Source organism: Streptomyces sp. NPDC012827, from assembly GCF_042900905.1.
Lineage (GTDB): Bacteria > Actinomycetota > Actinomycetes > Streptomycetales > Streptomycetaceae > Streptomyces > Streptomyces gulbargensis.
Map to the genome: position 1 here is coordinate 1 of NZ_JBIBBY010000014.1, position 54395 is coordinate 54395.

The window sequence follows — 54395 nt, forward strand, 5'->3', positions numbered from 1 at the left end:
CTCCTCGCCCTCCGCGCCACCGCACAAGCCGACCAACACGGCCTCCACCTCACCCTCCCCGACATCTTCAACAACCCCACCATCAACCAACAGGCGTTGGCAGCGGGCTCCGCACGGGCACGGTCCGCCGCGGACGAACCGGTGGGGCCGACGGTGCTGACGCCCTCGCAGTACTGGTTCCTCGGGCAGGACCTGCCCCGGCGCCACCACTGGAACGACGCCTCGTTCCTGCTGTCGCTCCAGCGCCCGCTCGACCCCGCGCTCCTGGCCACCGCCCTGCGCCGGGTCCTCGGCCACCACGACGCCCTGCGGCTGCGGTTCACCCCCGACTCCGGGGCCCGCAACGGCTGGCGCGCCGAGGTGGCGCCGTACGACGAGGAGGCCCCGCTGCCGTTCTCCACGTACGACCTGTCGGACCTGGACAGCCGGGCGCAGAAGCGGCGGAGCGTCGAGATCAGCGACGAGCTGCAGGCGAGCCTGGATCTCGGTCAGGGGCCGCTGCTGCGGATGGCGTACTTCGACATGGGCGACCGGCCGCACTGCGTGCTGTTCCTCGCCCACTGGCTGGCCGTCGACCACTACTCCGGCCGGATCGTCCTGGAGGACCTGCTCGGCTGCTACGCCGGCCTGGAGGCCGGCGGAACGGGTGAGCTCCCGCCGAAGACCTCGTCGTTCCGGGCCTGGACCGAGGGCCTTCAGGAGTACGCGCGCGGTGCGGACGTACGGGCCGAACTCGCACACTGGGCGGCACCGCTGCGCGGCGCGCCCACCCGGGTCCGGGTGGACCACGAGACCGGCCCCAACTCCCTGGAGTCGCTGGAGAACCACACCGTCCGGGTGGACCGGAAGGTGACGGAGGCGCTGGTGCGGCTGCTGCCCCGGAAGGTGAACGCCGACCTGTCCGAGGTGCTGTGCTCGGCGGTGCTGCGCGCGCTGCCGGTGGAGGACGCGCCGGTCCGCCGGGTCCTGGTCGACCTGGAGCGGCACGGCCGCGACCTGCCGGTGCCGGGCCTGAACGTGGGCCGTACGGTCGGACGGTTCTCCACCCTGGTCCCGGTGCTGTTCGAGGCGGACCCGGCCGACGGGCCGGTGGAGGCCCTGCGGCGGGCGGTCGAGCAGGCCCGGTCGCAGCCCGGGCAGGGCGCCGGCCACGGCCTGCTGCGCTATCTGTCGGACGATCCGGCGGCGGCCGCCCTCGCCGGCCTGCCGCGGCCCGAGGTGGGGGTGAACTACCTGGGCCAGGTCGACGAGGTGTTCCTGCGCAGCGATCTGCTGAGCGTGCCGCGCATGGCGTACGGGAAGCAGCGCAGCGAGGAGGGGACCCGCTTCCGGCTGGTCGACGTGATCGGATTCGTGGTCGCCGGCCGGCTCAACCTCACCATCGGTCTGAGCCGCAACCGGCACCGGCCGCAGACCGTGCGCCGGTTCGTGGACGGGCTGGTGGCCGAGCTGACCGAGCTGGCGCGGTGGGCGGCCGAGGAGTGACCCCCGGCCGGTGACACGGCGCGGAGGGGGCCGTCCGACCGGACGGCCCCCTTTGCCGTGCGTGCCCGCCCCGGTCGTCAGCCGCTGTAGAGGAGGGCGAGACCACCGAGGGTGAGGGCGACCATCGCGACGAACAGCGGGACCTGCGGCCACAGGGCCCGTCCCCGGGGCAGGGCGCCGACCGCGGAGTCGTGGGCGGCGATCACTCCGAGGACGTGGCCGGTGACGACGGCGGCGACCTGGACCAGGGACATGACCGTCGGGGACGGCACCGCGTACGTCATGGGCCGGACGCCGCCGTCGTGGACGGAGCCGTGCACGCCGTTGACCAGGAAGACGTCGGTGAAGCGCTGCACCTCGAGGAGGAACACCGAGGCGTAGTGGGCGATCACGTAGCCGATGGAGATGGGGATGAGGGAGGGCGCCATCAGGCGCGTGTTCCAGGTGGCGTCGCGGGCGAGGCGGCGGGCGCCGAGGCCGGAGAGTGCCATGAGGAGCGCCACGAGGAGGGTGACGGCGAGCAGACCGGCGGTCCGGGCGGGTGAGGTCGGCAGGTCCTCGGTGAGCCGCTTCCACCAGCCCAGGTTGGAGACGCTGTCGAAGGCGGTGGCGGCGAGCATCACGCAGACGGTGGCGGTCAGGCCGGGGGTGGGGCGGACGGCGGCGAGTCCGTCGAAGGGGTTGCGCAGGGCGAGCCGCCCGTCGGCGGAGCGGCCGAGCGGTGCGGCGGCGGCGATCAGCGTCGAGTACGCCTCGAAGGCGTCGCCGCGCTCGAACCAGCGGGAGCCGTACAGGGTGGCGGCGGTGAGTTGGACGGCGGCGTACACCCACAGCCAGATGAGGACGGGGACGGCGGAGTCCCGGTCCGGGGAGGCCAGTTCGAGCCAGGCGAAGGCGAGCAGACCGGCGGCGGCGGGCCAGTGGCCGAGCCGCTCGGGCAACGGGCGGAGGCCTTCGCGCGGGTCGGTGCGCAGCAGCAGGCAGAGCAGGTCGTGGGCGGTGCGCAGGGGGTTGAGCAGCCGCCAGACGGGGCCGAACAGGAGGGAGGCGGGGACGAGTCCGACCCAGAAGACGACGAAGAAGGTGCCGAGGCCGAGTGCGCTGCCGCCGTAACCGGTGGTGAGGACGGTGACGGTGAGGACGGCGAGGGCGAGGCCCAGCAGGCGCAGCGTGCGGCGGGTGAGCGGGTGGTCGGCGAGGTCCGTGAGGACGGGGGGCAGGGGGCGGCGGACGCGGCCGGGGACGAAGCGGGGCTCCGTCCAGCGCAGGCGGAGGGCGTCGAAGGAGGCGTAGAGGGCGGTGGTTCCGGCGACGAGGGCGTACGAGAGGGGGATGGGTCCGTCGCGGTGCCCGACGACATGGGCGAGGAGCCGGTCGTCGGAGGCGAAGGCGCCCTGCGCCGTGAGGAGTTCCGGTGCGTGGAGGGAGCCGAGGGCGAGGCCGGTGCCGAGGAGGAGGTCGTGGGGCATGTGCCGACGATGGGCGGGTGGGCCGGCGGGGGCGAGACCGAGGCGGGCGGGCCTTCGACGGGTGCCGGTCCGCCCGCCCGAGGTGGCCGTCCGGGGTGGCCGCGCGGCCGGTCGTTCTGCTCGTCCGGAGTCGGGTCCGCGCCGCGTGCCGGGGGCGGCACGGTAGCCGTATGGAATCGACACGGACGGGGACAGGGACAGAGGCGGGGCCCGGCGCGGAGGACCCGATCGGGAAGGTGCGGGTCGCGGCCTTCGCGGCGGTGGCGATCTATCTCTTCGGGCAGGCCTTCGACACCTACTGGCACGCGAAGAACGTGTCGTTCGTCCCGGAGCCGCCGAGTGCCCTGTGGACCATTCACCTGGGCATCTACCTGGGTGCGGCGATCATTCTCGCGACGGGCGCCCTGGTGGCCTTCCGGGACGGCTTCCGGATCGCCGGGGGGCTCTTCGCCCTGGGGGGCGCGGTGGCGCTCGCCGGCTTCTTCCTCGACATGTGGAAGCACTCCCAGGGCACCTCCGTGGACTTCTACCACGACCTCGTCTGGTATGGCTTCGGCCTGGTGGTGGTGGGTATGGTGCGGATGGAGGCGATGCGTCGCAACAGGCTCGGTGTTCCCCACCGTTCGGACTGACCGAGGACCGTGGTGCTCATGACCGGAGGAACCGCCGGAAAGCTGGGCAAGTTACTGGGACCGCTCGGCGCCGAGGCCCTGACCGTGCTGTGGCGGGCGGGCCGCCCGCTCAGTGTGCGGCAGGTGCAGGAGCGGCTGAACCAGGGCCGGACCGATCCCCTGGCGTACACGACCGTCATGACGGTGCTGAGCCGGCTCGCGGCGCGGAACGTACTGCACCGTTCGGCCGCGGGCCGGGGCTTCATCTACGAGCCGACCGTCGCCGATGTCGCCGAACTCGCGGTACGGGACGTCATCCGCGACCACGGGGAGGCGGCCGTCGCCCACTTCGTCGACCAGTGCAGGACCGAGCCGCAGCTGCGGTCCCGGCTCATGCGGCTGGTGCGCGGGGATTCCGGAACGGGCTGACCCGCCGGGCGACTTCGTCGGTCCGGGGGCGAACAGTACGGGGGATGAGCTGGTGTCGGTGGTGCGCAGCATTCGCGAAAGCCCTGCCTGTCTGGTGGGGCTCCTTCTCTGTCCGGCCCTCACCGCGGCGGTGACCCTGGAGCTGGGGTACGTCGCCGCGGGTCTCGTGCGGGAGGTCCGGCACGGTGGCGGGGCCGGTGCGGCGGGGCTGGTGGACACCCTGGTGATCGGTTGCGCCCTGCTGGTGGTCCTGGTGAGCGCGCTGGCCGGCTGCCGCAGTGTGGTCCGCTGTCTGCTGGCGTCGGCCCGGCTGGCCTCGTGGGTCGCCGAGAACACGGTGCGGCCGTCCGGCAGGCTCCAGCGGATCGCGTGCCGGGTGGCGCCGGGGATGCCGGTGGTGCAGGTCGGCGCCGAGTCCCCGTTCGCGGTGACGTACCGGCTGTGGCGGCCCCGGGTCGCGATCAGTTCGCGGCTGGTGGAGCGCACCTCCGACCCGGAGCTGGCGGCGGTGCTGCGGCACGAGTGGCACCACGCCCGGTGGCGGCATCCGCTGGGCCGCTTGCTGACCGAGGTGGTCTCCTCCACCCTGTGGTTCCTGCCCGCGCTGCGCACCGTGCGGCAGCACTCCACGGTGCGCCAGGAGCTGCTGGCGGACCAGGCCGCGCTGCGGGTGGCGGGCCGCAGCGTTCTCGCGAGCGCGCTGGTGAAGTCGCTGGCGGAGGAGAAGGTGACCGCCGCGGGGACGGCGATGGGCGACGCGGCGGCGCTGGAGGCGCGGGTGCGTCAGCTGGAACACGGCCCGAAGCGGCTCGCCCGGTCCCTGCGGTGCCGGTCCTTGCGGCGTGCGGTCCTGTTGCTGGGCGCGGTGCTCGGGCTGCTCGCGTACGGGGCGGCGGCGGCCGTCCGGCGGGGGCTGTGCGTGCCGCCGTTCTGAGCCGGACCGCGGGTGCCGTCGTTCCGGGGTGACGGCGGGCGGCCGCCGGTGCCGTACGGCACGGTCGTCGTGCGCCGTGCCGTACGGGGTGGCCGGTGGCCGTACCGGTCAAACGCAGTGCTTGTCGGCGACGGCCAGGGCGTCGTCGAGGCGGGCGAGGCCCTCGCGGGCGTCCTCCTCGCTGATGTTGCACGGCGGGGTGATGTTGATCCGGTTGAGGTAGACCATCGCGTTGAGGCCGCGCTGCAGGAAGGCGCCCATGAGTTCGCCGGCCTGCGGGGTGAGCCGGTCGGGCTGCTCGTACCCGACGAACATCTCCCGGGTCTCCTTGTTCCTGACGAGCTCGACGGCCCAGATGGCGCCGATGCCGCGGACCTCGCCGACGCTGGGGTGCCGTTCGGCGATCCGGGCGAGTTCGGGGCCGAAGACCTCCCGGCCGAGCCGGTCGGCGTGGGCGATGACGCCCTCGTCGCGCATCGTGTCGATGGCGGCGACGGCGACGGCGCAGGCCAGGGGGTGCCCGGAGTAGGTGGTGCCCGCCGGGTAGGGCGCGCGGCTGAAGGTGTCCACGATCGCGTCGGAGACGATGACGCCGGAGAGCGGCACATAGCCGGAGTTGACGCCCTTGGCGAAGGTGACGAGGTCGGCGCGGACGTTCCAGTGGTCGGCGGCGAACCAGGCGCCGGTGCGCCCGAAGCCGACCATGATCTCGTCGAGGATCAGCATGATGCCGTACCGGTCGCACAGGGCCCGGACCCCGGCGAGGTAGCCGTCCGGCGGGACCAGCACACCGCTGCTGGTGCCGCCGACCGGTTCGAGGACGATCGCGGCGATGGTCTGCGCGCCCTCCAGGACGATGACCTGCTCCAGGTGCTCCAGGGCCCGGGCGCACTCCTCCTCCTCGGTGCGGGAGTGGAAGGCGGAGCGGTACAGGTACGGGGCGAAGAAGCGGCTGACCCCGGCGGTCCCGGTGTCGTTGCGCCAGCGGCGCGGGTCGCCGGTGAGGTGGATGGCGGTGGCCGTCGCCCCGTGGAAGGAGTGGTAGGCGGAGAGCAGCTTGTGCCGGCCCGTGTGGAGGCGGGCGAGGCGGACGGCGTGTTCGACGGCCTCGGCCCCGCTGTTGGTGAACAGGACGCGGTCGAGGCCCTCGGGGGCGACCTCGGCGATCTTGCGGGCGGCGGTGGAGCGCTGGGCCTCGGAGAAGTGCGGGGCGATCACGCACAGCTTGTCGGCCTGCTCCTTGACGGCGGAGACGAGCCGCGGGTGCTGGTGGCCGAGGTTGGTGTAGACGAGCTGGCTGGCGAAGTCGAGGTACCGGTTGCCGGCGTAGTCCCAGAACCAGGACCCTTCGGCTCCCGCCACGGGGAGCCCGCGGTAGGCGCCCTGCTGCACCCAGCCACGGAAGAGGTGCGCCTGGTCGTCGGCGAGGACGGCTTGTGCGGCTTCGAGGCCGCCGGTGGCGTGCTCTGGTGTCATGGCCAGCACGGTAGGGCGGGGGCGGGCGCCCCCCCAGTCCTGTTCGGACGAGCTGATCGGGCACCTCGGGCGGGCCGCGGCGGTGCGCGGACGGACCGTGTCCGGCGGTGGTCGCCGGGCACGGTCCGTCCGGGCCGTCAGCGTGCGGGGAGGCGGTCGGCCGGTACGAGGCGCAGGGCGGCCGGGTCGGGCCGCGCGGTCAGGCGCCGGTAGAGGGTCGCGCTGTGGGGCCAGTTGTTGGTGAGGGTGCCGTCGGCGGTCTTGAACCAGTTGGTGCAGTCGTCGGTCCAGACCGTGCGCCGGGCTCCCTCGTCGACCCGGCGCTGCCACGCGTCGAGGGCCTCGGGGCGGGCGTCCAGGACGATCCGCCGCCCGCGTGCGCCGTGGTCGGTGAGGAGTTGGACGCATTGGGCGACGTAGGCGGCCTGGGCCTCCAGGGTGAGGGTGACGGAGTTGTGCCCGAGGTTGGTGTTCGGCCCGTACATGAGGAACAGGTTGGGGAAGCCGGGGACGTGGATGCCGAGGTGGGCGCGGGCGCCGTGGCGCCACTGCGCGTCGAGCCGCCGGCCGCCGCTGCCGGTGACCTCCATGGGGGCGAGGAACTCGGTGGTGCGGAAGCCGGTGGCGTGGATGATCGTGTCGGCCTCGCGCAGCGTGCCGTCCCGGGTCTCGATGCCCTTCTCGGTCACCCGGGCGATGGGGTCGGTGACCAGCTCGACGTTCTCCCGGGTGAGGGCGGGGAAGTAGTCGGAGGACAGCACGATCCGTTTGCACCCCACGGCGAAGGACGGGGTGAGCCGGGCCCGCAGCTCCGGGTCGGGGACCTGGGCGGCGAGGTGACGGCGGGCCATGAAGGCGAGGAGGGCGGCCGTCCTGCCGCGCCGCAGGGCAGGCAGGAGCACCGCCTCGGAGCGCCGGAAGAGGAGGCCCCGGTAGGCGCGGTGGGCTCCGGGGAGGGTGCGCAGGGCCGCGGAGAGCAGGGGGTGGAAGCGTTCGCCGGGCTTGGGCAGGACCCAGTTGGGTGAGCGCTGGTACACGTGGAGCCGCCGGACGCGGCCCGCTATCGCGGGGACGAGCTGGGCGGCGCTGGAGCCGGTGCCGATGACGGCGACGTCCCGGCCGGTGAGGTCGTGCCCGTGGTCCCAGCGGGCGGTGTGGAAGGCCGTGCCGGCGAAGCCGTCGAGGCCGGGCAGGTCGGGGTACTTGGGCAGGGACAACTGGCCGACGGCGGTCACGACGGCGTCGGCCGTGTGCTCCTCGCCGGCGGCGGTGCCCAGGATCCATCGCGCGGCGGTGTCGTCGTACCGCAGGCTGGTGATCTCGGTGCCGTAGCGCAGGTGCGGGACGAGTCCGTGGTCGCCGGCGCAGCGGCGGAGGTAGGCGAGGACCTCGGGCTGGCGCGGGTAGCGGACGGTGCTGTCGCGGTAGGGCGCGAAGGAGTACGAGTACAGGTGGGACGGGATGTCGCAGCCGGCGCCCGGGTAGGTGTTGTCGCGCCAGGTGCCGCCGAGGTCGGCGGCCTTCTCGTAGACGGTGAAGGAGTGCAGTCCGCGCCGTTTCAGCTGGACGGCGGCGCCGAGGCCGGCGAGGCCGGCCCCGATCACCGCGACCTGGGTGTGCGGGGCCCTGGGGGTCACGGCCGGGCGGCCCCCGTCCTGCGGTACACCGACACGTGGGCCTGGCTCTCGCCGGTGAACGGGGACTCGTCCCAGCCGCCGTACCGGTGTTCCAGGGTGAGCCCGGCGAGGCGGGCCATGAGGTCGAGTTCGCTGGGCCAGACGTAGCGGAACTGCACGGTGTGGTCGCGGCTGCCGTCGCCGTGGTCGAGCCGGTAGTGGGGCCACATCCGCTGGGTGACCGGGTCGTGGCGGTCGACGCCCAGGTTGAGGCTGTGGTCCTCGCTGCGGGCGACCTCCATGAGCCCGCCGCTGCGCCGGGCGGCCTCGAAGCGGGCGGTGTCGGGGACGAAGCCCTGGACGACGAAGCGCCCGTGCTCGGGCAGGAGCCGGGCGGCGTTGGCCAGGCAGCGGACCTGGTCCTCCTGGGAGGCGAGGCTGTAGAGGGTGTTGAAGACGATGTAGGCGAGGGCGAAGGGGCCTTCGACGTCGAGTTCGGCGAAGTCGCCGGTGACCAGGGTGACCCGGTCGCTGCCGGGCTTGCCCCGCAGCACGTCGAGCATGTCGGGGGAGGCGTCGATGCCGGTGACGTCCACGCCCCGCTCGCTGAGCGGCAGGGCCACCCGGCCGGTGCCCACGCCGAGTTCGAGGACCCGCTTCACGCCGGTGTCGCGGGCGGCGCGGTCCGCGAGGGCGGCGAGGAAGCGGATCGTGTCCTCGGTGTCGTCCTGGAGGCGGACGATCCAGTGGTCGTAGATGTCGGCGAGCTCGTCGCCGTAGCTGGTCGGACCGTAGTTCTCCTGAGTGGCCATGCGGGGAGTCAACCTCCGTCGGTGGGCGGGGGCCAGGTGCGTTCGACCCGGCCTTCGGGGGTGGCCGTCCGGTCAGCCCGCGGCGGTACGGCCGCCGGGCGCGGCGGGGTCCGGCTCGCGTACGGCCTCCATGCGGGCGAACAGCCGGAACGGCAGGGTGGGCGCGCCGGTGAGGTGGGTGCGGTGGATCCGGCCGCCGGTGAACTCGGGCCGGGCGGCGACGGCTTGGCGCAGGGGGCCGTCGTCGGCGCCCCGGAAGTCGTAGACGAGGAGCCGGCCGCCGGGGCGCAGGACGCGGGCGGCCTCGGCGACGGCGCTGGGGACGTCGGACCAGTGGTGCATGCTGAGCGTGGAGACGAGGACGTCGGCGGAGGCGTCGGGCAGGGGGAGGGCGGCGGCGTCCCCGAGGTGGACGGTGACGCGGTCGGTGAGGGCGTGCGCGCGAGCGTTGGCGCGGGCGCGGGCGACCATGGCGGGTGAGACGTCGACGCCGTGGGGGACGAGGTCGGGGCGGGTGCGGGCGATCCGCAGGAGCAGCCGGCCGGGGCCGGTGCCGATGTCGGCGACGACGCCGCCGCGGGGGGCGCCGCGGGAGACGTCGGCGGCGGCGCGGCGGTGGAGTCCGCCGAGGACCCAGCCGGAGAGCCGGTCGTAGGCCTCGCCGCTGATGCCCATGCCGCCGGGGTCCTTCCCGGGGTGGTGCGGGTGGTGGCCGTGGCCGCCGGCGACACGGTGGACCGCGCGGTGGGCGGCGTGGAGGAGGGAGCGCATCGTGGACTTCCGGGGTGAGGGGTCGGGGGTCAGGAGGTCGGGGTCGCGGTAGGCGTCGTCCCGGGCCTCTCAGGGGTACGGCGCCCCGGGCCCGGCCGGGGGCGGGGCCGGGCCCGGGGTGCCGTCGCATCGGCCCGCGCGCGGGGCGCGGGCCGGTGCGGGCCGGGTGGGGCGGGGGCGAGGGCTCCCGCGCCGGGTTCGGGTCCCGCCGGGGCCCGGACCGGTCAGGCCGCCTCGGGCGCGGTTGCCGGGCCGTCGGCCGCGGGTTGCCGGCCGGGGCTGTTGGGCCGGGGCAGCAGGGCGATGAGCGCCACGAGGAGGACGGCGAGCGGCACGCCCCAGGTGAAGACCTCGGGGATGGCGGCCGCGGTGGCCTCCGGGCCGCCGGGTCCGGAGGCGACCTCGCGGGCCAGCAGGTTGCCGAAGAGGGCGACGCCGATGGCCATGCCGAGGCCGCGGATGGACAGGTTGGCGGCGGTGGTGGCCGCCAGGTCAGGGGGCGCTGCGGCGTTCTGGGAGACCACGACGAGGTTCTGCATGAGCAGGCCGAAGCCGAGGCCGAGGACCGCCATCTCGGCCGCCACCAGGAGGTACGGGCTGCCGAGGTCGAGCAGGCTGAGGAGCAGGAAGGCGACGGTGAGCAGGCCCGCCCCGGTGAGGAGGTACGGCTTGAAGCGGCCGCTCGCGCCCGCCTTGCCGCCGGCGATCGCGGAGATGGCGACGAAGGGGATGAAGTACGGGTTGAGCGCGAGTCCGGCCTGGGTGGCGCTCATGTCGTAGGCGGCCTGGAGGAAGGTCGGCATGAAGACGATGGAGCCGTACAGGAGCATGCCGACGACGGCGGTCGCGGGCAGCGCGACGCGCAGGGCCGGGTTGGTGAACAGCCGCAGCGGGAGGAGCGGGTTGCGGGCCCTGCCCTCCCACCACACGAACAGGGCGGCGAGCACCGCGCAGAGCGCGATCAGGCCGAGGATCTGGCCCGATGCCCAGGCGTACTCGCGGCCGCCCCACTCGGTGACGAGGAGGAGGCTGACGACGGCGCCCATGAGGAGCGCCGAGCCGGCGAGGTCGACGGGGGCGCTGGCGGCCGTCTTCGGCAGGCGCAGCGCGTAGGCGCACAGGGCGATGGAGAGCAGGCCGAGCGGGATGTTGATGTAGAAGATCCAGCGCCAGCCGGCGGTGTCGGTGAGGATGCCGCCGGCGAGCGGGCCGCCGACGCTGGCGAGGGCGAAGACGGCGCCGGTGAGGCCCTGGACCTTGCCGCGCAGATGGGTCGGGTACAGCTCGGAGAGCGCGACGGTGGGGATCACGAAGAGGGCGCCGGCGCCGATGCCCTGGAGCACCCGGGCGGCGATGAGCTGCGGCATGGACGTGGCCAGCCCGCACAGCAGCGAGGCGACGGAGAAGAGGACGACGGCGGCGATGAAGACGGAGCGGCGGCCGAAGCGGTCGCTGACGCGTCCGTAGAGGGTGCCGGTGGCGGTGGAGGCGAGGACGTAGGCGGTGACGACCCAGCTGAAGGAGTCGCCGCCGCCGATGTCCGCCGTGATGTCGGGCAGGGCGATGGCGACGACGGTCTGGTCGAGCACGGACAGCAGGATGCCGAGCACGAGGCCGGCGGTGGCCAGGGGGACGTTGCTGTCGTGCGCCGGAGCGGCGGCGGGGGTGGTGCCGGCGGCTCCGGAGGAGGTGCTGTCGGACATGGCGGGTCACGCCCTCCCGGACGCGAAGGGGTTGGGGAGCTTGAAGTCGACGCTGACGAGGTCCTGGTCGATGACGGTGCCGGCGACGGTGCCGCTGGCGGCGGCCGCGACCACGGCGGCGAGCGGGACGGGCACGGTGGCCCGGCGGGCCATGTCACCGGCGGCGTAGACGCCGGGGACGCTCGTCTGGCCGAACTCGTTGACCTCGACGCAGGCGTCGGGGAAGGTGGCGCAGCCGAGCCGCTCGGCGAAGTCGGCGCGCTGGCGCAGGGTGGTCCTGATGAAGGCGGCGTCGCGTTCGAGGGCGGAGCCGTCGGTGAAGACGATGCGGCGCAGGGCGGTGCCCTCGCTCTCGAGGCGGGATATGGGCCGGTCGTGCACGGCGATCCCGTTGGCCTCCAGGACGCTGCGCAGCACGGGTTCGAGTTCGCCTCCGCCGGTGCACAGGGCCATGTCGTCGGTGAAGCGGCTCAGGTGCAGGGCGAGGCGGACGCGCTCCGGTTCGGCGCCGAGGACGGCGATCCGCCGGCCGCTGGCCTCGAAGCCGTGGCAGTACGGGCAGTGGAAGGCGGACTTGCCCCACAGTTCGGCCACGCCGTCGAGGTCGGGCAGTTCGTCGCGCAGGCCGGTGGCGAGCAGGACCCGGCGGGACTCGACGACCGTGCCGTCGTCGAGGACGGCCTCGAAGTGGTCGTCGGCCAGCCGGCGCAGCGAGGTCACCTCGGCGGTGCGGTGCTCGACGGTCGGGTAGGCGGCGAGATCGTCCCGGCCGAGTTCACGCAGGCGCGCGGGGGGCGTCCCGTCGTGGGTGAGGAAGTTGTGCACGGCGTCGGCGGGGGCGTTGCGCCCGTGGCCGCTGTCGGCCAGCAGCACGGTGCGGTGGGCCCGGCCCAGGGTCAGCGCGGCGGACATACCGGCGGGGCCTCCGCCGATGATGATCGCGTCCAGCATGTTCACTCCGCTCGTCCGGTCTTCTCGGTGCGACGCCGTCCGGCCCTCCCGGTGCGACGCCGGTCTCTCTCTTGACCTGGACCCAACTCTGCAAGTTAATGTCAACATGAAGTCAAGGGGTGACGAGGAGTCCATGACCATCGGCGAGCTGGCCGAGCGTTTCCAGCTGCGTCCGCACGTCCTGCGGCACTGGGAGGCGACGGGACTGCTCTCCCCCGCCGAGCGGATCAACGGCCGCCGCTACTACACGGCGGGCCACATCGCCCGGGTGGCGATGATCGTCCGGGGCAAGACGGCGGGCTTCAGCCTGGAGCAGCTGCGTGAGGTGCTCGACGCGCCGGACGCGGGGCACCGCCGGGCCCTGCTGCTGGAACACCACGCCGAGCTGACCCGGCGGATCGGGGAGATCGAGCAGTCGCGGACGCTGATCGAGCACGCCCTGGAGTGCCGGGCCGAGGACTTCACGCAGTGTCCGGGCTTCCGCCGGCTGGTGGATCAGCTCGCGGGCGCTCCCGAGGACCTTCCTCCCGTCCGGCGGCACGGAGCGGGCGCCCCAGGGAACTGATCCAGGGGCGCCCGGCGCGTGCGGGGGGCGGCTCAGCCGATCCCGGTGATCCCGGAGAAGCGGACGGCCATCCGCTCCGGCCCGCGCAGGATGACGTGCGGGCGGTACTCCAGGGACTCCGGTACGAGCTCGGGGTCCCGGACCCGGTCGACGAAGGTCCGCAGCGCCACGGCGGCCTCCAGCTTGCCCAGGTTGGCGCCCAGGCAGCGGTGCGGGCCGCTGGAGAACGACAGGTGGTCCAGGCGCTTGCCGACGGGCCGGGTGATGTCGAAGCGGTCGGGGTCGGGGAAGACCTCGGGGTCCCGGTTGGCGGCGGCGGCCAGCAGCAGGACGTCGGTGTCGGCGGGGATCTCCAGGCCGTCCAGGACGATGCGTTCCTTGGTCATCCGGTGCAGCATCTGCACGGACGGCTCGAACCGCAGGATCTCCTCCACCGCCGGGTAGGCCAGCGACGGGTCCTCGCGGAGCATCGCCATCTGGTCGGGGTGGCGCAGCAGGGTCAGGATGCCGTGGGTGATCAGGTTGGCGGTGGTCTCGTGCCCCGCCATCACGAGCAGCGCGAGCGTGGCGAGCAGCTCGGTCTCGGTGAGCCGGTCGCCGGCGGCCTCGGCCCGGACCAGGCTGGGCAGCAGTCCGTCGCCCTTCGCTCCCCCGGCGGCGATGAGGTCGCGGAAGTACTGGTAGAAGGCGGCCCGGGTCTCGGTGTCCTCCTTGTCGATCTCCGGGGTGCGGTTGGCGGCCATCATCGGGTCCAGGGCGCGGCCCAGCACCGTCGACCAGGCACCGAAGATTTTGTGGTCCTCGGGCGGCACACCGAGCATCTCGCAGATCACGCGGACCGGCACGGGGTACGAGTAGACGCTCGGGATGTCGACCGGGGAGCCCGCCTCGGCCACCTGCCGGATCAGGTCGTCCACGATCTCCCGGATCCGCACCTCCAGGTTCTGCACCATCCTCGGGGTGAACGCCTGGGTGACCAGACCCCGCAGCCGGGTGTGGTCCGGCGGGTCGAGGAAGGTCATGACCTCCTTGCGGGACTCCACGGCGTCGGTGCTGAGGATCTTGGAGCGGCTTCGGTCGGCGCTGGCGGCGGGGTGGCGCAGCAGCGCGTCGACGTCCTTGTGCCGGGCCAGGACCAGCAGCGCGCCGTCCATGACCGTGAAGGGCGAGGCCTCCCGCATCCCGTGGAGCAGGGGGTACGGGTCGGGGCGGTTCGCCGGGTCGAAGTAGGCGGCCAGCTGTTCTTCCGGCGACTGCGCCGGGCTCGTCTGCGTCTGCGTCATGGCCCCGAGGGTGCGGCCCGCCGGCCGGGCGGGGCGAGCCGCCGTCGCCGTGGTCGTTCGGGCACCTCACGTGCACACCCCAAAGGGGACTCCCCGGCGGCCGGCGGCGGCTCCAGGGTTACCGTCCATGGGATCCGTTCCGCTCCGTTCCGCGCCGACCACCGCCTCCGCCGGACTGCCCCGGGGCCCCGCCTACGACCCGTGGCGGACCTGGCGGAGCCGCGAGGGTGCCGAGGGCATCGTCGCGGCGGGAATCCTGGCGGCCAACGCCCGTAACGTACAGCCCTGGCGGTTCGTCCTGGAGGACGGGCCGGCCGTGCGGGTGTACGCCGATCCGGATCGCCGGCAGGGGGCGCTCGACCCCTTCGACCGGGAGCTGTACGTCGGTCTGGGCTGCGCCCTGGAGAACATGGTGCTGGCCGGCCGGGCCCGGGGGTACGCGCCCCGGGTGCTGCTCCGCCCGGACACCGGCGACCCCGCGCACGCGGCGACCGTCCTGCTGGAGCCGGGGGAGGCCGGCGCCGGGACGGACGAGCTGTACGAGGCGATTCCGTACCGCCGCACCAATCGGGGCCCGTTCCGGCCCGAGCCGCTGCCCGAGGCGCTGCTGAAGGAGATCGCCGCCCTCGGCGAGGGTGACCTGGCCGCGCCGGCGCTGCGCTGGTTCGCCGGCCCGGCCGAGCGCGACCGGGTGGCGGCGCAACTGGCGGCGGCGACGGAGGAGATCGTCGCCGACGAGGAGCAGTCGCTGGCCGGGCACCGCTGGTTCCGCGGCAGCGACCGGGAGGTGGACCGCAGCCGGGACGGCATGACCGTGGACACCCAGGGCATGCCGCCGCTGATGAGCGCCCTCGGCAAGCGGCTGCCGGCGCCCCCGCGCCGGGTCGCCGACCGGTTCTGGCTGCGGCGGACGCGGCAGGTGCACCTGCCGACGGCCGCGGCCTTCGGGATGGTCACCGTCCCGGACGCCACCCGGGCGGAGGACCGGCTGGAGGGCGGCCGGCTGCTCCAGCGCGTTCATCTCTTCGCCACGGCCCGGGGCCTGGCGGTCGGTCACCTCAACATGATGACCGTCCGTGCCGACCGGGAGCGCGAGCTGGGGCTGCCGCCCCGGTTCGGGCGGATCCTCGCCGACCTGGTCGGCGACCCCGGGCGGCAGGCACTCGTCACCTTCCGCATCGGGCGCCCCGCGCAGCCCGCCGTCGCGAGCCCCCGGCGGCCCGTGGCGGCGGTCCTGGACCGGGGAGCACGGCACTGACCCCCGGGGCGGGGCCCCGGCCCCGGCCCGGGACACGCGGCGCGGGCCGCGGGGCGGCACGCCCGGCATTCCCCGCACACACCCACCGTCCGGCGGCCCCGCCGCGCCGCCGTCTGCCGAGGAGGCGTAACACCACATGTACGACGCGATAGTCGTCGGTGCCCGGTGCGCGGGAGCCACCACAGCGATGCTGCTGGCCCGGGCAGGCCACCGGGTGCTGCTGCTGGACCGGGCCCGGTTCCCCAGCGACACCATGTCGACCCACTACGTGCACCAGCCCACCATCGCGCGGCTGGCCCGCTGGGGGCTGCTCGACCGGCTGACCGCCACCGGCTGCCCGCCGCTCGACGTGGCCCGCTGGACCCTGGAGGACGTCACGATCACCGGGTGCGCACCCCCGGTGGACGGCATCCGGACGGCCTACGGGCCGCGCCGGTTCGTCCTGGACTCGCTCCTCGTGGACGCGGCCCGCGAGGCCGGTGCCGAGATGCGGGAGGCGACCAACGTGACCGAACTCCTGGAGGAGGACGGCCGCGTGGCGGGCGTGCGGGCCCGCGGTGAGAACGGGGTGGAGTTCACCGCCCGGGCCCGGGTGGTGATCGGCGCCGACGGGGTGGACTCGATGGTCGCCCGCGCGGTGCGCGCCCGGAAGTACGAGGAGGCTCCCAATCTGAACTGCCTCTACTACACGTACTGGGGCGGCATGAAGGCCGACTACGAGGTGTACGTCGCGGGCCGGCGCGCGATCGGTGTCGTGCCGACCCACGACGACGCGGTCATGGTCGGCATCCAGTGGCCGCGCTCCGAGTTCGACCTGGTGCGCCGGGACGTGGAGGGCGCCTACCGTACGGCTCTGGAGGCGACGGCCCCCGAACTGGCCGAGCGGGTACGGGGCGCGGAGCGCACGGCCCGGTTCACCGGGACCGGCAGGCTGCCGAACTTCTTCCGGCAGGCGAGCGGTCCCGGCTGGGCGCTGGTCGGTGACTCCGGCTTCCACAAGGATCCGGTGGGCGCCTTCGGCATCAGTGACGCCGTCCGCCACGCCGAACTGCTTGCCGGGCTGCTCGCGCCGGCGCTGGGCGGCGAGGTGCCGCTGGAGCGGGCGCTCGACGACTACGCGGTGCGGCGCGACGAGGACGCGATGCCCGAGTACTTCTTCAACCTGCAGGCGGCCCAGCTGGATCCGATGCCGGAACTGCTGGACATCCTGCGGGTGATCTCCGGCGAGCAGGAGCAGGTGGACCGGTTCTTCGGTCTGATCGCCGGTCTCTACACCTGGGACACCTTCTTCACCCCCGAGCTGATCGAGCGCGCAGGCGCCGGGAGGACCGCATGACCGAGACGACCGCCCACGAGTCCGCACGGCTGATCCGGCGGCTGTACGCGGAGGTGTACAACGCGCACCGGCTGGACCGGATGCCGGAGTTCTACGCGCCGGACATCCTCAACCACGGCGGCCAGGGCGAGGTGGGCGTGGACAGCCTGCGCGCCCGGGTGGGGATGATGTTCACCGCGTTCTCCGACGCGGTGGCCGAGATCGAGCACCTCGTCGCGCAGAACGACCGGGTGCTGGTGTTCCTGCACTGGACCGGTCATCTCAGCGGCTCGGACGAGGAGTTGTCGCTGCGTACGGCCAATCTGTACCGGGTCGCGGACGGGCGGATCGCCGAGCACTGGAGCGTGGTGGACCAGTCGGGTCTGACCCGGTTCGGCATGCCGGCCGGGGACCAGACGCAGCCGGTGGGGAAGCCGGACTGGACCGCCTCCGCCACCGAGGAGGCGAACATGCGGCTGGTGCTGACGGTCTGGGAGGAGCTGATGCGGCAGCACCGGCTGGACCGGGCCGACCTGTACTACCGGCAGGACTACATCCAGCACAATCCCTTCGCGGCGGAGTCGGGGAAGGGCCTGAGCGGCATGAAGGACTTCTTCGCCGGCCTGTTCGCCGTGGCGCCCGACCTGACGGGCGAGATCACGCAGATGATCGCCGAGGACGACCGGGTCGCGGTCTTCTGCGTGTGGCGCGGCCACGAGGCCGCCACCGGCCGTGAGGTGAAACTGCACACCGCCGATCTGCTGCGGATCGAGGACGGACTGATCGCGGAGCACTGGGACGTCATGGACTACGCGGCGGTCGCGCAGTTCGGGGTGCCCCAGGGCGGCTGAGCGTCCTCGGAGCGGTACGGGAAGGGCCCCGGGGACGGTTCCCCGGGGCCCTCCTCGTGGCGCGGGCCGGTCAGCGGCGTGCGGTGACCGTGACGGGCAGCCGGGCGAGCCGGCGCTGCATGAACAGCGGCAGCCATTCGGGGGCGTCGACGGCCTCGGAGGTGAAGTCGGCCGGCCAGGTGGCCAGGGCCTCCATCATCAGCGTGCCCTGCCGTTTGGCGAGCGCGGCGCCCAGGCAGTAGTGCAGGCCGTGCCCGAGGGCGAGGTGGGGGGTGCCGTCGCGGGTGATGTCGAAGCGGTCCGGGTCCGGGTGGACGGCCGGGTCGCGGTTGGCGGCGCCGAGGAAGGTGAGCACCCGGGATCCGGCGGGGATGATCCGGCCGCTCAGCTCGATGTCCTCCCCGGTCCAGCGCCCGCCGCCCGCGGTGGCCAGTTGCAGCGGGCTCTCGTACCGCATGACCTCCTCTGCGGCGCTCGCGGCGAGTTCGGGTCGGGCGCGCAGCAGGGCGAGCTGGTCGGGGTGGCGCAGCAGGGTGAGGACGGCGCTCGCGGTGAAGGCCACCAGCGTCTCGTGGCCGGAGATGAAGACCAGGATGGCGTTGGCGTGGAGTTCGGCGCGGCTCATCAGGCCCTCGCGCTCGGCCGCGACGAGGGAGGAGAACAGGTCGTCGCGCGGGTCGGCGCGGCGCCGCTCGGCGATGTCGCCGAGGTAGGCGTCGAAGGCCTCGAAGGCCTCCACGGCCCGTTCGATGGAGCCGGGGTCGGCGGGGATGTCGGCGGCCGGGGACATCGCCTGCCCCCAGTCCTTGAGGAGCGGCAGGTCGGCCCGGGGCACGCCGAGGAGGTCGCCGATGGCCTGGAGCGACACGGGGAAGGCCAGGTCGTCGACCACCTCCAGGCCGCCGCGGCGCAGCGCCTCGGCGAGGATCCGGTCGGCGCCCTCGCGGGCCTGGGCGAGGACGCCGTGGAGCCGAGGGGAGGCGAAGGGACGCCGGGTGAGGTTGCGCAGCCGGGTGTGGTCGGGCGGGTCCTGGAAGAGGAGGGTGCGCTCCATGGAGCGCAGGGACTCGGGGACCATGACGGCGAGCAGTTCGGCCACCGGGTCCGGCGGCCGGAGCCCGAGGCGGGGGTCGGCGAGGACGGCGGCCGCGTCGGCGTGGTGACTGACCACGTAGGAGTCCAGGTAGTCCCAGTAGACGGGGCCGCCGTGGTCGCGGACGCGCGCGTACTCGGGGTAGGGGTCGGCGCGGAACGCGTCCCGGTAGGGGTCGAAGTCCTTCAGGTGCGGGACGGCTCGGTCGCCGGTGAGGGGCTCGTGCTCGGTGGTCATGGGGTTCCTTCCGTGCCGGTCAGCTCCGCGAGGGCGTCGCCGGGCAGCCGGCCGAGCAGGGACAGCAGGTTGTCGGGGGCGAAGAACCGCTCGGCGGGCACGGTTCCGGCGATGACGCCGAAGAACCGGTCGGCCTCCTCGCGGTGTTCGGCGAGCACGCGGACCAGCTGGCGGGTCATGGGGTCGAACTCGAAGCTCGCCGCCTCGCAGGTGAAGTCGTAGAGGAGCGCGGAGGCGGCGTTGCGGGCGCGTTCGTACGCGGACAGCGCCGTGTCCCAGTCGGCCGTACCGGAGCGGTGGGCGCGGATCGCCTCCGCGAGGAGTTCGGCGTCGCGCCAGGCGTCGCTGATGCCCTGTCCGGTGAGCGGGTCCTTGTGGTAGCCGGCGTCGCCGACGAGGGCCCAGCCGGGGCCGTAGGGGCGGCGGTAGAAGTTGTCGAGGGCGGCGCTGCCCCGGAACCGCTCGACCCGTTCGGCGCCCGCGAGTTCGGCGGCCAGGCTCGGCGCGGCCTCCTCGACGGCCTTGAGGTAGTGGCGCTCGATGTCGGAGCGGTAGGTGGGGAAGAAATCGCGCGGGCGGGCGGCCTGCACCAGGTAGGCGTCGTCGTGGGTGGGGATGACGCCGATCTGTTTGTCGCCCTCCAGGAACACCTCGTTGCGGTGCCGGCGTCCGGCCGGCAGACCGCGCCAGTAGGTGTAGTAGACGACGGTCAGCGGCGGCCTGGCGTGGTACGCGGGGGCGCCGGCGAGCCGGGCGACGGTCGAGTCGCGCCCGTCGGCGCCGACCACGACCGGGGCGCGCAGGGTGCGGGGCGGGCCGCCCTCGCTCTGGTAGCGGACGCCGGTGACCGTGCCGTCGTCGCTCCGCAGGAGGGAGCGGACGGTGCAGCGTTCGCGCACCTCCGCGCCGGCCTCGCGGGCGGCGTCGACCAGCAGGGCGTCGAGGACGGTACGGCGCGGGGCGAGGGCGAAGCCGATGGCGCCGTCCGGCGGGGCGAAGCCCCGGACCGCGGTGTCGCCGAACCACCACAGGGCCTCGGTGACCGGGGGGCAGCCCGTCGCGGTGAGCCGGTCGAGCAGCCCCCAGCGGGCGAGCCTGGCCAGGCCGCTCGGCTGGATGTAGTGCGTGGAGACGGTGTCGCGGGGGAACGCCGCCCGGTCCAGGACGACCACCCGGAGCCCCGAGCGGGCCAGGAGCATCGCCAGCGGGGACCCGGCGCAGCGGGCTCCGACGACTATCACGTCGTACATACGACCTCCGCGGGGGTTCTGGGGCGCGACCGCCCCGGTGCGGAGGCTCGGCGAGCGCGCGCGGGAGCGGCTCGGCGGGGGCCGGCGCCCCGGACAGCAAAGCCGCCGCTCCCCCGGCTCGCATCGCCCCAAGGGGGTGACCGGTCGGGCGGGCCCATCGGTCAGGCCCGGCAGCCGCTCCCTGCGGGGCGCAGATCCACCGCCCTGACGGCCCTGTGCGCGGGCGGGCGGGGAACGGCAGGTTGGGGCCGTCCGACCCGCGTCGGGACGGCCGGGGCCCGGTGGCCCCGGTGGAGCGCGCCGAACGCCACCACGAGGAGCGTGGGCCATGGCCCTGGACACCAGCAGGTTCGAGCAGATCCGGGAAGTCGCCGGCAGCCGCAGGGAGGAGGACGTGTTCGACTTCGCCCGGCGCCAGGAGGGCGGGATCGGAGGTCTTCTGGACGACATCTTCGCCAACATGCCCGAGGCGTTCCGCGCGGACCGGGCGAAGGGCCAGGAGGCGTCCTTCCAGTACGAGATCAGGACCCCGGACGGGGTGCACGAGTACTTCGTGAAGGTGGCCGACGGAACCTGCGAGACGGGCCGGGGCCGTACGGAGGCGCCGAAGCTGACGACCTCGGTCGCGCTGCCGGTGTTCCTGAAGCTGCTGACCGGGCGGCTCAACGGCATGCAGGCCTTCCTCGGCGGCAAGGTCAAACTGTCCGGCAACACGCTGTACGCGGCGAAGCTGGAGCACTGGTTCGCCCGCCCGTCCTGACCGTCCCGCCGTCCGCCAGGACCGAAGCAGAGACCCGATCAGGAGGGCCACGATGAAGCTCGGCATCGCACTGCCCACGGTGGGGCCGCCCGGCCGGCGCCGCTACGTCCTCGAGGTCGCCACGGCCGCGGACCGGATGGGCTTCGACTCGGTGTGGGTGAGCAGCCACGTCGCGCTGCCCCGCCGGCGGGAGAGCACCTGTCTGTACCCGCGCGCGAAGACGGCGGACGCCTACAACTGGGGCGTCGCCTGGCTGGAGCCCATCGCGGTGATGGGCCTGGTCGCCGGGGCCACCGAACGCGTCCGGATCGGCACGCACGTGCTGGCCCTGCCGTACCGCAACCCGGTGATCCTCGCCTCCGAACTGGCCTCGCTGGACCAGCTGTCGCTGGGCCGGATCGTGCTCGGCGCCGGTATCGGCTGGATGGACGAGGAGTTCCGCACCGTCGGGGTGCCGCGCCGTGAGCGGGGCGTGCGCACCGACGAGGCGATCGAGGTGATGCGGACGCTGTGGGGGTCGCGCAGGCCGACCTCCTTCCACGGCCGCTTCACCGATTTCGACGACATGTGGCTGGCGTCCCGGCCGCACACCGAGAAGGGGCCGCCGGTGTACGTCGGCGGCAACACCGATGCCGCGCTGCGCCGGGTGGCCCGCCTCGGTGAGGGCTGGCTGGCCCACGAGCTGTACCCGGAGGAGATCCCGCCGGCCCGGGAGACGCTCGCCCGGTTCGCCGAGGAGGCCGGGCGCGACCCCGGGGAGATCGAGCTGACCGTACGCCGGGCGCTCGTCCCGCCGTTCGAGGTCATGGACTTCATGTCGGACCGGGTCAGCATCCGCGGCACGGCCGAGGAGGTGGCCGAGCAGCTGGACGCGTACCGCAGGGTCGGTGTCTCGCTGACCGTGCTGGACCTGTCGATGCGCCCCGCCGAGATCGTCGAGGCCATGGAGTGGCTGGTCAAGGACGTCCTGCCGCTGCTGTGACCGGGCGGCGCCCCCGGCTCCTCCCGCCGTACCCCACGCATGACCGCACCGTCCCACCCGTCCCCGCACGCCTTACGGAGAGACAGATGACCGCCTCGGACCCGACCGTCACCACCCCGGACGAGCGCCGCGCGCAGATCAAGGACCTCGTCTGCGACATCCTGGAGATCGACCCGGCCGAACTCACCCCGACCAGCCTCTTCAAGGAGGAGCACGGCGCCGACTCGCTGCGCGCGATCGAGATCCTCGCCGCCCTGGAGCGCACCTTCGGCATCACGATCGAGCAGGCCGACATGAGCCGCATGGTCAACCTCGAAGGTGTCGAGGCGGTCGTGGACCAGGCGCTCGCGGCCCGGTGACCCGGATGCGCCCCGTGAGCCCGAACCGGGTCGTCATCACCGGTCTGGGCACCGTCACCAGCATCGGCATCGGCGTCGGCGCGTTCCTCTCGGGGCTGCGCACGGGCCGGAACGGTGCCCGTCCCATCACCGCCTTCGACACCACCGGCTTCGCCCACGCCAACGGCTGCGAGGTCACCGGCTTCGACCCGGCGGAGTGGATGAGCCGGGTCTCCCCCGAGGAGCTGGGGCGGGCCGCGCAGTTCTCGGTGGCCGCGGCCGTGATGGCGGTCCGCGACTCCGGGATGCCGCTCGGCGAACTGCGCGGGCGCCGCTCCCTGGTCTGTGTCGGCACCACCGACGGCGAGTCCGCGGACCTGGACCGGCTGGTCGAGAGCCAGCTCGCCGACGGCCCGGAGGGTCTGGACCCGGTGGTCGCCCGCCGGGTCTCGGCCGGCCGGCTGACGACGGCGATCGTCCGGGAACTCGGCCTGGTCGACGTCGAGGCGACGACCCTGGCCACGGCGTGCGCGGCCGGCAACTACGCGATCGGGCACGGTCTCGACGCGCTGCGCGGCGGTGACGCCGACGTGGCGCTGGTGGGCGGCGCGGACGCCATGTGCCGCAAGACGTTCACCGGGTTCTACCGGCTCGGCACCATCGCGCCGGAGGCCTGCCAGCCGTTCGACGTGAACCGCAAGGGCATCCTCACCGGTGAGGGCGCCGGGGTGCTGCTCCTGGAGACGCTGGACTCGGCGCTGGCGCGCGGGGCCAGGATCTACGCGGAGGTGCTCGGGTATGGGCTGAACTGCGACGCCCACCACCCGGTGGCCCCGGACCGGGACAGCATCGCCCACTGCATGGAGCTGGCCCACGCCGGTGCGGGGGTGAAGCCGGAGGAGATCGACTTCATCTCGGCGCACGGCACCGGCACCCGGGCCAACGACGTCACGGAGGCGGCGGCGATCCGGCAGGTGTTCGGGGACCGTCCGCCGGCGACGATCTCCATCAAGGCGATGATCGGCCACACCATGGGCGCGGCGAGTTCGCTGGCGTCGGCGGCGTGCGCGCTCGCCCTCTCGGAGGGGTTCATCCCGCCGACGATCAACCACGTGGAGACCGACCCGGAGTGCGGTCTGGACTGCGTCCCGAACGTGCCGCGCCCGGCCCGGCTGCGCGTGGTGCAGAACAACGCCCTGGCGTTCGGCGGCAACAACGCGGTCCTGGTCCTCGGCCGGTACCCGGCCGACGACCCCGGGGACGAGGCCGCCGAGGCCGCCGAGGGGGCCGGACGGGCCAGGACCGGGACGGGGGCCGCCGGATGAGCGTCCTCGTCACCGGCATGGGCGCGGTGAGCAGCGTCGGCGGCGACGCGCGGGCCACGTTCGCGGCGCTCGCCCAGGGGCGCAGCGGCCTCGCCGAGCTGCGCGGCTTCGACCGGTCGAGGTTCCGGGCCCGGCACGCGTACGAGATCGACGACCGGCCGGCGCCCGGGACCGACGTGCCGCTGCGGGCCACCGGCTGGCTGCTCCGCGCGGTGGGGGAGGCGCTGGCCGACGCCGGTCTGGCCGGGGACCTCACGGGGGTGCCGGTGCTGGTCGGCACCACCCTGCGGGAGCTGCGGTCGGTGGAGCTGAACTGGTGCGAGGGCGCCCCGTTCGACGCGGCCCGGCTGCACTTCGGGACGGCGCTGCGCGAGCGGTTCGGCGCCGACCGGACGTACACGGTGGCCAACGCCTGCTCGGCGTCCCTGTACGCGCTGGGGCTCGGCACCGACCTGCTGGAGACGGGCGAGGCGGACACGGTGGTCGTCGCCGGGGTGGACACGATCACGGAGAGCACCTACGGGCTGCTCGACCGGGTCTACCGCGAGGCGCCCGAGTCGGTGCGGCCCTTCGACCGGGGGCGGCGCGGGATGCTCCAGGGCGACGGCGCGGCCGCCGTCGTGCTGCGGCGCGGCCCGGGGACCCCGGCGGGCGCCCGGGCGTACGCCACGGTGCGCGGCGTGGGGCTCAACTGCGACGCCTACCACCCGTCGGCGCCCGACAGCGGGAGCATCGGCCGGGTCATGCGGGAGGCGCACCGGCGGGCCGGGATCAAGCCGGCCGACGTCGATCTGGTGCTGCTGCACGGCACCGGCACCCCACTGAACGACGAGGCGGAGGCGCGCGCGCTCGGCGAGGTGTTCGCGGGCGTGCCGAGGCCGCCGCGGATGACGGCGGTCAAGTCGATGATCGGGCACACGGCGGGCGCCTCGGGGCTGCACAGCCTCGTCACGGCGGTGCAGGCCCTGCACAGCGGTCGGGTGCCGCCGACGCTCGGTCTGGACGAGCCGATCGACGAGGTGGCGGGGTTCCGGCTGGCCCGCGAGCCGGTGACGGAGCGCGGCATGTCGCTGGCGCAGGTGGATTCCTTCGGGTTCGGCGGCCTCAACGCGGTGGCCGTGGTGGAGAAGGTGAGTTAGGTGCGCGCACGGGATGTGGTGATCACGGGCCTCGGTACGGCCGTGGCCGGGGCCGGGGGCCCGGAGACCCTGCTGCGCGGGCCGGTGGCGGGCGGGGAGGATCCGGTGACGCGGCTGCGCGGTCCCGGGCTGCGCTACAAGGACCGGGCGACCAGGCTCGCCCTCTGCGCCGCGCGGGACGCCCTCGCGGACGCCGGGCTGCCGCAGGCCCTGGACGCGCCGGAGGGGAGTGAGGGTGGGGGCGGCCCCCTCGTGGACGGGCTGCGGTTCGGGGTGGTCGTCAGCACCAACTGGGGGAACGTGGACACGGTCTGCGAGACCTCGGCGACCATCCACCGCGCCGGCTACGCGGCCACCAGCCCGATGCTGCTGCCCAACACGGCGAGCAACGTGACCGCCTCCTGGGTGGCCATCACGCACGGCCTGCGCGGCGCCAACGTGACCCTGTGCAACGGACCCACGTCCGGCCTGGACGCCGTCCACTGGGCCCGTACGCTCATCGCCGCCGGCCGCCTCGACCACGCCTTGGTGATCGGCGTCGAGCCGGTCAACGAGCCGGTCCGGCGGCTGGTCGGGACCGGCGGGCCCGGCCTGTTCGACGGAGCGGTCGCCCTGGTCGCCGAGGCGGCCCCGGCCGCCGCCGCACGCGGTGCGCGGCCCCTCGCCCGTGTCGGCCGCTACGCCCGGCGCGCGGACCCGGACGCCGCCGTGGCGGCCGTCCGCGCGGACGAACCGGCGGCCCCGGCCCGCTGGTTCGTCCCCGAGGGGCGGCCCGCAGGCGGCGACACGGGGCCGGCGGGCCTCCCCGCCCACGACCTGTCCCTGCGCTGGGGGCGGAGTTCCGGCGCGCTCGGCGTCCTGCAGTGCGTCGCCGGGACGGCGGAGCTGGCCCGGACCGGGCGGGCGGCGGCGCTCGCCTCGGCCGGCGGCGAGGGGGACGACGGCGCGGCGGCCCTGCTGCTGCTCGCCGCCACGGCGGCGGGGGCCGGCGCGTGAACGGGCCCCGGGTCGCCCTGCTGCACGGCCTGGCCGGTACGACGGCGGTGTGGCGGGCCTGCCGCGCCGCCGCGCCGGAGGGCAGCCGGTTCGTCCCGGTCGACATCAGCTGGCCCGCGCACGGCACGGCGGGCCCGCGGGCACCGGAGGAACCGGCGGAGCTGGTGGCCCGCGCGCTGCGGGCGACCCGCGCCCAGGTGGTCGTGGCGCACTCGTTCGCCGCGACGGCGCTCCTGGAGTACCTGGTCCGGGAGGAGGGGGCCGGGCCGCCGCTGCTGGGGGCGGTGTGCGTCTCGCCGTTCTACCGGGCGGAGCGGCGCGACTTCGACTGGGCCACGATCGACTACTACCTCACCCGGTTCCATCTGATCCTGGAGGAGGGCCTGGCCGTCACCTCCGGGGGCCGGCTGTCCGCGGCCACCCGTGCCTCGATGGCCCGGCGCGTGCGCGAACGCATCGGTCCCTACGGGTGGATGGACTTCTTCGGCGCGTACCTGCGCACCCCGGGCCTGCCGCTGGACCGGGTGCGGACCCCCGTCCTCGCCGTGACCGGCGCGCATGACCTCGCCGCACGCCCCTCGGACGCGGCGGCGCTCGTCCGGGCCCTGCCCGCCGGCCGGCTCCACGTGCTGCCCGGCTGCGGCCACTTCCCGATGGCCGAGCAGCCGGACCGCTTCACCGGTGTGCTCTCCGACTTCCTCGCCTCCCTGCCCGCCGCCCCTGTCGCTTCGCTGGAGATGACATGACCCAGATCCGTACGTCCGCGTCCCCCGCCGCCCAGGCCGGGGCGCCCGCGGACTCGCCCGAGAGCGTCACCACGGTCCGGCTCAGGCCCCGTTACGAGGGCTCCAACATCTGTACGTGGATCGGCTTCAAGCACGTCAACTACCTCGTCGAGGAAGCCGTCCTGGAGCATCTGCGGCGCACCGGCCGGGCGGCCGGGCGGCTGTACGAGGAGCACGGGCTCTGCGTGGACATCGTGGACATCGACTCCCGCATCCTGTCCGCCACGCACATCGACGACAGCGTGACGGCGCGCGTGGTGGCGCAGGAGAAGCCCGTCGACGGTGAGCTGGCGCTCGGGGTCACCCTCCACGTGGACGGCCCGACGCCGGTCCGCACGGTGACGGCGAAGGTCCGGGTGGTGCTGCGGCTCGACCCGCGCGGCGGCGGCGCGGCGCCCGTGCCGGCCGACCTGGAGCCGTACACGGTGGAGCGGATCGACCGCGCCGGCCTCGCGCGGGTCCCGGCCGCCGCGGTGCCGCCGCGGATCGGGGACGGCGCGCCTGGCGGGAGCGGTGACACGGCCGAGCGGTTCCTGTGGGCGCTGACCGCCGACACCAACGCGTACGCCTGGAAGTGGCGGGTGCCGTACTTCTACTGCCACTTCACCGAGCGGCTCCAGATGTCCGGGTACCTGCGGCTGATGGAGGAGGCCGTCGACCTCTTCCTCGCCGACCGGGACATCTCGATCAAGCGGCTCCTGGACGAGCAGGACTGGATCCCGGTGGTGCCGCAGAACTCGGTGTCGATGCTGCGCGAGGTCGGCATGGAGGAGGACCTGTACACGGTCCTCACCGTCGAGAACGTCTTCAAGCGGCTCACCTACACGGCCCGGATGGACACCTACGTGCTGCGTGACGGTGTGCCGCTGCTGACGGCGACGGGCCGGATCACGCACGGCTACGCCCGCATCGAGAACCGCCGCGACTGGAGCCTCGTGGAGTTCGACGACCGGATGCTGCGCGGACTGAACGGTTGGCAGGTCTGATGGATCCGGTGATCGTCACCGGGGTCGGGGCCGTGACCTGTCACGGCCCCGGGGCCGACACCCTGTGGCGGGCGATGGCGGCGGGAACCGTCCGCCCGCCCGACAAGCTGCCCGATCCGCACGCCCGGATGGACCTGCCGCTGATGTACCTGGCGCCCGAGGACGGGCTGCCCCAGGCGCCCGGCCGGGCCGCGTCGTTCGCGGTGGCCGCGGCGCGCGAGGCGCTGTCCGTGGCGGGGCTCGACCCCGCCACGCTGCCGGCCTCCCGCACGGCCCTGGTCCTGGGCACCTGCATGGGCGGCACGGGCGAGGAGGAGCGGCGGCGGGACCGGGGCGGCGCGGACGGGGACGCTCCGTGGAGGCCGGGGTTCGACGTGGTCGGGCAGGTCGCGACCGCGCTCGGCCTGCCCGGGGCGCACACGAGCGTCTCCAACGCCTGCTCGGCCAGTGGGTTCGCGCTCGGCATGGCGGCCGATCTCATCCGGGCGGGCGAGGCCGACGTGGTGGTCGGTGGCGGCGCGGACGCCTACGCGCGGATCGCGCTCGGCGCGTTCAACCGGATGGGGGCCGTGGACCCGCTGGGCTGCCGCCCGTTCGCGGCGGACCGGGCGGGCACGGTCTTCGGGGAGGGCGCGGCCGTTCTCGTCCTGGAGTCGGCGGCGCACGCGGCCCGGCGGGGTGCCCGGCCGCTCGCGGAGCTCGCCGAGTCCGGCTGGAGCTGCGACGCCCACCACCCGACCGCGCCGGAGCCTTCCGGGGCGCAGATCGTCCGCGCCATGCGGGAGTCCCTCGACCGCTCCGGGACGGCGCCGGAGGCCGTGGGCTGCGTCGTCCCGCACGGCACCGGGACGCGGCTCAACGACCGGGTGGAGAGCGCCGCGCTGCGCGAGGTCTTCGCGGGCGGGGCCGGCCGTGAGGTGCCCGCCGTGTACAGCCTGAAGGCCCTGGTCGGGCACACCGGCGGGGCGGCGGCCGGCCTCGCGGCGGTCGCGGCCACGCTGATCGTGCGCCACGCCACGGTGCCGGCCAATGTGCCGGTGGGCCCCCAGGACCCCGAGTGCGGGGTACGGCTGCCGCGGACGGCGGAACCGCTCGCCTCGCCGGCGGTACTCGTCAACGCGTACGCATTCGGCGGCAACAACGCCTCGTTCCTCATCCGGGAGGCGGTCCCGTGCTGAACGGCGACGAGGTGGTGGTGACCGGGGTGGGCCTGGTGACGCCCTGGCCCGATCCCGGTCGGCGGCTCGGCCCGGGGCGCCCGGGGCCCGAGGACGCCGAGTGGTTCGACGCGGGGAGGGAACTGGGGCCCCGGGGCCACAAGTACCTGCCGCCCGCGGCCCGTTACCTGCTGGCGGCGGGGCGCCGGGCGCTCGCGGCGGCGGGCCTCCCGGCCGGCGCGGCCCACGGACCGCACCCGGGCCCGGTCCCGGTTCCGGACGAGCGGCGCGGGATGGTCCTCGCCACCAACAGCGGCCTGACGCCCCTCTTCGCCGCGATGGACCGCACGGTCGTGGAGCAGGGCGCCGACCGGCTCGGCCCGGCCACCGCCCCGTACTTCGCCGTCAACGTGCTCGCCGGCCGGCTGGCCTCCGAGCAGGCCCTCAGGGGCTTCGGCCTCACCCTCACGACCCCCGCCGTCGGCGGCCTGGAGGCCGTCCTCGCCGCCACCCGGTCGCTCGCCGCCGGGCGCGCCGACCTGGTGCTCGTCTGCGCCGCCGAGGACCGGCCCCCGCCCGGCGAGCCCGGCAGCCGGTACGGGGAGGAGGGCGCCGTGGCCCTCGTCCTCGAACCCCGCGCGCTCGCCGAACGGCGCGGGGCCCCCGTCCTCGGGCGGTGCGCGGCCGTCACGGCGTACGTCCCGTCCACCGCCGCCGACGACGCGCCGGGCGGCACCGGCGAGCGGCGGCTCACCGACCTGCTCCGGGCCCTGAGTCCGGACCCGGGGCGTGCGCCGGGGCCGCTGCCGGTGCACGCGGTGCTCGACGCGTCCCGCCGGGGCCGCCGGGCCGCCCGGGTCCTCGAACGGCACGCCGGTGCCGGGGTGCGGACCGTGGCGGCGGGCGCGGGCTGTCTCACCCCGCTGCTGCGGGCGGCGGCCCTGCTCGCCCCGGGACCGGGCTCGCCGGACACCGGCGGCGGGCCGCACCTGGTCGTGAGCGCGACGGCGACCGGACATCTCGCGGCGGCCCGCGTGGAGGCGGCCGCCACCGACCGAGGACGAGGAGGAGGACACGATGCCGTCACCACCACCGCACTCCCTGCGTGACAGCTGGGCCCTGGTGCTCGGCGTCTCCAGCGGCATGGGCCGGGCCACCGCACGGGCGCTGGCCGCCGAGGGCGTCCATGTGATCGGCGTGCACTTCGACCGGGCGGAGACCGCCGAGGAGGCGCGGCGCCTCGAAGGGGAACTGCGGGCCGGGGGGGTGCGGGCGCACCTCTTCAACGCCAACGCCGCCGCCCCGAGGACCCGTGAGCGGCTGGTGCCGCGCATCGCCGAGCTCACCGGCGGGGCCGGCCTCCGGGTCGTCCTGCACTCGCTGGCCTTCGGGTCGCTGGTGCCGTTCCTGCCGCGCGGCGGGGACAAGGCGGCCCTCACCCGGCCGCAGCTGGAGATGACCCTCGACGTGATGGCGCACAGCCTCGTCTACTGGACGCAGGACCTCGTGGCGGCCGGCCTGCTGCGCCGGGGCGCGAAGATCTTCGCGATGACCAGCGCGGGCACCAGCCAGGTGCTGCCCAGTTACGGGGCGGTGTCGGCGGCCAAGGCGGCGCTGGAGTCCCACGTACGGCAGCTGGCCTGCGAACTCGCCCCGTACGGCGTGGCGGTGAACGCGCTGCGCGCCGGGGTGACCGTCACGCCGTCGTTGCTGCGCATCCCCGGCCACGAGCAGTTCGTGGACCGCTCGGCGGCGGGCAATCCGCACGGGCGGCTCACCCGGCCCGAGGACGTCGCCGAGGCGGTCGTCACCCTGGCGCGCACCCCGTCGTCGTGGCTGACCGGCGACACCATCGGCGTGGACGGCGGCGAACTCATCGCGGCCGGCACCACCTGGAACACCCGTACCGAGGCGGAGGAGTGGTGATGTCCGGCATCCCGACGGCGGCCCGCGAGACGGTCCCGGTCAGGCCCCAGGCGGAGCGGCGGCCCGCGCCCGCCGGACGGGACGCGCGGCCGGTGCCGGCCACCGTGATCTCCGACTGGTCGGTGCTGTCGCCGTACGGCCTCGGCGTCGAGCCGTTCACCGAAGGGGTGCGGGCCCGCCGGGCCGTCGTGCCGCGCCTCGACCTGGAGGCGTGGCCGGGCCCTTCGGAGCTGGCCTGTCTGATCCCGGGCTTCAGCGTCACGGAGGCGCTCGGCAGCCGGGGCACCCGCACCATGGACCGGCTGACCGGGATCACGGTCGCCACGCTGAGCGCCCTGCTGGAACCGTACGGAACGAGCCGTCCGCCGCTGGCCGACGGGCCGGAGCGGATCGGGCTGGTCCTCGGCACGGGGTCGGGCAGCGTGCAGAGCACCATGGACTTCACCCGCGACTCCCTGACCGGCGCGCAGCCGTTCTACGTGGATCCGGCGCTGTTCCCGAACACGGTGATGAACCGGGCGGCGGGCGCGAGCGCGATCTGGCACGGCCTGAAGGGCCCCAACGCCACGCTCGCCGGGGGCCCGTTGACGGGTCTTCAGGCGCTGCGCTACGCGGCCCGGCTGCGGGAGCGGGGCCACGGGGAGGTGATGCTGTGCGGCGCCGTGGAGGAGTACAGCGTGCAGCGGGCGTGGCTGGACTGGCACGCCCGGGGCCCGGGCCGGCGGGACGTGCCGGTGGCCGAGGGCTGTGCCATGTTCCTGCTGGAGGACACCGCGTCCGCCGAGCGGCACGGCCGGCGGCCCCGCGCGGAGATCCTGTCCGCCCGGTTCAGCGCCTGCGGCGGTCCCGGGGAGTTGCGTCCCGCGCTCGCGCGGCTGGTGCGGCTGGCCCTGGCCGAGGCCGGGGTGGAGCCGGACGAGGTGCGGGTGACGGCCCCGTCGGGCGTCTCGGCGCGTCAGGAGGAGGTGGCGGCCCTGGACGAGGTGCTGGGCGGCGCCGAGGACGAACGCGTCGAGGTACGGGACCTGTTCGGGGACGCGTGCGCCGCCTCGGCGGGCTTCCAGCTCGGCGCGGTGCTCGCCCTGCGCGACTCCGGGGCGGTCGGCGGCGGGGTCGCCGTCGTGACCTCCGTGGACGAGGACGGCCTGCTCGCCTGCACGACCGTGCGCCTGCTCTGACCCCTGCCCGCCCCACCGCGTTCCGCTGCCGCACCGTCCGCTCCGTGCGGTCCGCCCGTTCTGTCCGACCCGTTCCCCGAGAGGAAGGCCCGTCATGCCCGAGGAGACCGGCACCACCCTGGACAAGGAGGCGCTGCGCGCCCTCATCGCCGAGGTTCTGGACGTGGACGTCGCGGACGTCACCGACGACGCCCACTTCACGCAGGACCTCGGTGTCGACTCCCTGATGGCCCTGGAGATCACCGTGCGCCTGGAGCAGGAGTTCTCCGTCAAGCTCGCCGAGGAGGAGCTGACGCAGCTCACCACGCTGAAGGAGACGTACGCGCTGCTCGACGGGAAGCTGCGGGCCGCGTGATGTCCCTCTCCCCCGCCCCGTCGCTGCTGGGGCTCACGCCCCGGCCGGTGGCCCGTACCGAGGACGGGGTGACCGCCCGGGCGGTGGTCGACCCGGCCTTCGAGGCGTTCCCCGGCCACTACCCCGGTTTCCCCGTCTTCCCCGGCGTCTGCCTGGTCGAGTACGCCGACCAGTGCGTCCTGGCGGACCTCGCCGGGCGGGGCCAGCGGGCCGAACTGGCCGCCGTGGACCGGTGCCGCTTCCGCGACCCCGTCCTGCCCGGGGACGAGCTGACCTTCCGGGCCCGGTACGGGCGGGGCGTCGGCGCCCTGGGTACGGCGGGGGCGCCCGGTGAGCTCCGGGTGGACGTGACCGTGGAGACGGCCCGGGGCCGGGCGGCCGAGCTGCGGCTGCGGTACCGGCCGCCGTCGGACACCGCCCCCGGCACGCCGCCCCCGGAGCCGGGACCGGGACGGACGGCCGCGGACCGCGGTCCCGGCGCGGGACCGCGGACACCGGACCCGGGGCCGCCGGAGGCGGGCCGCCCCGTGGAACGGGCCGACACCGCGGCGATCACCCGGATCATCCCGCACCGCTACCCGATGCTCCTGGTGGACCGGGTGACCGCGGCGGTGCCCGGGTCCGAGCTGACCGCCGTCAAGGCGGTGACGGTCGCGGAACCCGTGTACCGCCGGCTGCCGCCGGACGCCGGTCCCGACGCCTTCCGCTACCCCCGCCCGCTCCTCGTGGAGTCCTGGGCCCAGGCGGCCGTGCTGCTCGCCGTCTGGGACACCCCCAACCCGGACGTGACCACCGGCAAGGTCGAACTCGCCGGGGCCGTCGACCGGGTCGTCTTCCACCGTCCCGTGCACCCCGGTGACGTCCTTGAGCACCACGTCGAGGTCGTCCGGGCCGTGGCCGACACCACCATCCTGGCCGGCCGCACGCTGGTGGACGGCCTTCCCGCCGTCGAGGTGGGGCACTTCATCGTCGCGCTGCGCCCGCTCGACTCCCTGGTCCCCGGCACGACCGCCGGCTGACCCCGTACCCGTTCCCCTGCCGAGGAGGCACCCTCCATGTCCGCACAGCACCGCCGCGTCGCCCTGGTCAGCGGCGGCTCCCGGGGCATCGGCCGCGCCGTCGTGCTCCGGCTCGCCGAGGACGGCCACGACGTGGCGTTCTGCTACCACTCACGGCCCGAGAGCGCCGAGGAGACCGCCGAGCTGGCCCGGAAGTCGGGTGCCCGGGTCCTCGCCCGGCAGGCCGACGTCTCCGACCCGGCCGCCGCCCGGGCCTTCGTGACGGCCGCGGAGGAGGAGCTGGGTCCGGTCCACGCGGTGGTCGGCTGCGCGGGCATCATCCGTGACAAGCCGCTGGTCCTGATGGGCGAGGACGACTGGCAGGACGTCGTGGACGTCAACCTCGGCGGGACGTACCACCTCTGCCGGGCCGTCGCCTTCCCCCTCATGAAGCGCCGCTCCGGCTGCGTGGTCACCCTCTCCTCGGTGGCGGGGGTGTACGGCAACGCAGGGCAGACCAACTACGCCGCCACCAAGGCCGGGATCATCGGCTTCACCCGGTCCCTGGCCAAGGAGCTGGGCGGGCACGGCATCCGCGCCAACGTGGTGGCGCCCGGGTTCATCAGCACCGACATGACGGCGGGACTGCCCGAGGAGAAGACGCGCCGGATGCTCGAACGGATCGCGCTCGGCCGGTTCGGCAACGCGGAGGAGGTCGCGGACCTGGTGTCGTTCCTGGTCTCCGACCGGGCCGCGTACATCACCGGCCAGGTCTTCCAGATCGACGGCGGCATCGCCCTCTGACACCGCCCCGCGCTCCGCCCTGCCACGATTCCCGCCCCGCCCGACCCATCACCCCGGAAGGGGGACAGCGATGGCTCTCCGCTTCTACTTCTCCCTGCGCAGCCCCTACTCGTGGCTGACCCACCTGGACCTGACGCGCCACCATCCCGAGCTGGCCTCCCGGCTGGAATGGGTGCCGTACTGGGAACCCGACGAACAGAGCGTTCGGCTCCTCGCGGAGGCCGGCCGGCGGTTCGTCTACACCCGGATGTCGCGCGAGAAGCACTTCTACATCCTCGGTGACGTACGGCGGCTGGCCACCGACCGGGGACTCGCCGTGACCTGGCCGGTGGACCGCGACCCGGTCTGGGAGGTGCCCCACCTGGCCTATCTGGCCGCCGAACAGCGGGGCGCGGGACGGGCGTTCCTGGATCTGGCCTACCGGGCCCGCTGGCAGGAGGGCCTCGACATCTGCGCCCGGCCCACCATGGCGAAGCTCGCCGACCGGCTCGGGCTCGACCCCGCCGTCCTCGCCGACGCCGCCGACGACCCGGACCTCCGGCGGCGCGGGGCGCGGGCGCTGCTCCGTGCCGTCGAGGAGGGCGTCTTCGGGGTGCCGTTCTTCGTACGCGGCCGCGAGAAGTTCTGGGGCGTGGACCGGCTCACCGCCTTCGCCGGGGCGGCGGCGCCCGGCCCCGTCCCGGCCGTGACGGCGGCACTGCCCCCGGCCGGCGCGCTCGGGACGGCGACGGAGGGAGGTGACCTCGGCCATGGCGGCGGCTGCGGATGATCCGGCGGCGGTGTACGGAGCTCCGCCCCCCGGCGCGGTCCTCGGACAGGTGGCGCACGGGAACTGGACCTTCGGCCTGCACCGGCAGGGCGCGGGCGATCCGGTGGTGCTGCTGCACGGGCTGCTCACCGACAGCCGCGTCTGGTACCCGGCGCTGCCGGACCTCGCGGCGGACGGCGCCCTCGCACTCGCGGTCGACGCTCCGGGGCACGGCCACTCCCCCGCGCGCCCCAGGCCGTTCAGCCTGGAGGAGGAGGTGGACCGGCTCGCGGACGCCTACCGGACGGGCCTGGGAGGGGCGGCGCCGGCCGTGTGGGTGGGCCACTCGATGGGAGGGATGAAGGCCCTGCGCATGGCGCTGCGGCACCCGGAACTCGTCCGGGCCCTGGTCCTCGTGGACACCCAGCCCTATCGCGAACCGGACAGCACGGCGCGGCCGTTCGAGGCGATGGTGGAGAGCGTCGTCACCGACGGCATGAGCCCGGACCTGGCGCGGATGATCGCCCGGTTGAACTTCCACCGCTCCTTCCAGGGCAGCGAGCGGGCCGCGTTCTGGATCCGCCACTTCGAGACCCTGACCGGCGACCGGATCACCCACGCCTGCCACGCGGTGTACCGCAGGGGCGATCTCTCCGGACGGCTCGGCGATGTACGGGTCCCGGTGCTCGTGGTGCACGGCGCCGGTGACGTACCGATCCGGCCGCGCGTCGCCCACCGGTACACCGCGGAGCTGCCGCACGCCCGGCTCGTCGAACTGCCCGACACCGGCCACACCCCGCCCGTCGAGCGCCCCCACGAACTCGGCGCGCTGCTGCGGGAGTTCCGTCGATCGCTCGACCGGACGACCGTACCGCCCGCCGTCACGGCCCAGGAGGAACAGTGACCACCACCGCACCCCGGCCCGGCACCGAGACCGTCACCACCGCCCGCCTGCGCCATCTGGACCTCCCCGGTGACGCGGGCCGCTGCGCGCTCATCACCCTCGGCAACGACCTGCCGCCCTTCGGTCCGGCCATGCGGCCCACCACCTTCGGCCCGCGGGGTCTGGACGCCCTCGACGCCGCCCTGGACGAGGTGGCGGCGGCCGCGGCGGACGGCACGGTCACGGCCGTGGCCGTGACCGGCCGGGCGTACATGTTCAGCACCGGCGCCGACCTGGCCCTCGCCCGCACGGTCACCGACCGGGACGAGGCCGTCACCTCACTGCGCCGCGGCCACCAGGTCTTCCGGCGCCTCGGTGAACTCCCCGTTCCCAGCTTCGCGTTCGTCAACGGCGTCACCATCGGCGGCGGGCTGGAACTGGCGCTGCACTGCACCTACCGGGCGCTCTCCCGCAACGCGCCGGTGATCGCCCTCCCCGAGTGCTCGCTCGGCCTCGTCCCGGCCTGGGGCGGCGCGTACCTGCTGCCGCGGCTGGTCGGACCGGAGAACGCGGTCACGCTCATGCTGGACCATCCGCTCGCGGGCTGGCGGATGCTGGACGCGGCGGGCGCGCACGCCCTCGGCCTGTCCGACGCCCTCCTGGAGGCCGGGAACTTCCTCGACCACTGCCTGGAGTGGGCCGCCGGGGTGCTCACCGGACGCGTCGAGGTCCGCCGCCGCCGGTGGGACGACCCGGCGGCGTGGGAGCGGGCGCTCGCCCGGGGCCACGCGCTGGTCGCGGATCGGACGCACGGGGTGCTTCCCGCACCCCGGCAGGCTCTGGAGCTGCTGCGGCTGGCCAGGACCGCCGGCCGGGACGAGGCGTTCGCGGCGGCCGAGCGGGCGGCGGCCGACCTCTTCCTGACGGAGGAGTTCCGGACGAGCCTGTACGCCCTGGACCTCACGCAGCGGCACGCGGCGGCCCATCCCGGACGGCCCGATCCCGCCCGTGCCCTGCCGGTGGGCCGGGTCGGGGTCCTCGGCACCACCCGGCGGGCCCGGCGCCTCGCCCTGCTGGCCCTGGAGAAGCTGCGCGTCCCGGTGGTGCTCGCCGGTGAGGACGCCACCGCCGTCGAGGACGCGGTGGCGGAGGTCCGGAAGGGGCTGCGGGATCTGGTGGCCGGGGAGCGGCTGAGCGCCGGGGCGGCGGAGCGGTGTGCCACCCTCCTGTCCGGCACCGCCGAGCCGTGGGGCGGCGCTCTCGCCGGGGTGGACCTGCTGTTCGAGGCCGGGCCGGCGGGACGGAGCGCGCGGCAGGCCGCCTCGGCGCTGCGCCGGGCCGCCGAGGCGGTCGGGGACGCGTGTGTGCTGGTGCCCACGGGGCCGCTGCCCGGCGCGGACGCGGTGGCGGCGGTGCCCGCCCCGGAGCGGGTCGTGGGGCTGTACGTGCCGTGGCCGGTCGAACGGTCGGGGCTGGCCGAGCTGGTGCGGCTCCCGGCGACCGGGGACGCGGCGTACGCGACGGCGGGCGCGGTGGCGGTGAAGCTCGGCAAGCAGTGCCTTCCGCTGGGCGCCGGTGCTCCCGGCCCCCTCGTGGACCGGCTGCGCGGCCGCTTCCTCGGCGCGCTCCTGGGCGCGGCGGACGCCTCGTACGGCCCCGGCGGGGCGGAGCGCGGTGGCGACGGGCCCGGGGAGGAGGACGGGGCCGGTCAGTGGCTGGACCAGGTGTGCGAGCCGCTGGCCCTGCCGGTGCCACCGTCCGCGCTCCTGCGCCAACGGGAGGCGGAGGCGCTGCCGCTGGGAGACGGGGACGGCTCCCCGGTCGGAGGGGCGGACCCCGGAGCCGTACGGGAGCGGGCCCTGGCCGCGCTCGCGGAGGAGATCCGGGACCTGCTCGACCGGGGCGTCGTGGCGAGCGCGGCAGACGTGGACTTCGCGCTCCTCGCGAGCGGCGACTGGCCGTTCCACCTCGGGGGCGTCACTCCGTACCTGGACCGGACGGGGACCGCCGAGAAGGTCACCGGGCGCCGGTTCGGCGCGGAGGGCACCGAGGCCGGGGGCGCGGCGTGACCACGCGGCCCGTGCCGGCGCCGCCGCGCCCGGGAGCGGGCGGGGCCGCGCCGCGGCCCGTCCCGCCCGGCTCGCCGCCGGGCACCGCCGCGGCCACGAGGACGGCCGGCCACGGGGTCTGGCCGGCGGTCCTGCCCGCGCCGCGCGGGAACGACGCCGATCTCTGGCTGCTGCGGCTCCCGGAGGCGCTGCCGGCGCGGCACGCGCTCGACGTGTCCGTCCTCGACGCCACCGAGCGGCGGCGGGCCGCCTCGTTCGTGCACGCGGCGGACCGGGCCGGGTACGCGGCCGCACACATCGCGCTGCGGAAGGTGCTCGGCGCCTGTCTGGGGGTGCCGCCCGCCGCCGTGCGCCTCCGCCGCGACCCGTGCCCCTGCTGCGGCGGTCCGCACGGCCGGCCGACCCGGCTGGCCGATCCACCGCCGTACTTCTCGCTGGCGCACGGTGGGGGCGTGGTCCTCATCGGGGTCGCGCGGGTGCCCGTCGGCGTGGCCGCCGAGCGACCGCCGGCGCCGTCGGCGCTCCCGGCCGTCTCGGGTCTGCTCGGCCTCGCCGAGCGGGCGGAGGTGGCGGCCTCGGCCCCTGAGCGGCGCGCCGCGGTCTTCGCCCGGCTGTGGGCGGGCCGGCGCGCCCTCGGCCGGGCGCGGGGCGACGGGGCGAGCACGCGCGGCGCGCACGGGTGGCAGGTCACCGGCCTGCCGGTCGACGCCCTGTGGCTGGCGGTGGCCATCCGCCGCGCGGCGGACGCCCCGGAGGGGCGGGTCACGCTCCACCACCTCGACCAGCGCGGGGTGTTCACGCCCTCCGTGCCGCCCGGCGGGAGCGTGTGGTGACGGGGCGCGGCGTCCTTCGGAGGGTGCGGGCGCTGGCGGCGCGCTGCGGGTGGTCCGCGCTGCGGACGCTGGTGGCGTACGGCTCGCTGTGGACGCACCGGCCGCCGGACGAGCTGTGGCCGCGGCGACCGGCCGGGAGCCGCCCGCCGTGCGCGGACCGGGCCGTCGGGCCGCCGCCGGGCCATCCCGAGCGGCTCGCGGCCGGCGCCCCGCCGAGCGCGGCGGAGCGGGAGCTGTTCCGCCGGCTGCTCGGCCCCTGACCCGTACCCCCGCTCCCGTACGGCCGGCCCGTCCCGCGTCCCCACCCCTCCCCGGCACCATCTCGTCCGCACGGCCCCCGCACCGTCGCTCCGCGAAAGGGATCCAGGCGATGTCCACTGCCCTGACCCCGTCCCCCGCACGGCCGCCCGACGCCGCCGTCACCGCCTGGGCGCTGGCCGGGCGCGGCGGGGACACCGAGGCGATCGAGCTGTTCGTCCGCGCGCTGCACCGTGACGTCTGGCGGTACGTCGCCCACCTGAGCGCGGACGCGCAGGCCGCCGACGACCTCACCCAGGAGACCTTTCTGCGGGCCCTGACCGCGCTGCGCCGCTTCGAGGGCCGTTCCTCGGCCCGTACATGGCTGCTGGCCATCGCCCGCCGGGCGGTGGTCGACAGCATCCGCCACCGCCGGGCGCGGCCCCGGTCCGCCGACACGGCCGACTGGCAGGCGGCGGCCGACCGCGCCCAGGCCCGCGACCTGCCCGGTTTCGAGGACGGCGTCGCCCTCCGGGATCTGCTCGACGCCCTGCCGGACGAGCGGCGCGAGGCCTTCGTCCTGACCCAGCTCGTGGGTCTGCCCTACGCGGAGGCGGCCTCGGTCAGCGGCTGTCCGGTCGGCACGGTCCGCTCCCGCGTCGCCCGCGCCCGGACCTCGCTGGTCACCTCGCTGCGCGAGGCCGAGCACGACGCGCGCCGTCCCGGCGCCGCCGCGTGAGCCGGCTACGCGGCGCCGGGCCCGGGGTCGTGGACGGTGATCGCGCCGGACGGGCAGACCCCCGCCGTCATGCGTACGGCCGCGTGGTGGGCGGGCGGAGGGTCGGCGTCGAGCAGGAGGACGAGGCCGTCGCCCGGGTCCTGGTCGAAGACCTCGGGTGCGGTCATCGCGCACATGCCGGCGCCGATGCAGCGGTCCCGGTCGACGTGGACGCGCGGCGGTGTCATGACGCGGTCCGGTCCCACGTGACCGGGAGGCTCTTGACGCCGTAGATGTCGGCGGTCTCCGGGCGCAGGGCGACCTCGTCGGCCGGGACGGCGAGGCGGAGGGTGGGGAAGCGGTCGAGGAGCGCGCGGAACGCGACGCGCATCTCGACGCGGGCGAGCTGCTGGCCGAGGCACTGGTGGACGCCGTGGCTGAAGGCCAGGTGTCCGCCGTACGGCCTGCGGACGTCGAGCACATGGGGGTCGGCGAAGCGCTCGGGGTCGTGGTTGGCGGTGTGGTAGGAGAGGACGACGGTCGTCCCGGCCTCGACGGTGTGGCCGTCGAGTTCGACGTCCTCCAGGGCCGTCCGCATGAAGGTCTTGGCGACGCTGAGATAGCGCAGCAGTTCCTCCACGGCCCCCTCGGTGAGGGAGGGGTCGTCGCGCAGTGCGGCGAACTGGTCCGGGTGCCGCAGGAGCGCGAACGTGCCGAGGGAGAGCATGTTGGCGGTGGTGTCGAAGCCGGCGGCCAGCAGGATCAGGCTGATGCCCTTCAGCTCCTCGTCGGTGAGGTCGCTGTCGGTGAGTTCGCTGAGGATGTCGTCGGTGGGACGGGCGCGCTTGGCGGCCACCAGGCCGGCGAGGTACTCCTGGGTCGCGGTGTAGGCGGCGACGAGTTCCTCGTCGGTGCTCTCTCCGCCCATGAACGTGTCGATCTGCTCCTGGAAGGAGGCGCGGTCCTCGTAGGGGACGCCCAGGATCTCGCAGATGACGATGGTGGGGATGGGCTTGGCGAAGGCGGTCACCAGGTCCACCGGTGGGCCGGCCTTCTCCATGGCGTCCAGGCAGTCTGCGGTGATCTGTTCGACGCGCTCGGTCAGCAGCCGCATCCGCCGCACGGTGAACCTGCCCACCAGGGGCTTGCGGTAGCGGCTGTGCTGCGGCTCGTCCATGAGGAGGAACTCACCGGGCGGCGCGGGAGGGACCTCGAAGTCGCCGACGTTGAGGAGTTCCTTGCGCGAGCTGAACCGCGGGTCGGCCAGGACGGACCGCACCAGGTCGTAGCCGGTGATCAGCCAGCCGGGGCTGCCGCCGGGGTGGACGAAGCGGCTGAGGGGACCGTGTCGGCGGGCTTCGGAGAACGCGGCCGGCGGGTCGAAGGGGCAACCGGGCCTGCGGGCCGTCGGCATGGTGGTGACGGTGTGGACGGACTCGCTGGAGGTCATGGCGACTCCTCGTCTCGGGCTCCGGCAAACCACTTGCCGATGCGCCGAAAGCTACGTTGCCTTCAGAAAGTCGTCAACGAACCTTCTGCCATAACTGCTGGCCAGAGACGGGAAATTGATGCAATGAACCGATCATGAACGCAACAGGCGTGTTGCAATGAGCGAGCGCGAAGGCAATGCCGGGGCGCTGTCGCCGGCAGTCGCCGCCCGGACGGCTCCGGCCGTCTCAGCCACCGACGTGGATGCCGGGGCGGCGCCCCGGGTCCGGCTCGTGCCGGCGGATGATCTCGCGCGTGACGGGCGCCGTGTCGCCGCGCCCCAGGAGGAAGTACCGGAACATGTGCTTCAGCGGGCTGCCCTCGGCCCAGGCGAAGTAGCAGTGCGGCCGGACACCGGTGGTGTCGCGCAGGGCGAGGAGGACCGCGGCGATGGCGTTCGGCGCGGCGGGCGCCTCGGCGCGCAGGACGCGGTGCCCGTCGACCTCGACGCCGTGGACGGCGAGCACCTCGCTGAAGTCCGAGGGGTCGACCACGTCGATCTCCAGGAACAGCACGTCGGCCCTGCCGGGCACCGGGTTGGTGCCCCGCTGCTCGCGCTCCTTCTCGCGGTACTCGGCCCCGTCACCGGCCTGCCGGCGGTTGGCGATGATGTTGATCGCCTGGTCGTGGGCCAGGGTCTCGGCGAGGAAGCGGCGGGCGGCCTCGTCGAAGACGATCCGGTCGGCGCGCAGTTCCGTGGTCCGCGAGACCCGGGAGATCAGCGACACGGCGACGATGCCGGCGATGAAGAAACCGGAGATCGTGATGCCGTCGGGCTTGTCGACGATGTTGTAGACCAGCGCGTAGAGCAGGATCAGGGTGAGCAGCGCGAACCCGGCCGCCACCGCGCGGCGCCCGCGGCGGGCCACCGAGACGGTGACCGCGAACGCGCCGGAGACCATCATCGCCAGGATGCCGGTGGCGTACGCCCCGGCCTGGGCGTCCACGTCGGCGTCGAAGGCGAAGGTGATGAGGACGCACAGGGCGGTGTAGACGAGGACGACGGGCCGCACCGCGCGCCCCCACTCGGGGGCCATGCCGTAGTCGGGCAGGTAGCGCGGGACGATGTTGATCAGTCCGGCCATGGCGGAGGCGCCGGCGAACCACAGGATCAGGATCGTGCTGATGTCGTAGACGGTGCCGAACGCCTCCCCGACGTGCTCGTGCGCGAGCCAGGCCAGGGCGCGGCCGTTGGCGGCGCCGCCCGGCCCGAACTCCTCGGCGGGGATGAGCACGGTGGTGACGAAGGAGGCGGCGAGCAGATACACGCTCATGATCAGCGCGGCCGTGGTCAGCAGCCGGCGGGTGTTGCGGATCCTCGCCCGCAGCCGCTGTTCCCGGTCCGCGCCGTCGGCGGCCACCAGCGGCATCATGCTCACGCCGGTCTCGAAACCGGACAGGCCGAGCACGAGGAGCGGGAAGGCCAGGAGCGCCGGGGTCATCAGCGCCCCGAACCCGCCTCCGCCGTCGGTGAGCGCCCCGGTCCAGGCGGCGAACGCGCCCGGGGTCGTGACGACATGGACGAGGCCGACGCCTATGACGACCGCGTTGAGCGCCAGGAAGACCGCGACCAGCGGGATGGCGACGCTCACGGCCTCGCTGAAGCCGAGCAGGAACACGCCGCCGAGGACGAGCAGCAGCACCACCGTGAGACCCACCTCGTGGCCGTGCAGCGCCTCGGGGAAGAAGGGGTTCTCCACGACGTGGACCGACGCGTCGGCCGTGGACAGGGTGATCGTGATGATCCAGGAGGTGGCGACGAAGCCGAGCAGCACGAGAACGAACAACTTGCCCCGCCAGAAGGGCAGCAGGTCCTCCAGCATCGCCACCGACCCGGCGCCGTGCGGGCTCTCCGCGGCCACCCTGCGATACATCGGCAGCATGCCCAGCAGGGTCAGGGCCACGATCAGCAGGGTCGCCAGGGGCGAGACCGCGCCGGCCGCGAGCGCGGCGATGGCCGGTACGTAGGCGAGGCTGGAGAAGTAGTCGACCCCCGTCAGGCACATCACCTTCCACCAGGCGTGCGGCTCGGCATGCCCCTCTCCCGCGGCGGGCCCGACGGGCTGCACCTGGTGGCGCAGCATCCACCGCGCCAGCCGCCCGGTGGGTTCCGGCCGCAGCGCGGGACTCTCCACCGTCTCGGGCACCGCGGCGCGCGTCTCCTGGTGCACGGCCCGGCCGTTCGCGTCCTTCATGGCTCCCATCGACTTTCTCTCGCTCCTGCGCACAGGCCGTCGGCACCGCCTCCCCGGCGGCGCGATCACCGAGTATGCGGCGTCCCGGTCGCCCTCCCGCCCCTCCACCAGGGGCCGAGCCGGGCCACCGCGCCGCTTCCCGGGCGGGGCGACGCGGGCCGGTTCCCCGGGAATCGGCCTCACCCGGGCGTTCCCGTCGTGTCCTGATCACCACGAGTCACCGGGAAAATCATGTCGCGTTCTTAACGGCTCCTCCGGAGGATCCCCGCATGCCCCGCACCCCGCGCCCGGCCCCGACCCGCACCACTCCCCCGCGTCCCTACGACGTGGAGGCGCTGTTCCCCGTCCTCGCCTCCGCCCCGTACCGCGGGACGGCGACGCGGCTGCACCCCCGGCAGGGCGCGCCGCGCCCGGACCGGAGCTCGGTCGGGGGGCCGCTGCTCCGGCCGGCCGGGAAACCGTGGCCGGTGCACCGCCACGCACCCGAAGGCGACGGGGCACCGGCTGTCGGACGTACGGCTCGGCGTGGAGCTGCGGTGGCGGCGCTCGGCCGAGGTGGGTGCCGTCCTCGTCCCGCAGCCCGAACCACCGTTCGCGGGGCGCGCGGAGTGCGTTCCCACGCCGTGCGTCGTCCACCCGGAGCGGGTCGTCGAGCACGCCTACCCGGAGCTGCTGCCGGAGGAGCTCCAGGAGGAGATCGCCGCGTGGGAGGAGAGCCTGCTGGACGACGGGGACGGCGAGGCGGACCCCACCGCCCTGGCGGGTCACGCGACGTACGAGGAGTACGCGGCGGCCATGGCCGAGGCCCGGGCACGTGAACCCGAGGAGTACGACTACATGAGCGACCTGTCGGTCGCGCCGGGCCGGAAGGTCGGCGGCTTCCCGTCCTGGCACCTGACCGGCCCCGCCGCGGTGGACTGCGCCGTGTGCGGGAGTGCGATGCCGCCGCTGCTCACCGTCGCCTCTCGGGAGTGCGACGGCGCCTCACGCGGCTGGCTGCCGGTGGAGGACCGCGGGGCGGCGGACGACCCGCGGGTGACCGACCCGACCGGCGTGTACCTCGGCCGCGGCCTCCTGCGGATCCACACCTGCCCCACGACCCCGCCCACCCGCACCGCCTCACCCAGGGATGACGGCTCCGCCGGTGCCTCCCCGCGCCACGGCTCCGGGATGCGCCCCGGAACGCGGGGTGCTGCGTGGAGCCGCAGCGCCGTCAGGTCATAGGGTGACGGCATGCCTAGAACTTCTCCTTCAGTCGCACTGGAAACCCTGCTCTCCGGCAACCGGCGCTTCGTGTCGGGCACCCCGGAGCACCCGAACCAGGACGCCGCCCGCCGCACGGAGCTGGCCCCCGGGCAGGACCCGTTCGCCGTCATCCTGGGCTGCTCCGACTCGCGCCTCGCCGCCGAGATCATCTTCGACCAGGGCCTCGGCGACCTGTTCGTGGTCCGGACCGCCGGTCACGTCATCGGCGCCGAGGTGCTCGGCAGCGTCGAGTACGCCACCAGCGTCCTCGGCGCCCGCCTGGTCGTCGTGCTCGGCCACGATTCCTGCGGCGCGGTCGCCGCGGCCCGCGCGGCCGTGGAGGACGGCTTCGCGGCCGGCGGCTTCGTGCGGGACGTGGTGGAGCGCGTGACGCCGAGCATCCTGGCGGCCCGTTCCGCCGGGCTGACCGCCGACAGCGACATCATCGACGCGCACATCCGGCACACCGTGGACCTGCTGCTCGACCGCTCCCGGCTGCTCCACGAGCAGGTGGAGAAGGGCGAGGTCGCCGTCGTCGGTCTCGGGTACGCGCTCGCCGAGGGCAGCGCCCGGCTGGTGACCACACGCGGGGTCGAGCCGGAGGAGGCGCCGGCTCCATGACCCTCCGCTTCGACTGCTCCGACCCGTCCGCCCGCGCGGACGGCCTCAAGGAGGCCGTCGCGGCCGTACGGCGGGGCGAGCTGGTGGTCGTGCCGACGGACACCGTCTACGGCGTCGCGGCCGACGCGTTCGACCCGAAGGCCGTCGCCGCGCTCCTCGCCGCGAAGGGCCGGGGCCGGCACAAGCCGTCGCCGGTCCTGGTCGACTCCCCCGACGCCTTGCGGGAGCTCGCGGACGAGGTGCCGGACGCGGCGCGGGCGCTGGTCGACGCGTTCTGGCCGGGCGGCCTGACCCTGGTGGTCCGTCACCGGGCCTCGCTCGACTGGGACCTGGGCGAGACGGGCGGCACGGTGGCGGTGCGGATGCCCGACCACCCCCTGACGCTCGACCTGCTCGCCGCGACCGGTCCGCTGGCGGTGTCCAGCGCCAACCTCACCGACCGGCCCTCACCGCAGGACTGCGACGCGGCGCGGGCCATGCTGGGCGACGCGGTGGCCGTCTACCTGGACGGCGGCCGGACCGCCGGCGCCGTGTCCTCGTCGATCGTGGACCTCAGCGGGGACGTTCCGGTACTGGTGCGGGACGGTGTCCTGCCGGTGGCGGAGCTGCGCGCGGTCGTGCCCGACCTCGTCGTGCCCTGAGCCGTACGGCGACACGGTGGCCCGGCTTCCCTGAAGGAGGGGCGCCGGGCCACCGGTGCGCCGGGCGGCCGCCCGGCGGAGCTTCCCCGGCCTGACCGGACCGGCTGTCCTTGTCCGGCCCGCCCGCGCGCCGCCGGTCCCGCCGCCCCCGCCCGGCCCGTGCGCGCTACTGTGAGGTAACTTCGGCCGTGCCCGTCCCCCGAGGAGCCTCATGTCCGATACCCGACGCTCCGCCCGGCTGCTCAGCGGCCTGCTGATCGGTGCCGGAGCGGCCCACTTCGCCGTACCGCGCCCCTTCGACGCCCTGATCCCCCGGACTCTGCCCGGTTCGGCCCGGACGTGGACCCGATGGAGTGGCGTCGCGGAGATCGCGGTCGGCGCCGCGGTGGCGGCGCCGCGCACGCGGCGGGCGGGGGCGGCCGCGGCCGCCGCGCTGTTCGTCGCCGTCTTCCCGGCGAACGTGAAGATGGCGTACGACTGGCGTCACCGCCCCGCCCCTCTGCGAGCGGCCGCCCTGGCCCGGCTCCCGCTGCAGGTCCCGCTCGTCCTGTGGGCGCTGAGCGTCCACCGGAACGAGGGCCCCGCGCCCCGGGCTTGACGCCCCCTCGCACCACCTCAGACCGCGGAGGCCGGGCCGGGCGGCAGGTGGACGGTCGTGATCAGGTGACAGGTCTCCGTGCCGTCCCCCGGTAGGTGTGGGGGCGTCGGCGTCGAAGGTGGCCCTCCCGCCGGCGGTGACGGGGTGCTCGGCGCCGACATCATGCCGGGTCGGGCGGTCAGCGGGCGGGGCCGAAGGCGGGTGGCCTCAGGTCGTCCCCGGCGGGGCCGACGTCACCGTCGCGCCACTCGGGGTCGTAGGCGCAGGGCACGCTCGCGCCGCCGGTGAAGTACCCCCGGTCCGGGTACCAGGTGAAGGACATCCGCTCGTCGCCGCCGTCCCGCTGGAGGTACAACTCCCAGGAGCTGTCGCCCTCCCCCTCGCGGTAGGAGGTGACCTTCCAGCCGTTGTCCCGCGCGAACCGGTGCAGCCGGCGCAGGCCGGGTACCGCCTGGCTCGCCGGCACCCGGTCCAGCGCCCAGTGGTGGCTCATCGAGGAGGCGCCTTCGACGGTGCGGTCCTCCAGGCCCAGCAGGCCCCCGTCGTAGCAGAAGTCGGCGCCGAACGTGTTCTCCGTGCTGACGCCGAGGTCCTCGACACCGGGTTCCACGGTCCGGGTGAAGCCGAGGACGGTGTACGCCTCCTGGGAGCGCTGGAGGGCGCGGTTCGCCATCTCCTCGGGCGGGACGCGGGGGTAGTCCGTCGAGTCCCAGGAGAGGCCGACGAGCAGCGCGACCAGGGCCAGGACGCCGGCGAGTGCGGCGATCCCGCATCCCAAGAGACCCCGGGCGCGGGCGGGGGTGTCGGCGGCAGGGGTGCGGGCGGGTGCGGTGTCGTCGGGCATACGAGGACGGTAGGCGGCCGGGCGGGCGGAGGCATGGGGGCGGCTACCGGGCCCGGGGTGAGTACGCGTACTCACCCCGGGGTCCTGTACGGCTCCTGGGCCCTCGGTGGCCGCGGACCGTGGTGGGGGCGCCGGGGCGGGTCAGCTCGGTGCGGCCGCCGTCCGGGGCGGCGGCATCGCGTCGGCCGCCGCGCGGCGGTACTCCGCGTTGATGCGCCGGGCCTCCTCGAGCTGGTCCTCCAGGATGATGATGCGGCAGGCGGCCTCGATGGGGGTGCCCTGGTCGACGAGTTCGCGGGCACGGGCGGCGACGCGCAGCTGGTAGCGGGAGTAGCGCCGGTGACCCCCCTCGGAGCGCAGCGGCGTGATCAGGCGGTGTTCGCCCAGGGCCCGGAGGAAGGAGGGCGTCGTGCCGAGCATGTCGGCGGCCCGGCCCATCGTGTAGGCGGGATAGTCGTCGTCGTCGAGCTTGTCGGCGGGGCTGGTACTGCGAGGGGGCATAGACCTCTTCTTCCGGGGACGCGTCGAGGGGCCCGGGCGCCGTCATGGCGCCCGGGCCCCGAGCTTGCAACACCATCTACCGGCGTATCAACGCCGGCCTTCCGTGTCCGCTGCGATCCGCCCCGGAGGGCGGACAAGCGGGGATCGCGGCTGCGTGACCGTGGACCACCTTCCCATCCGGGGCCTGCGGTACCCGGGCTGCGCTCCCCGCTCGCCCGGGCGATCCTGATGGCGTTCCGCTCCTTACCTTGTGCGTGACTACTCGTTCGTACTGCTGGACAACACGGGTACTGCGTGCGGCCCCTGGGGCCGCTCGGACCGGCGGCCGGCGAAGGAACCCACCACTTCCGGCTCCTTCACCCCGCCGCCGGTCCGCACCTGCTTCTACCTGCTGCGCGGCAATGCGTCCCTGCCGCGCTCCCGGACTTCTGGGTACGGCTCAACATTAACCCCCGCGCGAAGCAATGTCTATCTTCGCCGTGACAGATTTTCTGCGTCGGACGAAGGTGCGATTCTTGGCCTGTCGGATGCGAGAAGGTGCGTGGACGACGGAAGGGACGGCGTGCGCCGTCCCTTCCGCCGCGGCCGGTGCGGGGCAGTGGTCACCACCGCCCCGCACCGGCCTCCCGGTTCTCACCGCAGGGCGGCCTGCGGGTCAGAGGGCGCCGACGATGTCCTCGACCCGGGCCTTGGCGTCGCCGAAGAGCATCGCCGTGTTCTCGCGGAAGAACAGCGGGTTCTGCACGCCCGCGTATCCGGAGGCCATCGAGCGCTTGAAGACGATGACCTTGCCGGCCTCCCAGACGGTGAGCACCGGCATGCCGGCGATCGGGCTGCTGGGGTCCTCCGCTCCGGCCGGGTTGACCGTGTCGTTGGCGCCGATGACGAGGACGACGTCGGTCTTGGCGAAGTCCTCGTTGATCTCGTCCATCTCGAGGACGATGTCGTACGGCACCTTGGCCTCGGCCAGGAGCACGTTCATGTGCCCGGGCAGGCGGCCGGCGACGGGGTGGATGCCGAACCGTACGTCGATGCCCTTCGCCCGCAGCTTCGAGGTGAGCTCGGCGACGGGGTACTGCGCCTGGGCGACGGCCATGCCGTACCCGGGGGTGATGACGACCGAGCGGGCGGACGCCAGCAGTTCGGCGGCGGCCTGGGCGGTGATCTCCTGGTGCTCGCCGTAGTCGACGTCGGCTCCCGAGGGGGCCTCGATGCCGAAGCCGCCGGCGATGACGGAGATGAAGGAGCGGTTCATCGCCTTGCACATGATGTACGACAGGTAGGCACCGGAGGAGCCGACCAGCGCGCCGGTGATGATCAGCAGGTCGTTGCCGAGCAGGAAGCCGGAGGCTGCGGCGGCCCAGCCCGAGTAGCTGTTGAGCATCGAGACGACGACCGGCATGTCACCGCCGCCGATCGAGGCGACCAGGTGCCAGCCGAGGGCCAGCGCCAGGACCGTCACGGTGATCAGCAGCCACAGCTCCGGCGTGATCACGAACCACACCGTCAGGGCGACGAAGAGGACCAGCGAGCCGAGGTTGAGGGCGTTCTTGCCCAGCAGCACCAGCGGCTTGGAGTTGATCTTCGCGGAGAGCTTCAGGTAAGCCACGATGGAACCGGTGAAGGTCACCGCGCCGATGAACAGGCCGATGAACACCTCGGCGTGGTGGATGCCCAGCGTGCCGAGGGCGTCCAGAACCTTGGCCTCGTGGCCGTCGGGGTCGTGCTCGACGTTGAGGTAGCCGTTCCAGCTGACCAGCACGGCCGCCAGACCGACGAAGGAGTGCAGCAGCGCGATGAGTTCGGGCATGCCGGTCATCTCGACGCCACGGGCGCGCTGGAAGCCGATCACCGCGCCGACCAGCATGGCACCGGCCATCAGGCCGAGGCCGGCGCCGCTGACCTCGCCGTCGATCGCGAGGACGACCGTCGCGACGAGCGCGACGCCCATTCCGAGCATGCCGAAGGCGTTGCCGAGCCGGGCCGACTCGTGCTTGGAGAGTCCCGCCAGCGCCAGGATGAACAGCAGCGCGGCGACAAGGTAGGCCGCCTGTGCGGCAAGGGTCGCAGACATGTCAGCTCCGGTTGAACATGGCGAGCATGCGACGCGTCACCGCGAAGCCGCCGAAGATGTTGATACTGGCCAGGAGGATCGCCACGACCGACAGCACGGTGACCGCCGTGCTGGAGTGGCCGATCTGCAGGAGCGCGCCGACGACGATGATCCCGGAGATCGCGTTCGTCACCGACATCAGCGGCGTGTGCAGGGCGTGGTGCACGTGGCCGATCACGTAGTAACCGATCACGATCGCCAGGACGAAGACCGTGACGTGGGGCAGCAGCGCCGCGGGGGCGAACGCGGCGAGGAGGAACAGCGCCAGGGCGCCGAGGGCCACGCCGCCGAACCGCTGCTTCGGCGTCATCGGCGTCTTCGCCGGCTTCGGCGGTTCCGCGGCCTTGGCGGGCGCGGCGGCCGGGGCCGCCGAGACCTGCACCGGCGGAGGCGGCCAGGCCGACTCCCCCGCGCGCACGACGGTGATGGAGCGCTGCACCGGGTCGTCCCAGTCGAGGACCAGGTTGCCGTCCTTGGCGGGCGTCATCAGCTTCAGCAGGTTCACCAGGTTGGTGCCGTACAGCTGCGAGGCCTGCGCGGGCAGCCGGCCCGCCAGGTCGGTGTAACCGATGATCGTCACGCCGTTGGCGGTGACGACCTTCTCGCCCTTGACGGTGCCGACGACGTTGCCGCCGTTGGCCGCCGCCATGTCGACGATCACCGAACCGGGCTTCATGCTCGCCACCATCTCGGCGGTGATCAGCGTCGGCGCGGGGCGTCCCGGGATCAGCGCGGTGGTGATGACGATGTCGACGTCACGGCACTGCGCGGCGTAGAGCTCGGCCTCGCGCGCCTTGTAGTCGTCGCCCATCTCCTTCGCGTAGCCGGTCTTGGAGACCTCGACCTCGGGGGACTCGATGGACAGGTACTCGCCGCCCAGCGAGCGGACCTGGTCGGCCACCTCGGGCCGCGGGTCGGTCGCCCGGACGATCGCACCGAGCGAGCCGGACGCGCCGATCGCCGCCAGACCGGCGACGCCCGCGCCCGCGACGAGCACCTTGGCCGGCGGGACCTTGCCCGCGGCGGTCACCTGGCCGGTGAAGAAGCGGCCGAACTCGTGCGCCGCCTCGATGACGGCCCGGTAGCCGGCGATGTTGGCCATGGAGGAGAGGACATCCATCGACTGCGCCCGGCTGATGCGCGGCACGGCGTCCATCGACAGGGCGGTGAAGGGACGCCGGCCCAGTTCCTCGACCATCCCGGGGTCGAAGGCGGGCGTGAAAAGGGCGATGACCGTCGCCTCGGGCCGTACCCGGTCCAGCTGCGACCGGCTCGGAGCGTTGACCCCCAGCACCACATCAGCGGCCGCCGCGTCGCCGATGCTCGCGCCGGCGGCCTCGTAGGCGCTGTCGGTGAAGCCCGCCGCGCCCCCCGCACCCGGGTCGACCACGACGTCGTACCCCAATTTGCGGATTTGTTCGATCGTGGCCGGCGTGGCCGCGACGCGACTCTCACCTGCCCGCGCTTCCTTGAGCACTCCGACAATCACGAGTGATCTCCGTTCAAAGATGTTGCCGTGTCAAAACGTGCCAATAAATATCGATTCGGGATCGAGTTGTTGCCCCGATCAGAATCGGGCCGCCGCCGCGTCGATCGGAAGCATGCCGGTCGTGATCAATGCCACAACTCGCGTGGTATCGGCTTGAGATGCGCTTCATGCGGCACCTCGCATGGCTCATACCGTTCGCCCACCGGCCACGACGCAAGGTTCCACCCCCCGCCTCGCGGCGCCGTGACAGGCGCGCGGAGGGGCCGTGACACATCCCACGACGACGGGCCGCAGCCACTGGCGCCGTCCCCCTGCTAGGGCGGCCGACCAGCCCCGTAGCCCTCTCGTCGGCCGCCCGGGGGACCGGCGACACGGCCCGGGCGCACGCCCCGCTCTCCCCGCCGGTCTCCCCGGGTCCGCCCCGGGGACGGGCGACGGCCGTGCTTGTGAAACCTGGCCGGTTCCGCACTCGCCTGCTCTCCGGTTCCCGGTCGGCGAACGCGTACGGAACGGCGCGGGGAGGAACGACGTGGCGGCCAGGCGCCACCACGAGCGCGCGACGTGCCGTTGTTGTGCAGGCCCGCGTGTCCGCCTTGCCCGGTCACGGAAACCGCGTCACCGTTCGACGCGGTGCACGGCCCGTGGGGGCGTCACGGCGGGAGGCGGGAGCGGCGAGCGGTGGGGCTGCGGATCCATTTCACGTACGAGGACCTCGCGCGGGTGGTTCTGGCGGAGGAACCCGACCCGTTGTGGGAGGGATTGCTCAGCCTGCATCTGCTGCAGACCCGCGACGCGCCTCTCCTCTACGGCCGTTGGCGGCGGGCGGCGGGCGGCTGCCTCGCCCCGGACTCCCACCGTCTGCGGCGACTGGCCCCGCCCCGGGGGTACTCGGCGGACTTCCTGACCCCTTCGGCGGCGTCCGCCGGGTTCGCGGCGGGCGTCGAGGCGCTCCTGTCCACGCCCCGTCGGCAGCTGCGAACCGACCTGACGGAACTCGCCCGGGCCCGGCCGCTGCCCGGTTGGGCCCGCGCGCTCGCCGAGGGCGACCCCGAGGCGCTGAACGGGCTGGCCGGGCTGGTGCGCAGGCACCACGAGCGGTTCGTGGCCCCGTACTGGCCGCACATCCGCTCCCGCGTCGACGAGGCCCGGTCGGTGGCGACCAGGGCGCTGTCGCGGTCCGGGTTCGCGGGGCTGGCCGAGGGGCTGCATCCCAGCATGCGCTGGACGGCGCCGGTGCTGCACATCGCGGGCCCGCACCTGGAGGGTGACCTGCACCTGGACGGGCGAGGGCTGCGGATCATCCCCTCCTTCTTCTGCTGGCCCGGGCCGATCGTGCTCAAGGACGGCTCCCTGCCCCCGGTGCTCGTCCACCCGGTCACGCACGACCCGCGCTGGCTCGCGCCCCCGCCGTCCTCCTCCGGCACCACCCACCAGGCGCTCGCGGCGCTGCTCGGCAAGGCGCGGGCGGCGGTCCTGGAGGAAGTGGGCGAGGGCCGGACGACGAGCGAGCTGGCGAGCAGGGTGGGTCTCAGCCCGGCGACCGTCAGCCATCACGTCACCGTCCTGCGGGAGGCCGGGCTCCTCAGCAGCCGGCGGATCGGCGGCGCCGTCCTGCACACCGTGACCCGCCTCGGCGCGGACCTGCTGGACCAGGGGACGACCAGCGGTATTCGACCGAGCTCGAAACCCGTGGTCGGCGGTGGAGGGCGACCGCGACCATGGGCGGGCGGGACCGGCGGAGCCGCCGTCCCGCCCCGTCAGCACCCGGAGCATCCACAGGGGGATCACGAACCATGCCCGTCAAGCGTTCTCTGTCCGGAGTCCTCGGCGCCATGACCCTGGCGCTGGCCTCGGTCCTCGCCACCGGCCCCGCCCAGGCGGCACCGTCCGCCGCGGCCCCGTGGACCTCCCCCGCCCCCGCCCGTACGGAGCTGCTGCCGCCCGGTGCCGGTGTCCACTGCGCCCCTGGAAACTTCTGCGCCTCCGTCTGGGACCCGTCGGCGAACCGCTTCCGCGTCTTCTACTTCTACAACTGCACCCGCTACTACCTGTCGAACTGGAACGGGTGGGGCGAGGCCAAGAACAGCCAGAGCGGCGGCGCCGCCGCGACGCTCTACGGCTCGGGCGGCAACGTGATCAGGACCTACCCCGCCGACAACAACGTCTACGCCGTGGACTGGACGCCCGTCTACTCCCTGCGCAACTGCTGACCGGCGGTCCGGACACGTCGGTACGCGGCGGGGCCGCACCCGGCGGCCCCGCCGGATAAAGGAAAGGCCCGGATCGCCGGGCGCCGGGCTCGGAGCTCGGAACGGGGCGAGGAGGGGCGGGAAAAGCGGCTGTCCGCCCGAAGGAGCGCCCGCGCCGATGAGTTCGCCGTCCTCGAACGGTCTCCCCGGTGACACCACCGTTCTCGACGGGAGAGACATGTCCACGATCCAGCCGGTGATCCTCACGGCCGACCCGGACGTCCTGGTCGGCTTCTACACGCAGCTGTTCGGCGCCGAGGAGATCTTCCGGGTGCCGGAGGATGGCGCGGTCTTCTACCGGGGGCTGCGCATCGGCGACACCGACCTCGGGGTGGTGACGAAGGCCGACGCGGTGGGCCGGGGGGCGCCGCGCATCCTGCTCAGCATCGGTGTCGCCGATGTCGACGAGACGCTCGGCCGGGTGAGGGCGCTGGGCGGCACGGTCAGCGGCGGCCCCGACGACATGCCGTGGGGACAACGGGTGGCCCACGTGCGGGACCCCGACGGCAATGCGCTGAACCTCACCCAGCCGATCCCGGCCCGGTGACACCACCCGCGTCGTCCCCCGCCGCCCAGGAGGCGCAGGGCTGCGCGAGGACGACCCCGGGCAACGGTCGACGTACCACGGGCCGTTCCGTGACGGCCCTCTGCGCGTGCCCCGCTCCGGGCGGCGTCCGCACGCGGACGACACGCTTGAGGGTGTCCACCAGACCGGCCTCCTTCACGGCGGTCACCAGGGTGGACAGGGCCGGGTTGTTCGAGGCGGCGGTGGCGACCGGGTCCTGCGCCATGCCGGCGAAGGGGCCCGCGCCGTCCTTCGGGCTGCCCGCCTGAACCTGCCCGGCCACGGCCGGCGCGCTTGGAGAGGGCCGTCCCCTCGACGGCGTCCGGTCGGGTACGCCGAGTGGACGGCGCGCGGCGGCGGCTTCCCGCCGTCGCCACCCCGGTGACGGCCCGCCGGCGCGGGTCCGAGAGGCTGAGGCATGTCTCCGACACGAAAAGCACAGGGACCGCGCACGGCCCTCGCCCTGCCTCCCGTCCGGGACCACCGCCCGCCGCGACGGACACGGGCCGGGGTCCTGATC

At 74.5% G+C, this 54395-nt stretch carries 55 protein-coding genes (1 of these 55 running past the window's edge); 37 read left to right on the plus strand and 18 right to left on the minus strand.

Going from position 1 to position 54395, the window contains the following annotated elements; translation table 11 throughout:
- The coding region (locus ACFY60_RS27535) for a condensation domain-containing protein (protein ID WP_388616127.1) at positions 1–1485 on the plus strand (1485 nt) is incomplete at its 5' end.
- A 77-nt stretch (positions 1486–1562) separates the two neighbouring features.
- On the opposite strand, the gene ACFY60_RS27540 is transcribed toward ACFY60_RS27535, so the two are convergent.
- On the minus strand, positions 1563–2954 hold the full coding sequence (locus ACFY60_RS27540; protein ID WP_388616129.1) for a hypothetical protein: 1392 nt from the start codon (positions 2952–2954) through the stop codon (positions 1563–1565).
- A gap of 170 nt (positions 2955–3124) precedes the next feature.
- On the opposite strand from ACFY60_RS27540, the gene ACFY60_RS27545 reads away from it, so the two are divergent.
- From ACFY60_RS27545 to ACFY60_RS27555, 3 genes are read left to right on the plus strand one after another with little or no spacing between them, the layout of a single operon-like run.
- Complete coding sequence (locus tag ACFY60_RS27545; RefSeq protein ID WP_388616131.1) at positions 3125–3586, plus strand: hypothetical protein; 462 nt, start codon at positions 3125–3127, stop codon at positions 3584–3586.
- Between the two features lie 18 nt (positions 3587–3604).
- Positions 3605–3994, plus strand: coding sequence for a BlaI/MecI/CopY family transcriptional regulator (locus ACFY60_RS27550; protein ID WP_388616134.1), 390 nt, complete (start codon positions 3605–3607; stop codon positions 3992–3994).
- Positions 3995–4052: 58 nt separating this feature from the next.
- Positions 4053–4928 (plus strand): M56 family metallopeptidase, encoded by an 876-nt coding sequence (locus tag ACFY60_RS27555; RefSeq protein WP_388616136.1) that lies wholly within the window; start codon positions 4053–4055, stop codon positions 4926–4928.
- Positions 4929–5036: 108 nt separating this feature from the next.
- Here ACFY60_RS27555 and ACFY60_RS27560 read toward each other — a convergent pair whose 3' ends face one another.
- The 6 genes from ACFY60_RS27560 to ACFY60_RS27585 all read right to left on the minus strand — a co-directional run bounded on the left by ACFY60_RS27560 (position 5037) and on the right by ACFY60_RS27585 (position 12257).
- The gene (locus ACFY60_RS27560; RefSeq protein WP_388616139.1) at positions 5037–6404 is read right to left on the minus strand and encodes an aspartate aminotransferase family protein; all 1368 of its coding nucleotides are present in this window, start codon (positions 6402–6404) and stop codon (positions 5037–5039) included.
- 137 nt (positions 6405–6541) lie between these two features.
- Positions 6542–8041: a flavin-containing monooxygenase gene (locus ACFY60_RS27565; RefSeq protein WP_388616141.1), complete on the minus strand. Its 1500-nt coding sequence runs from the start codon at positions 8039–8041 to the stop codon at positions 6542–6544.
- Positions 8038–8832: a class I SAM-dependent methyltransferase gene (locus tag ACFY60_RS27570; protein WP_309056789.1), complete on the minus strand. Its 795-nt coding sequence runs from the start codon at positions 8830–8832 to the stop codon at positions 8038–8040. Before ACFY60_RS27570 ends, ACFY60_RS27565 begins: the two co-directional genes overlap by 4 nt.
- Positions 8833–8904: 72 nt before the next feature.
- Positions 8905–9603, minus strand: a complete 699-nt coding sequence (locus ACFY60_RS27575; protein WP_388616145.1) for a class I SAM-dependent methyltransferase — start codon at positions 9601–9603, stop codon at positions 8905–8907.
- Between the two features lie 224 nt (positions 9604–9827).
- Positions 9828–11306, minus strand: coding sequence for an MDR family MFS transporter (locus ACFY60_RS27580; RefSeq protein WP_388616148.1), 1479 nt, complete (start codon positions 11304–11306; stop codon positions 9828–9830).
- Positions 11307–11312: 6 nt separating this feature from the next.
- Positions 11313–12257 carry an NAD(P)/FAD-dependent oxidoreductase gene (locus ACFY60_RS27585; RefSeq protein ID WP_388616151.1) on the minus strand — a complete coding sequence of 315 codons (945 nt, stop codon included), beginning with the start codon at positions 12255–12257 and terminating at the stop codon, positions 11313–11315.
- Between the two features lie 106 nt (positions 12258–12363).
- Here ACFY60_RS27585 and ACFY60_RS27590 point away from each other — a divergent pair, with 106 nt between their 5' ends.
- The gene (locus ACFY60_RS27590) at positions 12364–12822 is read left to right on the plus strand and encodes a MerR family transcriptional regulator (RefSeq protein WP_388616154.1); all 459 of its coding nucleotides are present in this window, start codon (positions 12364–12366) and stop codon (positions 12820–12822) included.
- Between the two features lie 32 nt (positions 12823–12854).
- Here ACFY60_RS27590 and ACFY60_RS27595 read toward each other — a convergent pair whose 3' ends face one another.
- Positions 12855–14105: a cytochrome P450 gene (locus ACFY60_RS27595; protein ID WP_388616157.1), complete on the minus strand. Its 1251-nt coding sequence runs from the start codon at positions 14103–14105 to the stop codon at positions 12855–12857.
- 127 nt (positions 14106–14232) lie between these two features.
- On the opposite strand from ACFY60_RS27595, the gene ACFY60_RS27600 reads away from it, so the two are divergent.
- The 3 genes from ACFY60_RS27600 (at position 14233) to ACFY60_RS27610 (ending at position 17529) form a co-directional block, all read left to right on the plus strand.
- A complete protein-coding gene (locus ACFY60_RS27600; protein WP_388616159.1) occupies positions 14233–15363 on the plus strand; it encodes a hypothetical protein in 1131 nt (376 codons plus the stop codon).
- A gap of 136 nt (positions 15364–15499) precedes the next feature.
- Positions 15500–16699 carry an NAD(P)/FAD-dependent oxidoreductase gene (locus ACFY60_RS27605; protein ID WP_388616162.1) on the plus strand — a complete coding sequence of 400 codons (1200 nt, stop codon included), beginning with the start codon at positions 15500–15502 and terminating at the stop codon, positions 16697–16699.
- Complete coding sequence (locus ACFY60_RS27610) at positions 16696–17529, plus strand: ester cyclase family protein (RefSeq protein ID WP_309055006.1); 834 nt, start codon at positions 16696–16698, stop codon at positions 17527–17529. The genes ACFY60_RS27605 and ACFY60_RS27610 overlap by 4 nt, the downstream gene beginning before the upstream one ends.
- 70 nt (positions 17530–17599) lie before the next feature.
- On the opposite strand, the gene ACFY60_RS27615 is transcribed toward ACFY60_RS27610, so the two are convergent.
- Both ACFY60_RS27615 and ACFY60_RS27620 read right to left on the minus strand, forming a co-directional pair.
- Positions 17600–18859 carry a cytochrome P450 gene (locus ACFY60_RS27615; RefSeq protein ID WP_388616166.1) on the minus strand — a complete coding sequence of 420 codons (1260 nt, stop codon included), beginning with the start codon at positions 18857–18859 and terminating at the stop codon, positions 17600–17602.
- The gene (locus tag ACFY60_RS27620; protein ID WP_388616168.1) at positions 18856–20109 is read right to left on the minus strand and encodes an NAD(P)/FAD-dependent oxidoreductase; all 1254 of its coding nucleotides are present in this window, start codon (positions 20107–20109) and stop codon (positions 18856–18858) included. The genes ACFY60_RS27615 and ACFY60_RS27620 overlap by 4 nt, the downstream gene beginning before the upstream one ends.
- Before the next feature lie 328 nt (positions 20110–20437).
- Between ACFY60_RS27620 and ACFY60_RS27625 the strand changes: the two genes are divergently transcribed.
- The 21 genes from ACFY60_RS27625 to ACFY60_RS27725 all read left to right on the plus strand — a co-directional run bounded on the left by ACFY60_RS27625 (position 20438) and on the right by ACFY60_RS27725 (position 39347).
- Positions 20438–20869 (plus strand): SCP2 sterol-binding domain-containing protein, encoded by a 432-nt coding sequence (locus ACFY60_RS27625; protein WP_309051355.1) that lies wholly within the window; start codon positions 20438–20440, stop codon positions 20867–20869.
- Positions 20870–20921: 52 nt separating this feature from the next.
- Positions 20922–21851, plus strand: coding sequence for a TIGR03619 family F420-dependent LLM class oxidoreductase (locus ACFY60_RS27630; protein ID WP_309051356.1), 930 nt, complete (start codon positions 20922–20924; stop codon positions 21849–21851).
- Positions 21852–21937: 86 nt separating this feature from the next.
- Complete coding sequence (locus tag ACFY60_RS27635; RefSeq protein WP_309051357.1) at positions 21938–22210, plus strand: acyl carrier protein; 273 nt, start codon at positions 21938–21940, stop codon at positions 22208–22210.
- 5 nt (positions 22211–22215) lie between these two features.
- Positions 22216–23514: a beta-ketoacyl-[acyl-carrier-protein] synthase family protein gene (locus ACFY60_RS27640; protein ID WP_388616173.1), complete on the plus strand. Its 1299-nt coding sequence runs from the start codon at positions 22216–22218 to the stop codon at positions 23512–23514.
- On the plus strand, positions 23511–24653 hold the full coding sequence (locus ACFY60_RS27645) for a beta-ketoacyl synthase N-terminal-like domain-containing protein (RefSeq protein ID WP_388616175.1): 1143 nt from the start codon (positions 23511–23513) through the stop codon (positions 24651–24653). Before ACFY60_RS27640 ends, ACFY60_RS27645 begins: the two co-directional genes overlap by 4 nt.
- A complete protein-coding gene (locus ACFY60_RS27650; RefSeq protein ID WP_388616178.1) occupies positions 24654–25649 on the plus strand; it encodes a beta-ketoacyl synthase N-terminal-like domain-containing protein in 996 nt (331 codons plus the stop codon).
- On the plus strand, positions 25646–26395 hold the full coding sequence (locus ACFY60_RS27655; protein ID WP_388616181.1) for an alpha/beta fold hydrolase: 750 nt from the start codon (positions 25646–25648) through the stop codon (positions 26393–26395). The genes ACFY60_RS27650 and ACFY60_RS27655 overlap by 4 nt, the downstream gene beginning before the upstream one ends.
- Positions 26392–27420 carry a hypothetical protein gene (locus ACFY60_RS27660; RefSeq protein ID WP_388616184.1) on the plus strand — a complete coding sequence of 343 codons (1029 nt, stop codon included), beginning with the start codon at positions 26392–26394 and terminating at the stop codon, positions 27418–27420. The genes ACFY60_RS27655 and ACFY60_RS27660 overlap by 4 nt, the downstream gene beginning before the upstream one ends.
- Entirely contained in the window at positions 27408–28598 is a 1191-nt protein-coding gene (locus ACFY60_RS27665) for a beta-ketoacyl synthase N-terminal-like domain-containing protein (protein WP_389459683.1), read from the plus strand. The genes ACFY60_RS27660 and ACFY60_RS27665 overlap by 13 nt, the downstream gene beginning before the upstream one ends.
- A complete protein-coding gene (locus ACFY60_RS27670) occupies positions 28592–29686 on the plus strand; it encodes a beta-ketoacyl synthase N-terminal-like domain-containing protein (RefSeq protein WP_388616188.1) in 1095 nt (364 codons plus the stop codon). The genes ACFY60_RS27665 and ACFY60_RS27670 overlap by 7 nt, the downstream gene beginning before the upstream one ends.
- Complete coding sequence (locus ACFY60_RS27675) at positions 29655–30503, plus strand: SDR family oxidoreductase (protein WP_388616191.1); 849 nt, start codon at positions 29655–29657, stop codon at positions 30501–30503. Before ACFY60_RS27670 ends, ACFY60_RS27675 begins: the two co-directional genes overlap by 32 nt.
- Positions 30503–31681 carry a beta-ketoacyl synthase N-terminal-like domain-containing protein gene (locus tag ACFY60_RS27680; protein ID WP_388616194.1) on the plus strand — a complete coding sequence of 393 codons (1179 nt, stop codon included), beginning with the start codon at positions 30503–30505 and terminating at the stop codon, positions 31679–31681. Before ACFY60_RS27675 ends, ACFY60_RS27680 begins: the two co-directional genes overlap by 1 nt.
- 94 nt (positions 31682–31775) lie before the next feature.
- Positions 31776–32036, plus strand: a complete 261-nt coding sequence (locus ACFY60_RS27685) for an acyl carrier protein (RefSeq protein WP_388616197.1) — start codon at positions 31776–31778, stop codon at positions 32034–32036.
- Entirely contained in the window at positions 32036–33055 is a 1020-nt protein-coding gene (locus ACFY60_RS27690) for a 3-hydroxyacyl-ACP dehydratase FabZ family protein (RefSeq protein ID WP_388616199.1), read from the plus strand. Before ACFY60_RS27685 ends, ACFY60_RS27690 begins: the two co-directional genes overlap by 1 nt.
- 36 nt (positions 33056–33091) lie before the next feature.
- Entirely contained in the window at positions 33092–33838 is a 747-nt protein-coding gene (gene fabG / locus ACFY60_RS27695; RefSeq protein ID WP_309053962.1) for a 3-oxoacyl-[acyl-carrier-protein] reductase, read from the plus strand.
- Positions 33839–33908: 70 nt separating this feature from the next.
- A complete protein-coding gene (locus tag ACFY60_RS27700; RefSeq protein WP_388616201.1) occupies positions 33909–34607 on the plus strand; it encodes a 2-hydroxychromene-2-carboxylate isomerase in 699 nt (232 codons plus the stop codon).
- Entirely contained in the window at positions 34588–35490 is a 903-nt protein-coding gene (locus ACFY60_RS27705; RefSeq protein ID WP_388616204.1) for an alpha/beta fold hydrolase, read from the plus strand. Before ACFY60_RS27700 ends, ACFY60_RS27705 begins: the two co-directional genes overlap by 20 nt.
- Positions 35487–37538, plus strand: a complete 2052-nt coding sequence (locus tag ACFY60_RS27710; RefSeq protein WP_388616207.1) for an enoyl-CoA hydratase-related protein — start codon at positions 35487–35489, stop codon at positions 37536–37538. The genes ACFY60_RS27705 and ACFY60_RS27710 overlap by 4 nt, the downstream gene beginning before the upstream one ends.
- Positions 37535–38371 (plus strand): 4'-phosphopantetheinyl transferase family protein, encoded by an 837-nt coding sequence (locus ACFY60_RS27715; RefSeq protein ID WP_388616209.1) that lies wholly within the window; start codon positions 37535–37537, stop codon positions 38369–38371. Before ACFY60_RS27710 ends, ACFY60_RS27715 begins: the two co-directional genes overlap by 4 nt.
- A 23-nt stretch (positions 38372–38394) precedes the next feature.
- Positions 38395–38631 carry a DUF6059 family protein gene (locus ACFY60_RS27720; protein WP_389459689.1) on the plus strand — a complete coding sequence of 79 codons (237 nt, stop codon included), beginning with the start codon at positions 38395–38397 and terminating at the stop codon, positions 38629–38631.
- Between the two features lie 110 nt (positions 38632–38741).
- Positions 38742–39347 (plus strand): sigma-70 family RNA polymerase sigma factor, encoded by a 606-nt coding sequence (locus ACFY60_RS27725; RefSeq protein ID WP_388616214.1) that lies wholly within the window; start codon positions 38742–38744, stop codon positions 39345–39347.
- 5 nt (positions 39348–39352) lie between these two features.
- Here the strand turns inward: ACFY60_RS27725 and ACFY60_RS27730 are convergent, their stop codons facing one another.
- From ACFY60_RS27730 to ACFY60_RS27740, 3 genes are all read right to left on the minus strand, one after another.
- Positions 39353–39574: a ferredoxin gene (locus tag ACFY60_RS27730; RefSeq protein WP_388616216.1), complete on the minus strand. Its 222-nt coding sequence runs from the start codon at positions 39572–39574 to the stop codon at positions 39353–39355.
- A complete protein-coding gene (locus ACFY60_RS27735) occupies positions 39571–40776 on the minus strand; it encodes a cytochrome P450 (protein WP_388616219.1) in 1206 nt (401 codons plus the stop codon). The genes ACFY60_RS27730 and ACFY60_RS27735 overlap by 4 nt, the downstream gene beginning before the upstream one ends.
- Before the next feature lie 226 nt (positions 40777–41002).
- The gene (locus ACFY60_RS27740) at positions 41003–43018 is read right to left on the minus strand and encodes an amino acid transporter (RefSeq protein ID WP_389459692.1); all 2016 of its coding nucleotides are present in this window, start codon (positions 43016–43018) and stop codon (positions 41003–41005) included.
- Between the two features lie 516 nt (positions 43019–43534).
- Between ACFY60_RS27740 and ACFY60_RS27745 the strand changes: the two genes are divergently transcribed.
- The 4 genes from ACFY60_RS27745 to ACFY60_RS27760 all read left to right on the plus strand — a co-directional run bounded on the left by ACFY60_RS27745 (position 43535) and on the right by ACFY60_RS27760 (position 46114).
- Entirely contained in the window at positions 43535–44233 is a 699-nt protein-coding gene (locus ACFY60_RS27745) for a hypothetical protein (RefSeq protein ID WP_388616225.1), read from the plus strand.
- Between the two features lie 9 nt (positions 44234–44242).
- Positions 44243–44875 (plus strand): carbonic anhydrase, encoded by a 633-nt coding sequence (locus ACFY60_RS27750; protein ID WP_388616228.1) that lies wholly within the window; start codon positions 44243–44245, stop codon positions 44873–44875.
- Complete coding sequence (locus ACFY60_RS27755; protein ID WP_388616231.1) at positions 44872–45516, plus strand: L-threonylcarbamoyladenylate synthase; 645 nt, start codon at positions 44872–44874, stop codon at positions 45514–45516. The genes ACFY60_RS27750 and ACFY60_RS27755 overlap by 4 nt, the downstream gene beginning before the upstream one ends.
- A gap of 211 nt (positions 45517–45727) precedes the next feature.
- Positions 45728–46114, plus strand: coding sequence for a hypothetical protein (locus ACFY60_RS27760; RefSeq protein WP_388616234.1), 387 nt, complete (start codon positions 45728–45730; stop codon positions 46112–46114).
- A gap of 178 nt (positions 46115–46292) precedes the next feature.
- Here ACFY60_RS27760 and ACFY60_RS27765 read toward each other — a convergent pair whose 3' ends face one another.
- From ACFY60_RS27765 to ACFY60_RS27780, 4 genes are all read right to left on the minus strand, one after another.
- Positions 46293–46958 carry a hypothetical protein gene (locus ACFY60_RS27765; RefSeq protein WP_388616237.1) on the minus strand — a complete coding sequence of 222 codons (666 nt, stop codon included), beginning with the start codon at positions 46956–46958 and terminating at the stop codon, positions 46293–46295.
- Positions 46959–47099: 141 nt separating this feature from the next.
- The gene (locus tag ACFY60_RS27770; RefSeq protein WP_388616240.1) at positions 47100–47459 is read right to left on the minus strand and encodes a MerR family transcriptional regulator; all 360 of its coding nucleotides are present in this window, start codon (positions 47457–47459) and stop codon (positions 47100–47102) included.
- Positions 47460–48114: 655 nt separating this feature from the next.
- Positions 48115–49533, minus strand: coding sequence for a Re/Si-specific NAD(P)(+) transhydrogenase subunit beta (gene pntB, locus ACFY60_RS27775; RefSeq protein ID WP_388616243.1), 1419 nt, complete (start codon positions 49531–49533; stop codon positions 48115–48117).
- 1 nt (position 49534) lies between these two features.
- Positions 49535–51061 (minus strand): Re/Si-specific NAD(P)(+) transhydrogenase subunit alpha, encoded by a 1527-nt coding sequence (locus tag ACFY60_RS27780; RefSeq protein WP_388616246.1) that lies wholly within the window; start codon positions 51059–51061, stop codon positions 49535–49537.
- 678 nt (positions 51062–51739) lie between these two features.
- On the opposite strand from ACFY60_RS27780, the gene ACFY60_RS27785 reads away from it, so the two are divergent.
- The 3 genes from ACFY60_RS27785 (at position 51740) to ACFY60_RS27795 (ending at position 53857) form a co-directional block, all read left to right on the plus strand.
- Positions 51740–52897 carry an ArsR/SmtB family transcription factor gene (locus ACFY60_RS27785; RefSeq protein WP_388616247.1) on the plus strand — a complete coding sequence of 386 codons (1158 nt, stop codon included), beginning with the start codon at positions 51740–51742 and terminating at the stop codon, positions 52895–52897.
- Positions 52855–53271: a hypothetical protein gene (locus ACFY60_RS27790; RefSeq protein ID WP_388616250.1), complete on the plus strand. Its 417-nt coding sequence runs from the start codon at positions 52855–52857 to the stop codon at positions 53269–53271. The genes ACFY60_RS27785 and ACFY60_RS27790 overlap by 43 nt, the downstream gene beginning before the upstream one ends.
- 217 nt (positions 53272–53488) lie before the next feature.
- Complete coding sequence (locus tag ACFY60_RS27795; protein ID WP_388616496.1) at positions 53489–53857, plus strand: VOC family protein; 369 nt, start codon at positions 53489–53491, stop codon at positions 53855–53857.
- On the opposite strand, the gene ACFY60_RS27800 is transcribed toward ACFY60_RS27795, so the two are convergent.
- A complete protein-coding gene (locus ACFY60_RS27800) occupies positions 53832–54158 on the minus strand; it encodes a hypothetical protein (RefSeq protein ID WP_388616251.1) in 327 nt (108 codons plus the stop codon). The genes ACFY60_RS27795 and ACFY60_RS27800 overlap by 26 nt on opposite strands.
- A 135-nt stretch (positions 54159–54293) precedes the next feature.
- Between ACFY60_RS27800 and ACFY60_RS27805 the strand changes: the two genes are divergently transcribed.
- On the plus strand, positions 54294–54395 hold the 5' portion of the coding sequence (locus ACFY60_RS27805) for an alpha/beta hydrolase (RefSeq protein WP_388616254.1). It continues 630 nt past the right edge of the window; only the first 102 of its 732 coding nucleotides appear in the window; the start codon lies at positions 54294–54296; its stop codon lies beyond the right edge, outside the window.

Bases quoted from the DNA above. Each gene is read 5' to 3' on its own strand.
- ACFY60_RS27540 (WP_388616129.1), bottom strand. From the start codon at position 2,954: ATGCCCCACGACCTCCTCCTCGGCACCGGCCTCGCCCTCGGCTCCCTC.
- ACFY60_RS27545 (WP_388616131.1), top strand. From the start codon at position 3,125: ATGGAATCGACACGGACGGGGACAGGGACAGAGGCGGGGCCCGGCGCG.
- ACFY60_RS27550 (WP_388616134.1), top strand. From the start codon at position 3,605: ATGACCGGAGGAACCGCCGGAAAGCTGGGCAAGTTACTGGGACCGCTC.
- ACFY60_RS27560 (WP_388616139.1), bottom strand. From the start codon at position 6,404: ATGACACCAGAGCACGCCACCGGCGGCCTCGAAGCCGCACAAGCCGTC.
- ACFY60_RS27570 (WP_309056789.1), bottom strand. From the start codon at position 8,832: ATGGCCACTCAGGAGAACTACGGTCCGACCAGCTACGGCGACGAGCTC.
- ACFY60_RS27575 (WP_388616145.1), bottom strand. From the start codon at position 9,603: ATGCGCTCCCTCCTCCACGCCGCCCACCGCGCGGTCCACCGTGTCGCC.
- ACFY60_RS27580 (WP_388616148.1), bottom strand. From the start codon at position 11,306: ATGTCCGACAGCACCTCCTCCGGAGCCGCCGGCACCACCCCCGCCGCC.
- ACFY60_RS27585 (WP_388616151.1), bottom strand. From the start codon at position 12,257: ATGCTGGACGCGATCATCATCGGCGGAGGCCCCGCCGGTATGTCCGCC.
- ACFY60_RS27590 (WP_388616154.1), top strand. From the start codon at position 12,364: ATGAAGTCAAGGGGTGACGAGGAGTCCATGACCATCGGCGAGCTGGCC.
- ACFY60_RS27595 (WP_388616157.1), bottom strand. From the start codon at position 14,105: ATGACGCAGACGCAGACGAGCCCGGCGCAGTCGCCGGAAGAACAGCTG.
- ACFY60_RS27600 (WP_388616159.1), top strand. From the start codon at position 14,233: ATGGGATCCGTTCCGCTCCGTTCCGCGCCGACCACCGCCTCCGCCGGA.
- ACFY60_RS27605 (WP_388616162.1), top strand. From the start codon at position 15,500: ATGTACGACGCGATAGTCGTCGGTGCCCGGTGCGCGGGAGCCACCACA.
- ACFY60_RS27610 (WP_309055006.1), top strand. From the start codon at position 16,696: ATGACCGAGACGACCGCCCACGAGTCCGCACGGCTGATCCGGCGGCTG.
- ACFY60_RS27615 (WP_388616166.1), bottom strand. From the start codon at position 18,859: ATGACCACCGAGCACGAGCCCCTCACCGGCGACCGAGCCGTCCCGCAC.
- ACFY60_RS27620 (WP_388616168.1), bottom strand. From the start codon at position 20,109: ATGTACGACGTGATAGTCGTCGGAGCCCGCTGCGCCGGGTCCCCGCTG.
- ACFY60_RS27625 (WP_309051355.1), top strand. From the start codon at position 20,438: ATGGCCCTGGACACCAGCAGGTTCGAGCAGATCCGGGAAGTCGCCGGC.
- ACFY60_RS27630 (WP_309051356.1), top strand. From the start codon at position 20,922: ATGAAGCTCGGCATCGCACTGCCCACGGTGGGGCCGCCCGGCCGGCGC.
- ACFY60_RS27635 (WP_309051357.1), top strand. From the start codon at position 21,938: ATGACCGCCTCGGACCCGACCGTCACCACCCCGGACGAGCGCCGCGCG.
- ACFY60_RS27640 (WP_388616173.1), top strand. From the start codon at position 22,216: ATGCGCCCCGTGAGCCCGAACCGGGTCGTCATCACCGGTCTGGGCACC.
- ACFY60_RS27645 (WP_388616175.1), top strand. From the start codon at position 23,511: ATGAGCGTCCTCGTCACCGGCATGGGCGCGGTGAGCAGCGTCGGCGGC.
- ACFY60_RS27660 (WP_388616184.1), top strand. From the start codon at position 26,392: ATGACCCAGATCCGTACGTCCGCGTCCCCCGCCGCCCAGGCCGGGGCG.
- ACFY60_RS27675 (WP_388616191.1), top strand. From the start codon at position 29,655: ATGCCGTCACCACCACCGCACTCCCTGCGTGACAGCTGGGCCCTGGTG.
- ACFY60_RS27680 (WP_388616194.1), top strand. From the start codon at position 30,503: ATGTCCGGCATCCCGACGGCGGCCCGCGAGACGGTCCCGGTCAGGCCC.
- ACFY60_RS27685 (WP_388616197.1), top strand. From the start codon at position 31,776: ATGCCCGAGGAGACCGGCACCACCCTGGACAAGGAGGCGCTGCGCGCC.
- ACFY60_RS27690 (WP_388616199.1), top strand. From the start codon at position 32,036: ATGTCCCTCTCCCCCGCCCCGTCGCTGCTGGGGCTCACGCCCCGGCCG.
- fabG (WP_309053962.1), top strand. From the start codon at position 33,092: ATGTCCGCACAGCACCGCCGCGTCGCCCTGGTCAGCGGCGGCTCCCGG.
- ACFY60_RS27700 (WP_388616201.1), top strand. From the start codon at position 33,909: ATGGCTCTCCGCTTCTACTTCTCCCTGCGCAGCCCCTACTCGTGGCTG.
- ACFY60_RS27705 (WP_388616204.1), top strand. From the start codon at position 34,588: ATGGCGGCGGCTGCGGATGATCCGGCGGCGGTGTACGGAGCTCCGCCC.
- ACFY60_RS27725 (WP_388616214.1), top strand. From the start codon at position 38,742: ATGTCCACTGCCCTGACCCCGTCCCCCGCACGGCCGCCCGACGCCGCC.
- ACFY60_RS27730 (WP_388616216.1), bottom strand. From the start codon at position 39,574: ATGACACCGCCGCGCGTCCACGTCGACCGGGACCGCTGCATCGGCGCC.
- ACFY60_RS27735 (WP_388616219.1), bottom strand. From the start codon at position 40,776: ATGACCTCCAGCGAGTCCGTCCACACCGTCACCACCATGCCGACGGCC.
- ACFY60_RS27740 (WP_389459692.1), bottom strand. From the start codon at position 43,018: ATGGGAGCCATGAAGGACGCGAACGGCCGGGCCGTGCACCAGGAGACG.
- ACFY60_RS27750 (WP_388616228.1), top strand. From the start codon at position 44,243: ATGCCTAGAACTTCTCCTTCAGTCGCACTGGAAACCCTGCTCTCCGGC.
- ACFY60_RS27755 (WP_388616231.1), top strand. From the start codon at position 44,872: ATGACCCTCCGCTTCGACTGCTCCGACCCGTCCGCCCGCGCGGACGGC.
- ACFY60_RS27760 (WP_388616234.1), top strand. From the start codon at position 45,728: ATGTCCGATACCCGACGCTCCGCCCGGCTGCTCAGCGGCCTGCTGATC.
- ACFY60_RS27765 (WP_388616237.1), bottom strand. From the start codon at position 46,958: ATGCCCGACGACACCGCACCCGCCCGCACCCCTGCCGCCGACACCCCC.
- ACFY60_RS27770 (WP_388616240.1), bottom strand. From the start codon at position 47,459: ATGCCCCCTCGCAGTACCAGCCCCGCCGACAAGCTCGACGACGACGAC.
- pntB (WP_388616243.1), bottom strand. From the start codon at position 49,533: ATGTCTGCGACCCTTGCCGCACAGGCGGCCTACCTTGTCGCCGCGCTG.
- ACFY60_RS27790 (WP_388616250.1), top strand. From the start codon at position 52,855: ATGCCCGTCAAGCGTTCTCTGTCCGGAGTCCTCGGCGCCATGACCCTG.
- ACFY60_RS27795 (WP_388616496.1), top strand. From the start codon at position 53,489: ATGTCCACGATCCAGCCGGTGATCCTCACGGCCGACCCGGACGTCCTG.